General features: G+C 69.6%; 50 protein-coding genes, 1 pseudogene and 1 riboswitch. Of the genes and pseudogenes, 13 read left to right on the top strand and 38 right to left on the bottom strand.

Going from position 1 to position 57,204, the window contains the following annotated elements:
* Positions 1-6 precede the first annotated feature (6 nt).
* The 3 genes from ACIBJH_RS14080 to ACIBJH_RS14070 all read right to left on the bottom strand — a co-directional run bounded on the left by ACIBJH_RS14080 (position 7) and on the right by ACIBJH_RS14070 (position 3,297).
* Positions 7-567: a GNAT family N-acetyltransferase gene (locus tag ACIBJH_RS14080; RefSeq protein WP_399117104.1), complete on the bottom strand. Its 561-nt coding sequence runs from the start codon at positions 565-567 to the stop codon at positions 7-9.
* Positions 545-2,788 carry an MMPL family transporter gene (locus ACIBJH_RS14075; RefSeq protein WP_399117103.1) on the bottom strand — a complete coding sequence of 748 codons (2,244 nt, stop codon included), beginning with the start codon at positions 2,786-2,788 and terminating at the stop codon, positions 545-547. Before ACIBJH_RS14075 ends, ACIBJH_RS14080 begins: the two co-directional genes overlap by 23 nt.
* A gap of 206 nt (positions 2,789-2,994) precedes the next feature.
* Entirely contained in the window at positions 2,995-3,297 is a 303-nt protein-coding gene (locus tag ACIBJH_RS14070; protein WP_399117102.1) for a hypothetical protein, read from the bottom strand.
* 117 nt (positions 3,298-3,414) lie between these two features.
* Between ACIBJH_RS14070 and ACIBJH_RS14065 the strand changes: the two genes are divergently transcribed.
* Positions 3,415-4,197 (top strand): SAM-dependent methyltransferase, encoded by a 783-nt coding sequence (locus ACIBJH_RS14065; protein ID WP_399117101.1) that lies wholly within the window; start codon positions 3,415-3,417, stop codon positions 4,195-4,197.
* Between the two features lie 53 nt (positions 4,198-4,250).
* Here the strand turns inward: ACIBJH_RS14065 and gatB are convergent, their stop codons facing one another.
* From gatB to ACIBJH_RS14020, 9 genes are all read right to left on the bottom strand, one after another.
* Positions 4,251-5,765, bottom strand: coding sequence for an Asp-tRNA(Asn)/Glu-tRNA(Gln) amidotransferase subunit GatB (gene gatB / locus ACIBJH_RS14060; RefSeq protein WP_399117100.1), 1,515 nt, complete (start codon positions 5,763-5,765; stop codon positions 4,251-4,253).
* Between the two features lie 15 nt (positions 5,766-5,780).
* Positions 5,781-6,023 (bottom strand): hypothetical protein, encoded by a 243-nt coding sequence (locus tag ACIBJH_RS14055; RefSeq protein ID WP_355920893.1) that lies wholly within the window; start codon positions 6,021-6,023, stop codon positions 5,781-5,783.
* A complete protein-coding gene (gene gatA, locus ACIBJH_RS14050; RefSeq protein ID WP_262059029.1) occupies positions 6,020-7,522 on the bottom strand; it encodes an Asp-tRNA(Asn)/Glu-tRNA(Gln) amidotransferase subunit GatA in 1,503 nt (500 codons plus the stop codon). Before gatA ends, ACIBJH_RS14055 begins: the two co-directional genes overlap by 4 nt.
* Before the next feature lie 5 nt (positions 7,523-7,527).
* Positions 7,528-7,824 carry an Asp-tRNA(Asn)/Glu-tRNA(Gln) amidotransferase subunit GatC gene (gene gatC / locus ACIBJH_RS14045; protein ID WP_007384860.1) on the bottom strand — a complete coding sequence of 99 codons (297 nt, stop codon included), beginning with the start codon at positions 7,822-7,824 and terminating at the stop codon, positions 7,528-7,530.
* 292 nt (positions 7,825-8,116) lie between these two features.
* Entirely contained in the window at positions 8,117-10,378 is a 2,262-nt protein-coding gene (locus tag ACIBJH_RS14040) for a putative bifunctional diguanylate cyclase/phosphodiesterase (protein WP_399117099.1), read from the bottom strand.
* A 270-nt stretch (positions 10,379-10,648) separates the two neighbouring features.
* Positions 10,649-12,841 (bottom strand): NAD-dependent DNA ligase LigA, encoded by a 2,193-nt coding sequence (gene ligA / locus ACIBJH_RS14035; protein WP_399117098.1) that lies wholly within the window; start codon positions 12,839-12,841, stop codon positions 10,649-10,651.
* A 15-nt stretch (positions 12,842-12,856) separates the two neighbouring features.
* Positions 12,857-13,864 (bottom strand): methionine synthase, encoded by a 1,008-nt coding sequence (locus tag ACIBJH_RS14030; RefSeq protein WP_399117097.1) that lies wholly within the window; start codon positions 13,862-13,864, stop codon positions 12,857-12,859.
* A 211-nt stretch (positions 13,865-14,075) separates the two neighbouring features.
* Positions 14,076-14,774, bottom strand: coding sequence for an SDR family oxidoreductase (locus tag ACIBJH_RS14025; protein WP_399117096.1), 699 nt, complete (start codon positions 14,772-14,774; stop codon positions 14,076-14,078).
* 7 nt (positions 14,775-14,781) lie between these two features.
* On the bottom strand, positions 14,782-15,321 hold the full coding sequence (locus ACIBJH_RS14020; protein WP_399117095.1) for a TIGR00730 family Rossman fold protein: 540 nt from the start codon (positions 15,319-15,321) through the stop codon (positions 14,782-14,784).
* A 51-nt stretch (positions 15,322-15,372) separates the two neighbouring features.
* Between ACIBJH_RS14020 and ACIBJH_RS14015 the strand changes: the two genes are divergently transcribed.
* Positions 15,373-15,696 (top strand): DUF427 domain-containing protein, encoded by a 324-nt coding sequence (locus ACIBJH_RS14015; protein ID WP_399117094.1) that lies wholly within the window; start codon positions 15,373-15,375, stop codon positions 15,694-15,696.
* Positions 15,697-15,944: 248 nt separating this feature from the next.
* Here ACIBJH_RS14015 and ACIBJH_RS14010 read toward each other — a convergent pair whose 3' ends face one another.
* The 4 genes from ACIBJH_RS14010 to ACIBJH_RS13995 all read right to left on the bottom strand — a co-directional run bounded on the left by ACIBJH_RS14010 (position 15,945) and on the right by ACIBJH_RS13995 (position 21,857).
* The gene (locus ACIBJH_RS14010; RefSeq protein WP_399117093.1) at positions 15,945-16,697 is read right to left on the bottom strand and encodes a M48 family metallopeptidase; all 753 of its coding nucleotides are present in this window, start codon (positions 16,695-16,697) and stop codon (positions 15,945-15,947) included.
* Between the two features lie 72 nt (positions 16,698-16,769).
* Complete coding sequence (locus ACIBJH_RS14005) at positions 16,770-20,423, bottom strand: type I restriction endonuclease subunit R (RefSeq protein ID WP_399117092.1); 3,654 nt, start codon at positions 20,421-20,423, stop codon at positions 16,770-16,772.
* 156 nt (positions 20,424-20,579) lie between these two features.
* Positions 20,580-21,143: a Uma2 family endonuclease gene (locus tag ACIBJH_RS14000; protein WP_399117091.1), complete on the bottom strand. Its 564-nt coding sequence runs from the start codon at positions 21,141-21,143 to the stop codon at positions 20,580-20,582.
* A 156-nt stretch (positions 21,144-21,299) separates the two neighbouring features.
* Positions 21,300-21,857, bottom strand: coding sequence for an ATP-binding protein (locus ACIBJH_RS13995; RefSeq protein ID WP_399117090.1), 558 nt, complete (start codon positions 21,855-21,857; stop codon positions 21,300-21,302).
* A 271-nt stretch (positions 21,858-22,128) separates the two neighbouring features.
* On the opposite strand from ACIBJH_RS13995, the gene ACIBJH_RS13990 reads away from it, so the two are divergent.
* Together ACIBJH_RS13990 and ACIBJH_RS13985 are read left to right on the top strand one after the other, a co-directional pair.
* A complete protein-coding gene (locus ACIBJH_RS13990) occupies positions 22,129-22,983 on the top strand; it encodes a helix-turn-helix domain-containing protein (protein ID WP_399117089.1) in 855 nt (284 codons plus the stop codon).
* Between the two features lie 3 nt (positions 22,984-22,986).
* Positions 22,987-23,190 (top strand): DUF397 domain-containing protein, encoded by a 204-nt coding sequence (locus ACIBJH_RS13985; RefSeq protein ID WP_399117088.1) that lies wholly within the window; start codon positions 22,987-22,989, stop codon positions 23,188-23,190.
* Here the strand turns inward: ACIBJH_RS13985 and ACIBJH_RS13980 are convergent.
* The 5 genes from ACIBJH_RS13980 to mnmA form a co-directional block, all read right to left on the bottom strand.
* Positions 23,159-24,352 (bottom strand): hypothetical protein, encoded by a 1,194-nt coding sequence (locus ACIBJH_RS13980; protein WP_399117087.1) that lies wholly within the window; start codon positions 24,350-24,352, stop codon positions 23,159-23,161. The two genes, ACIBJH_RS13985 and ACIBJH_RS13980, sit on opposite strands and share 32 nt — an antisense overlap.
* Positions 24,353-24,365: 13 nt before the next feature.
* Entirely contained in the window at positions 24,366-26,987 is a 2,622-nt protein-coding gene (locus ACIBJH_RS13975; protein ID WP_399117086.1) for an N-6 DNA methylase, read from the bottom strand.
* Positions 26,988-27,108: 121 nt separating this feature from the next.
* A complete protein-coding gene (locus ACIBJH_RS13970) occupies positions 27,109-27,876 on the bottom strand; it encodes an RloB family protein (protein WP_360078242.1) in 768 nt (255 codons plus the stop codon).
* Between the two features lie 22 nt (positions 27,877-27,898).
* Positions 27,899-29,197 carry an ATP-binding protein gene (locus ACIBJH_RS13965; protein ID WP_360078243.1) on the bottom strand — a complete coding sequence of 433 codons (1,299 nt, stop codon included), beginning with the start codon at positions 29,195-29,197 and terminating at the stop codon, positions 27,899-27,901.
* Between the two features lie 118 nt (positions 29,198-29,315).
* Entirely contained in the window at positions 29,316-30,446 is a 1,131-nt protein-coding gene (gene mnmA / locus ACIBJH_RS13960) for a tRNA 2-thiouridine(34) synthase MnmA (RefSeq protein ID WP_399117085.1), read from the bottom strand.
* A 60-nt stretch (positions 30,447-30,506) separates the two neighbouring features.
* Between mnmA and ACIBJH_RS13955 the strand changes: the two genes are divergently transcribed.
* Together ACIBJH_RS13955 and ACIBJH_RS13950 are read left to right on the top strand one after the other, a co-directional pair.
* The gene (locus ACIBJH_RS13955) at positions 30,507-31,178 is read left to right on the top strand and encodes an N-acetylmuramoyl-L-alanine amidase (RefSeq protein WP_399117084.1); all 672 of its coding nucleotides are present in this window, start codon (positions 30,507-30,509) and stop codon (positions 31,176-31,178) included.
* 212 nt (positions 31,179-31,390) lie between these two features.
* Positions 31,391-33,094, top strand: a complete 1,704-nt coding sequence (locus tag ACIBJH_RS13950) for a multicopper oxidase family protein (RefSeq protein ID WP_399117083.1) — start codon at positions 31,391-31,393, stop codon at positions 33,092-33,094.
* A gap of 118 nt (positions 33,095-33,212) precedes the next feature.
* Here the strand turns inward: ACIBJH_RS13950 and ACIBJH_RS13945 are convergent.
* A pseudogene (locus tag ACIBJH_RS13945) lies at positions 33,213-33,521 on the bottom strand (aminotransferase class V-fold PLP-dependent enzyme); the annotation flags it as partial.
* A gap of 415 nt (positions 33,522-33,936) precedes the next feature.
* On the opposite strand from ACIBJH_RS13945, the gene ACIBJH_RS13940 reads away from it, so the two are divergent.
* Positions 33,937-35,517 carry a multicopper oxidase family protein gene (locus ACIBJH_RS13940; protein ID WP_399117082.1) on the top strand — a complete coding sequence of 527 codons (1,581 nt, stop codon included), beginning with the start codon at positions 33,937-33,939 and terminating at the stop codon, positions 35,515-35,517.
* A 14-nt stretch (positions 35,518-35,531) separates the two neighbouring features.
* Here the strand turns inward: ACIBJH_RS13940 and ACIBJH_RS13935 are convergent, their stop codons facing one another.
* From ACIBJH_RS13935 to ACIBJH_RS13925, 3 genes are read right to left on the bottom strand one after another with little or no spacing between them, the layout of a single operon-like run.
* Positions 35,532-36,695: a cysteine desulfurase family protein gene (locus tag ACIBJH_RS13935; RefSeq protein ID WP_399117081.1), complete on the bottom strand. Its 1,164-nt coding sequence runs from the start codon at positions 36,693-36,695 to the stop codon at positions 35,532-35,534.
* Between the two features lie 52 nt (positions 36,696-36,747).
* The gene (locus tag ACIBJH_RS13930) at positions 36,748-37,032 is read right to left on the bottom strand and encodes a DUF4190 domain-containing protein (protein ID WP_399117080.1); all 285 of its coding nucleotides are present in this window, start codon (positions 37,030-37,032) and stop codon (positions 36,748-36,750) included.
* Positions 37,033-37,076: 44 nt separating this feature from the next.
* Positions 37,077-37,244 (bottom strand): hypothetical protein, encoded by a 168-nt coding sequence (locus ACIBJH_RS13925; RefSeq protein ID WP_019068631.1) that lies wholly within the window; start codon positions 37,242-37,244, stop codon positions 37,077-37,079.
* Between the two features lie 142 nt (positions 37,245-37,386).
* Here ACIBJH_RS13925 and ACIBJH_RS13920 point away from each other — a divergent pair, with 142 nt between their 5' ends.
* Complete coding sequence (locus tag ACIBJH_RS13920; RefSeq protein WP_399117079.1) at positions 37,387-38,019, top strand: TetR family transcriptional regulator; 633 nt, start codon at positions 37,387-37,389, stop codon at positions 38,017-38,019.
* Between the two features lie 80 nt (positions 38,020-38,099).
* Here the strand turns inward: ACIBJH_RS13920 and ACIBJH_RS13915 are convergent, their stop codons facing one another.
* Together ACIBJH_RS13915 and ACIBJH_RS13910 are read right to left on the bottom strand one after the other, a co-directional pair.
* Positions 38,100-38,465, bottom strand: coding sequence for a hypothetical protein (locus ACIBJH_RS13915; RefSeq protein ID WP_399117078.1), 366 nt, complete (start codon positions 38,463-38,465; stop codon positions 38,100-38,102).
* 140 nt (positions 38,466-38,605) lie between these two features.
* The gene (locus ACIBJH_RS13910) at positions 38,606-39,583 is read right to left on the bottom strand and encodes a helix-turn-helix transcriptional regulator (RefSeq protein WP_399117077.1); all 978 of its coding nucleotides are present in this window, start codon (positions 39,581-39,583) and stop codon (positions 38,606-38,608) included.
* A gap of 78 nt (positions 39,584-39,661) precedes the next feature.
* On the opposite strand from ACIBJH_RS13910, the gene ACIBJH_RS13905 reads away from it, so the two are divergent.
* Positions 39,662-40,249 carry a TIGR03086 family metal-binding protein gene (locus tag ACIBJH_RS13905; RefSeq protein WP_399117076.1) on the top strand — a complete coding sequence of 196 codons (588 nt, stop codon included), beginning with the start codon at positions 39,662-39,664 and terminating at the stop codon, positions 40,247-40,249.
* A 201-nt stretch (positions 40,250-40,450) separates the two neighbouring features.
* On the opposite strand, the gene ACIBJH_RS13900 is transcribed toward ACIBJH_RS13905, so the two are convergent.
* Positions 40,451-41,314 (bottom strand): thioesterase family protein, encoded by an 864-nt coding sequence (locus ACIBJH_RS13900; protein WP_399117075.1) that lies wholly within the window; start codon positions 41,312-41,314, stop codon positions 40,451-40,453.
* Positions 41,315-41,466: 152 nt separating this feature from the next.
* On the opposite strand from ACIBJH_RS13900, the gene ACIBJH_RS13895 reads away from it, so the two are divergent.
* Positions 41,467-42,705: an alpha/beta hydrolase gene (locus ACIBJH_RS13895; RefSeq protein ID WP_399117074.1), complete on the top strand. Its 1,239-nt coding sequence runs from the start codon at positions 41,467-41,469 to the stop codon at positions 42,703-42,705.
* Here ACIBJH_RS13895 and ACIBJH_RS13890 read toward each other — a convergent pair.
* From ACIBJH_RS13890 to ACIBJH_RS13845, 10 genes are all read right to left on the bottom strand, one after another.
* Positions 42,599-43,270, bottom strand: a complete 672-nt coding sequence (locus ACIBJH_RS13890; protein ID WP_200714728.1) for a trimeric intracellular cation channel family protein — start codon at positions 43,268-43,270, stop codon at positions 42,599-42,601. The two genes, ACIBJH_RS13895 and ACIBJH_RS13890, sit on opposite strands and share 107 nt — an antisense overlap.
* Before the next feature lie 23 nt (positions 43,271-43,293).
* Entirely contained in the window at positions 43,294-44,685 is a 1,392-nt protein-coding gene (locus ACIBJH_RS13885; RefSeq protein WP_399117073.1) for a M1 family metallopeptidase, read from the bottom strand.
* Between the two features lie 97 nt (positions 44,686-44,782).
* A complete protein-coding gene (locus tag ACIBJH_RS13880) occupies positions 44,783-46,009 on the bottom strand; it encodes an ABC transporter ATP-binding protein (RefSeq protein WP_399117072.1) in 1,227 nt (408 codons plus the stop codon).
* Complete coding sequence (locus tag ACIBJH_RS13875; protein WP_399117071.1) at positions 46,006-47,112, bottom strand: ABC transporter ATP-binding protein; 1,107 nt, start codon at positions 47,110-47,112, stop codon at positions 46,006-46,008. The genes ACIBJH_RS13880 and ACIBJH_RS13875 overlap by 4 nt, the downstream gene beginning before the upstream one ends.
* The gene (locus tag ACIBJH_RS13870) at positions 47,109-48,116 is read right to left on the bottom strand and encodes an ABC transporter permease (protein WP_399117070.1); all 1,008 of its coding nucleotides are present in this window, start codon (positions 48,114-48,116) and stop codon (positions 47,109-47,111) included. The genes ACIBJH_RS13875 and ACIBJH_RS13870 overlap by 4 nt, the downstream gene beginning before the upstream one ends.
* Positions 48,117-48,191: 75 nt before the next feature.
* Positions 48,192-49,943 (bottom strand): ABC transporter substrate-binding protein, encoded by a 1,752-nt coding sequence (locus ACIBJH_RS13865; protein WP_399117069.1) that lies wholly within the window; start codon positions 49,941-49,943, stop codon positions 48,192-48,194.
* Between the two features lie 53 nt (positions 49,944-49,996).
* On the bottom strand, positions 49,997-50,995 hold the full coding sequence (locus ACIBJH_RS13860) for an ABC transporter permease (RefSeq protein ID WP_399117068.1): 999 nt from the start codon (positions 50,993-50,995) through the stop codon (positions 49,997-49,999).
* Positions 50,996-51,338: 343 nt separating this feature from the next.
* The gene (locus tag ACIBJH_RS13855; RefSeq protein ID WP_399117067.1) at positions 51,339-52,127 is read right to left on the bottom strand and encodes an enhanced serine sensitivity protein SseB C-terminal domain-containing protein; all 789 of its coding nucleotides are present in this window, start codon (positions 52,125-52,127) and stop codon (positions 51,339-51,341) included.
* A gap of 151 nt (positions 52,128-52,278) precedes the next feature.
* A complete protein-coding gene (locus tag ACIBJH_RS13850; protein ID WP_399117066.1) occupies positions 52,279-53,064 on the bottom strand; it encodes an enhanced serine sensitivity protein SseB in 786 nt (261 codons plus the stop codon).
* A gap of 64 nt (positions 53,065-53,128) precedes the next feature.
* A complete protein-coding gene (locus ACIBJH_RS13845; RefSeq protein ID WP_399117368.1) occupies positions 53,129-53,818 on the bottom strand; it encodes an AAA family ATPase in 690 nt (229 codons plus the stop codon).
* Positions 53,819-53,967: 149 nt separating this feature from the next.
* A riboswitch (glycine riboswitch) is annotated at positions 53,968-54,060 on the top strand.
* Between the two features lie 152 nt (positions 54,061-54,212).
* Between ACIBJH_RS13845 and gcvT the strand changes: the two genes are divergently transcribed.
* The 3 genes from gcvT to glyA all read left to right on the top strand — a co-directional run bounded on the left by gcvT (position 54,213) and on the right by glyA (position 57,100).
* Positions 54,213-55,334, top strand: a complete 1,122-nt coding sequence (gcvT, locus tag ACIBJH_RS13840; protein ID WP_399117065.1) for a glycine cleavage system aminomethyltransferase GcvT — start codon at positions 54,213-54,215, stop codon at positions 55,332-55,334.
* Positions 55,335-55,445: 111 nt separating this feature from the next.
* Complete coding sequence (gene gcvH, locus ACIBJH_RS13835) at positions 55,446-55,826, top strand: glycine cleavage system protein GcvH (protein ID WP_399117064.1); 381 nt, start codon at positions 55,446-55,448, stop codon at positions 55,824-55,826.
* A gap of 14 nt (positions 55,827-55,840) precedes the next feature.
* Positions 55,841-57,100 carry a serine hydroxymethyltransferase gene (glyA, locus tag ACIBJH_RS13830; RefSeq protein WP_399117063.1) on the top strand — a complete coding sequence of 420 codons (1,260 nt, stop codon included), beginning with the start codon at positions 55,841-55,843 and terminating at the stop codon, positions 57,098-57,100.
* The last annotated feature ends 104 nt before the right edge of the window (positions 57,101-57,204 follow it).

Raw genomic sequence — 57,204 nt, 5'->3', positions numbered from 1 at the left:
GCTGTGTCAGGCACGCGCGCGTGCCTCGCGCCACTCGGGGGCGAGCACGGACCACACCTCGATGTCGTGCCGCACGCCCCCAAAGGGGTGCGACTGACGCAGGACCCCGTCCCTGGTCATGCCCATGCGGCGCGCAACATTCAGGCTCTTCTCATTGCCCGCGGCGGCATGCCACTCGACCCGGTGGACACCGCGCTGCTCGATCGCGAAGTCGATGAGGATCCGGATCGCGCGCGTGATCAACCCCCGCCCGGCGGCGGCGGGTTCCAGCCAGCAGCCGACCTCGCAGTTGCCCTGGTCGGCGTGGAAGTTCAGGAAGAGGACGCCGCCGACGAGCTTGCCGTCCAGCCAGATGCCGTGCAGGGACGCGCTGTCGGCGGCGCGCAGGTCGGCGTAGCGCTGGAGCATGGCCCGCGCGGACTCGACGTCGGTCTCCTTGGAGCCGAAGGAGATGTACTGGCCGATGAACTCCCGGCCGCGCTCCAGGTGGGCGAAGAACTCCTCTGCGTGCCACGGCTCCAGGGGACGCAGTTCGGCTCCGTCGTCACCCAGGGATATCGCGTACATCCTGCTCCCGCTCCTTCGCCAGTACGTCCGCCACCTCGGCGTCCGTCGCAGCGGCCAGCCTCTCATGGGCGGCGCGGCACTCGGGCGGCTCGATGCTGATGCGGGGCAGGACGCGGTCCAGGCGGCGGGGCAGCCACCAGTTGGCGCCGCCGAGCAGGTGCATGAGGGCCGGCACCAGGAGGGTACGCAGGACGAACGCGTCCAGGGCGACGGCGGAGGCGAGCGCGATGCCGAACATGGCGATCACGCGGTCGCCGCTGAGCACGAAGGCGAGGAAGACCGAGATCATGATGACGGCGGCCGAGTTGATGACCCGGCTGGTCTCGGCGAGGCCGACGCGGACGGCCCGGCGGTTGTCGCCGGTTTCCAGCCATTCCTCGTACATCCGGCTGACCAGGAAGACCTGGTAGTCCATGGAGAGCCCGAAGAGGACCGACACCATGATCACGGGGAGGAAGGGCTCGATGGGTCCGGCCCGGCCCAGGCCGAGGAACTCGCTCCCCCAGCCCCACTGGAAGATCGCGACGACGACTCCGAAGGCGGCGGCCACGGCGGCGACGTTCATCGCGGCGGCCTTGAGCGGGATGCCGACGGACCGGAAGGCGAGCAGAAGCAGCACACAGCCGAGCGAGATGACGACGCCGACGAACAGCGGGAGTTTGCCGATGATGACGGCGGCGAAGTCGTCGTAGCCGGCCGTGACGCCACCGACGTGGATGTCCAGCGAGGTCTCCGTCTCGGCCCGGGGCAGCACCTCGGTGCGGAGCCGCTCGACGAGGTCGCTGGTCCGCTGGGACTGCGGTGCCGAGTCCGGTACGACGCTGAAGTACCCGGTGGAGCCGCCGGCGTCGTAGGTCACCGGTGTCACGGCGGCGATGCCCTCGGTGGTGCGGAGGGTGGCGTCGAGGTTGTCGAGGGCGAGCCTGTCCTCGGCGCCGTCGATCTTCGTGACGAGGGTGAGGGGGCCGTTGACGCCGGGGCCGAAGCCGTGCGCAAGGAGGTCGTAGGCCTGCCGGGTGGTCGAGGTTTTCGGGTCGTTGCCCTGGTCGGAGGTGCCCAGGTGGAGGGAGAGCGTCGGCAGGGCGAGGACGGTGATGACGACCAGGGCGAGGGTGCCGAGGAGTTTGGGGTGGCGCTCGACGAACGCGGACCAGCGTGCGGCGAGGCCGGTGGGCAGCTCCGGCTGGGGTCCGTGCTCGGCGAGCCGGCGCCGTTCGCGGCGGCTGAGGGCGCGGGGGCCGATGAAGGAGAGCAGGGCCGGGAGGAGTGTGACGGAGGCCGCGACGGTGAGTATCACGGTCAACGAGGCTGCCACGGCGACCCCGTTGAGGAAGCCGAGCCGCAGGATCAGCATCCCCAGGAGGGCGATGCACACCGTGGCGCCCGCGAAGACGACCGCGCGTCCGGTGGTGACGACCGCGTTGGTGACCGCCTCCGTGACGGACAGTCCGCGTTTCAGCCCGCGCCGGTGCCGGGTCACGATGAACAGGGCGTAGTCGATGCCGACGCCGAGCCCGACCAGCATGCCGAGCATGGGCGCGAAGTCGGCGACCGTCATGGCGTGGCCGAGCAGCACGATCGCCGCGTACGCGGTGCCGACGCTCACCAGGGCGGTGCCGATGGGCAGCAGCGAGGCGGCGAGCGAGCCGAAGGCGAGGAACAGTACGAGCGCGGCGACGGCCACCCCGACGATCTCGGCGGTGTGCCCGCTCGACGACTCGGTGAGCCCGATGGCGCTGCCGCCCAGCTCGACCTGGAGCCCGTCGGTCTCGGCGGCCTTCGCGGCACGGACGACCGCCTGTGCCTCGGACTTGTCGATGTCCTCGGCCTGGTGCGCGAAGGTGACGGTGGCGTAGGCGGTCCGCCCGTCGGCGCTGATCCGGCCGGTGCCCTGCCCGTCGTACGGGCTGACCACGGAGGCGACTCCGGGCAGGCCGGAGATCTTGTCCAGGACACCGGTCATGGTCTGTTCGACGTCGGCGGCGCGGACGGAGCCGGGCGAGGTGCGCCAGACGACGGTGTCGCTGTCGCCGCTGAGGCCCGGAAACGCCTCCTTGAGCAGCTGAGTCGCACGGCCCGACTCGGTGCCGGGAGCCTCGTAGTCGTTCGAGTACGCCGAGCCGGTGACGGCGGCGGCAGCGGTGACCCCGCCGAACGCGAGGAGCCACAACAGGACGGCGGCGAGGCGGTGCCGAACACACCAGCGGGCAAGGGCTGCCACGAACGTGCTCCCGGGGATGGCGAATTGTGGATCTTTGACCGGGAAACATCGTCCGAAGGATGAACAGCCCGCAAAGAACGCGTGAGCAATACGCGGTCCACTCTCGCAGCCGAAAGTGATCGTTCATGACGTTCGAGGGCTTCAGCACCGGAGTGGGAGCCAGATCACAGGACAGTAACGGCGACTCTGTCACCCCGGCAGGCACCTCAGTCGAACTGGTCCCCCAGCGCCATCACCATCGCGCCGACGACCAGCAGCCACAACGCCCGTCTGGTACGGCCCCGGGAGCCGAGCACCGACGCGAGCGCGCACAGCGCGGCACCCACCGCATAGGCGGCCGGGACGAGCACCGGTTCGGAACCGGTGGCCCGGAGCGCCGCCGCGGCCACCCCGGCCAGCGTCAGCACGGCGCCGGTCAGGACCGCCGTCCAGCGGGCCCGCCGCGCGTCCAGTGCCAGGTCGTCGAAGTCGTCCGATTCGGACAACTCGGAATCTCCGCGTCCGTCCATGGCGGGCGAGCGTAGCGCCTCCGCCTGAGAAACCTGGTGCGCGGCCAACCGACGTCCTCCACAATCTCGTTGCTCTCCCACAGGAAGCTACGCAGAACCGGAGGAGCCCGTTCACCCATGGCCGACATCGGACTGACCGACCGCCTGACCCACCCCCGCTACCCGCGCAGCAACACCTACGACGTCCGCTGGACCATCGAGAACCAGATGGGCCCGCACGCCCTGTGGCTCCTGGAATGGCTGGCCCCGGCCCTCGGCCTCGACACGCTGCGCCCCGGCGCGCGCGTGCTCGACCTGGGCTGCGGACGCGCCATGACCTCCGTCTTCCTCGCCAAGGAGTACGACGTCCAGGTCACCGCCGCCGACCTGTGGGTGAAGCCCGACGAGAACGCCGTACGGATCGCCGAGGCGGGTGTCGCGGACCGCGTGCTGCCCCTGCATGTGGAGGCGCACGACCTGCCCTTCGCGGAGGGCACGTTCGACGCGATCGTGTCGATCGACGCGTACCAGTACTTCGGCACCGCAGACCTCTATCTGCCCACGCTGACACGGCTGTTGAAGCCGGGTGGCCGGATCGGCGTCGTCATGCCCGCGCTCCGGGAGGAACTGCCCGGCGACGAACCGCCGGAGCGCCTGAAGCCCTTCTGGGACCCCGGCTTCTGGGCCTTCCACTCCCCCGACTGGTGGCGCCGCCACTGGACGCGCGGCGGGACGGTGGAGGTCGAGGCCGCCGACTGGCAGCCCGACGGCTGGAAGGACTGGCTGCTGTGGAGCGAGGTGTGCGCCGAGGAGAGTCCCTACGACTGGATGGCGCGGATGGCTCGTGAGTCGGTGGAACTGGTGACGGCCGACCGGGGGCAACTCCTGGGCTTCGCCCGGATCGTGGGCCGCCGGGTGTAACGGGAACGGCCCCGGAGAGATCGGGTCTCCGGGGCCGTGCACGGCGTACTGGCTCAGCCTTCGCTGACGCCCAGCTGCTCCAGGATCAGTTCCTTGACGCGGGCCGCGTCGGCCTGGCCTCGGGTCGCCTTCATGACCGCGCCGACCAGGGCACCGGCCGCGGCCACCTTGCCGCCGCGGATCTTGTCGGCGATGCCCGGGTTGCCCGCGATGGCCTCCTGGACGGCGGTGGTGAGGGCGCCGTCGTCGGAGACGACCTTCAGACCGCGCTTCTCGACGACCTCGTCCGGGGTGCCCTCGCCGGCGAGAACGCCCTCGATGACCTGGCGGGCCAGCTTGTCGTTCAGCTCACCGGCGGTCACCAGGGCGGTGACCCGGGCGACCTGCTCCGGCGTGATGGCCAGCTCGTCGATCGAGGTGCCCGACTCGTTGGCGCTGCGCGCCAGTTCGCCCATCCACCACTTGCGGGCGGAGGCCGAGTCGGCACCGGCGTCGATCGTGGCGACGATCGGGTCCAGCGCACCGGCGTTGATGATGGACTGCATGTCGAAGGCCGAGATGGCCCACTCGGCCTGCAGCCGGTTGCGGCGGGCCAGCGGCAGCTCGGGCAGTCCGGTACGGATCTCCTCGACCCACTCGCGCGAGGGGGCCACCGGCACCAGGTCCGGCTCCGGGAAGTACCGGTAGTCCTCCGCCTCCTCCTTCACGCGGCCCGAGGTCGTCGACCCCGTGTCCTCGTGGAAGTGGCGGGTCTCCTGGATGATCGTGCCGCCGGAGTTCAGCACCGCGGCGTGGCGCTGGATCTCGTAACGGGCGGCACGCTCCACGGAACGCAGCGAGTTGACGTTCTTCGTCTCACTCCGCGTGCCGAACTTCTCGCGGCCGTGCGGACGCAGCGACAGGTTCACGTCGCAGCGCATCTGCCCCTGCTCCATGCGCGCCTCGGACACCCCGAGGGCCCGGATCAGCTCGCGCAGCTCGGCGACGTACGCCTTGGCGACCTCGGGAGCGCGCTCGCCCGCACCCTCGATCGGCTTGGTGACGATCTCGATGAGGGGGATGCCGGCGCGGTTGTAGTCGAGCAGCGAGTGCGAGGCGCCGTGGATACGGCCCGTCGCGCCACCGACGTGCAGCGACTTGCCGGTGTCCTCCTCCATGTGGGCGCGTTCGATCTGCACCCGGAAGGTCTCGCCGTCCTCCAGCTGCACGTCGAGGTAGCCGTTGAAGGCGATCGGCTCGTCGTACTGGGAGGTCTGGAAGTTCTTCGGCATGTCCGGATAGAAGTAGTTCTTCCGGGCGAAGCGGCACCACTCGGCGATCTCGCAGTTCAGCGCGAGGCCGATCTTGATCGCGGACTCGACGCCGATCGCGTTGACGACCGGGAGCGCGCCGGGCATGCCGAGGCAGGTCGGGCAGGTCTGCGAGTTGGGCTCGGCGCCCAGTTCGGTCGAACAGCCGCAGAACATCTTGGTCTTGGTGCCGAGTTCGACATGGACCTCAAGGCCCATGACGGGGTCGTACGACGCGAGAGCGTCCTCGTACGACTCCAGGTCGGTCGTGGTGGTCACGGTGAACTTTCCCTCTCAGCCCAGCAGGACGTCGTCGTCGCCCAGCCGCTTCAGCTCGCGGTACAGGATGGCGAGGCCGGTGACGATCGCGACGGCGGAGACCGTGGCGTCGATCAGACGGAGCGTGTCGTGCTCGGTGCGCGCCTTCTTGATCTGCTTGGCGACACCCAGCGCGCCGAACGCGGTGGTGGCCATCGACACATAGGTGCCGGACTTGGACTTCTTGAAGCCCTTGGCCTTCGACAGTGCGTTGCTCACAGCGACGGTGCCTCCTCAAGCAGCGGGTGCCCCCACTTTTCCACGAAGGCGGCCTCGACGGCGGCGCCGACCTTGTAAAGCCGGTCGTCCTTCAGCGCCGGGGCGATGATCTGCAGTCCGACCGGGAGACCGTCCTCCGGCGCGAGACCGCAGGGCAGCGACATGGCCGAGTTGCCCGCCAGGTTGGTCGGGATGGTGCACAGGTCCGCGAGGTACATCGCCATCGGGTCGTCGGCACGCTCACCGATCGGGAAGGCGGTGGTCGGCGTCGTCGGCGACACGATCACATCGACGCTCTCGAACGACTTCTCGAAGTCGCGGGTGATGAGCGTACGGACCTTCTGGGCGCTGCCGTAGTAAGCGTCGTAGTACCCAGAACTCAGCGCGTACGTCCCGAGCATGATCCGGCGCTTCACCTCGGGGCCGAAGCCCGCCTCACGGGTGAGGGAGGTGACCTCCTCGGCGGAGTGGGTGCCGTCGTCGCCGGTACGGAGGCCGTAGCGCAGGCCGTCGAAACGGGCGAGGTTGCTCGAACACTCGCTCGGCGCGATCAGGTAGTACGCCGACAGGGCGAGGTCGAAGGACGGGCAGTCCAACTCGACGATCTCCGCGCCGAGTTCCTTCAGTACGGCGACGGCCTCGTCGAAGCGCTGGATGACACCGGCCTGGTAGCCCTCACCGCGGAACTGCTTGACGACGCCGACGCGCATGCCCTGCACACTGCCGTTCCGCGCGGCCTCGACGACCGGCGGGACCGGGGCGTCGATCGACGTGGAGTCCAGCGGGTCGTGCCCGGCGATGACCTCGTGCAGCAGCGCCGCGTCCAGGACCGTACGGGCACACGGGCCACCCTGGTCGAGGGAGGAGGAGAACGCGACCATCCCATAGCGGGACACGGCCCCGTACGTCGGCTTGACGCCGACCGTGCCGGTGACGGCGGCCGGCTGACGGATGGAACCGCCGGTGTCGGTGCCGATGGCGAGCGGCGCCTGGAAGGAGGCGAGCGCGGCGGAGGAGCCACCGCCGGAGCCGCCGGGGATCTTGGTCAGGTCCCACGGGTTGCCGGTAGGCCCGTACGCACTGTTCTCGGTGCTGGACCCCATGGCGAACTCGTCCATGTTGGTCTTGCCGAGGATGACGACGTCGGCGGCCTTCAGCCGCTTGGTGACGGTCGCGTCGTACGGCGGGATCCAGCCCTCAAGGATCTTCGAACCGACGGTCGTCGGAATTCCCTCGGTGGTGAAGATGTCCTTGAGCGCGAGCGGAACGCCGGCGAGAGGACCCAACTCCTCGCCCCTGGCCCGCTTCGCGTCGACGGCACGGGCCTGCGCGAGGGCGCCCTCGCGGTCGACGTGCAGGAAGGCGTGCACCTTCGCGTCGACCTCCTCGATCCGGGCGAGGTGGGCCTCGGTGACCTCGACGGCCGTGAGGACGCCGGACGCGATGTTCGCGGCGGTCTCGGCGGCGGTGAGCCGGATGATGCTGCTGTGGTCCGTCATGGTGATTAGTCCTCCCCCAGGATCTGCGGCACCTTGAAACGCTGCTGCTCCTGGGCCGGGGCGCCGGAGAGCGCCTGCTCGGGGGTGAGCGAGGGACGGACCTCGTCCGCGCGCATGACGTTCGTCAGCGGCAGCGGGTGAGAGGTCGGCGGTACGTCTTGGTCGGCGACCTCGCTGACGCGGGCGACCGCGCCGATGATGTCGTCCAGCTGTCCCGCGAAGTGTTCGAGCTCTTCGGGCTTCAGCTCCAGACGCGCCAGCCGGGCGAGGTGGGCGACCTCCTCGCGCGTGATGCCAGGCATGCGGCGTTCCTCTGGGGTGAGTGCGTGTGGTTTGGGGCCAATCCTATGGGGCGGGGGGCCGTAGCCGTTAAACGGTTTCGACCGCCCACTTCTCAGCAGGCACGAGGCGGGCTGCCCAGGGGCACGGGGCTGTGTCGATCAGCGGCTCCGCCACGCGGGCGCACCCAGACCTGCCCACCATCCACTTCACAACAAGGGCTGCGTCGTCAGGGGCGCGGGGAACTGCGCGACCGGCCACGACGCACCCGCAGCCGCGAACCGGCAGAAGCCCCTCCCCCGTAGGCGCAGCCTTTCAGCCGAGCCGCCCCGGATCATCCGCAGCAGCCGCCGGCAAGGCAGCCCGCGGCCGCTGCCACCCCCGAGACCCCCGCGCCAGCAACCACGCCGTCATGTCCTCCGGAGGCATCGCCGCGGCGACAAGCCACCCCTGTACGGCGTCGCACCCCAGGTCCCGCAACCGCTCCCACGTCTCGTCGTCCTCGACGCCCTCCGCGACGACGAGCAGCCCGAGCGAGTGCGCGAGATCCACCGTGCACCGCACGATCTCCGCATCCTCCGTGTCCACAGCCAGCCGCGCCACGAACGACCGGTCGATCTTCAACTCGCTGACCGGCAGCCGCCGTAGATGCACCAGGGACGAGTACCCCGTGCCGAAGTCGTCGAGGGACATCTTGACGCCGTGGCCGGTCAGGCCGTTGAGCGTGTCGGCGGCGCGCTGCGGGTCCTCCAGGAGGACGTGTTCGGTTATCTCCAGCTGGAGCGACCCCGCCGGGACCCCGTGCCGGGCGAGTCGCGCGGCGACCGAGCCCGCGAATCCGGGGGTGTGCACATCGCGCGGGGAGACGTTCACCGCGACCGGCACGAACAGGCCCTGGGCCCGCCACCTGGCGACCTGGGCGAGGGCCGTGTCGAGGACGTACTCCGTCAGATGGGGCATCAGTCCGGACGACTCGGCGATCGCTATGAACTCGTCCGGCGGCACCTTCCCGCGCTCCGGATGCACCCACCGCACCAGCGCCTCAAGGCCGGCGACCTGGCCGTCGAAGCGGACCTTGGGCTGGTAGTGGACCTGCACCTCGTGCGCGTCGAGCGCCCGGCGCAGATCACCCAACAAGCCCAGCCGGTCGGGGGTGTTGGAGTCCCGCTTGGACTCGTAGACCTCTACGCCCGTACGGTCCCGCTTCGCCTGGTACATCGCGACGTCGGCCCGGCGCAGCATTCCCTCGGCGTCGAGGGCGTGGTCGGGGAAGACGGCGACGCCCGCACTGGCCTCCAGGACGAGGGTGAGCCCGTCGAGGTCGAGCGGGGAGCTGAGCGCGGCGACGAGGTTGCGGGCGACCCGGGTCGCGGACGTGGTCGAGTCGGCGACGGGCAGCAGTACGGCGAACTCGTCGCCGCCGAGCCGCGCGGCCTCCGCCCCGCGCGGCAGCGCCACCCGCAGCCGGTCGGCTATCTGCAACAGCAGCCGGTCACCGGCCAGATGACCGAGAGTGTCATTGACCGATCGAAAGCGGTCGAGGTCGATCAGCATGAGCGCGGCCTTGGCGCCGATGCGTTCGGCGTCGTCCAGAGCGGTCCAGATGCGCTCCAGGAGCCACTGCCGGTTGGGCAGCCCGGTCAGCGGGTCGCGCAGTTGCTCCTCGGCCCTGGCGCGGGCCATCCACAGGGTGGAGTCGAGGGCGATGAGCGGGATCGAGAAGAGGGGCAGCAGGACCGGCTGGGCGATCGCGACCACACAGATCAGCGGGGCGATGCCGAGCAGGGCGACCGCGACCAGTCCCTGTCTGAGCAGGGCGGTGCGGGCGACGGTGGGCAGTCCGCCGTGGCGCGGGGCGTGCAGATACCAGAGCAGGGTGCGGGTGACGGCCAGATAGGCGAGGGCGACCAGGATCACTTCGGGGGCGGTGTAGACCGTCCAGGTGTCCGGGTTCCAGGGCTTCTCGACGGACGGCACCCGGCCGAAGGCACCGAGGACGAGCGCTCCGGCGGCTATGCCGAGGATGTCGACCGCGCCGTGCAGCACGCCCTGGCGCCAGCGGTTGCGCCGGGCTATGCCGACCAGGACGACGACGGTGAGGCTGACCATGCCGGCGGCGACCCAGCCGTAGAGCAGCAGGACGCCGAGGGTGAGGGCGGCGCCCGAGCCGGTGCCGCCCCACCAGCGGGCGCGGCCGAGGGCGACCAGGTGGCCGACGATGATGCCGGTGAGGACGGCCAGCGACCAGCCGACGGTGCCGGACGGGAAGAGCGCGTGGTCGCCGGTGAACGCGCGGAAGAAGCCGGCGCCCAGGACGAAGCCGGCCGCGGCCACCACCGCCGTGGGCAGCGCGGGCCAGTGCAGGTGCCGTCCGCTTTCGCCGCCAGGCAGGGCGGAGGCGTGGGCGGCGGAGAGCGGTGCGTCGTGGCGCGCGTCCGGTGTGGAGTACTGTCCGGTGGCGCGCGGCTGGGTGCTGCCCGGACGCTCCACGGGGCGCGCTCCCCAACGGCTCCCCCGCCAGGCGCCGGTGAGCCGGCGCAGGAGTGAGTCCGGGGGGGCGCTCTCGGTCGGTTCCATTCCCGTCCCTCTCACAGCCGGCGGTGCCCACGCCACGCGGTCCGATGCCCGACTTCCATCACCGGTACCGCGTTTGGAAAACCCTTCCCCTTGCTCACCAAGAGCAGGGGGTTGCCCCAACCGCAGCTGGGCACGGCAGGTGCACACCTCAACAGTAGGCCGCAGAAGGCTTCCACGGGCAGCGGTCGTAGACGGTTGCCCGAATGCGACCCGGCCACCCGTATGCATCTGGTATGCGCCGATCGGGTGGCCTTCAACCGCTGCTCCTCGCTACTCCTCGGCCGGAAGCGCGACTTCGGCGGCCGCCTCGGGGCCCTGTTCCAGCAGAACGGTGAAGCCGTCCTCGTTCAGAACCGGCACCTTGACCTGCATCGCCTTGTCGTACTTGGAACCAGGATTGTCACCTACGACGACGAAAGACGTCTTCTTCGAAACAGAACCGGTCACTTTCGCTCCCCGGCTCTGCAGGGCGTCCTTCGCCCCGTCCCGCGTGAAGTGTTCGAGTGTGCCGGTCACGACGACGGTCAGCCCTTCGAGCGGACGCGGGCCCTCGTCCTCGCCGGAACCCTCTTCCTCCATCCGGACCCCGGCGGCCCGCCACTTGCGGAGGATCTCCTGGTGCCAGTCCTCGGCGAACCACTCCTTGAGGGAGGCGGCGATGATCGGGCCGACGCCGTCGGTGTTCGCCAACTCCTCCTCGGTGGCCTGCTCGATACGCTCGATCGAGCGGAACTCGCGGGCCAGCGCCTCGGCGGCGACCGGGCCGACATGACGGATCGACAGGCCGGTGAGAATGCGGGCGAGTGGGCTGTCCTTGGCCGCCGCGATGGTCTCCAGCATCGCCAGCGCGTTCTTCTTCGGCTCGCCCTGCTGGTTGGCGAAGACCGTCGCGATCTTCTCCTCGCCGGTCTTCGGGTCGCGCTTGGGCAGCCCGCTGTCCTGGTCGAGGACGTACGCCTTGATGGGCAGCAGCTGCTCGATGGTGAGGCCGAACAGGTCGCCCTCGTCCTTCAGCGGCGGCTCCGCCGGCTCCAGCGGCTTGGTGAGGGCCGCCGCCGACACATAGCCGAAGTGGTCGATGTCCAGCGCCTTGCGGCCCGCGAGGTAGAAAAGCCGCTCCCTCAACTGTGCAGGGCAGGTGCGGGCGTTGGGGCAGCGGAGGTCGATGTCGCCCTCCTTCATCGGCCGCAGCGGCGTCCCGCACTCGGGGCACTCGGCGGGCATCACGAACTCCCGCTCGCTGCCGTCGCGCAGATCGGCGACCGGACCGAGGATCTCCGGGATGACGTCACCGGCCTTGCGCAGCACCACCGTGTCGCCGATGAGGACGCCCTTGGCCTTGACGACCTCCTGGTTGTGCAGCGTCGCGAACTCGACCTCCGAGCCCGCCACCGTCACCGGCTCGACCTGGGCGTACGGCGTGACGCGGCCCGTACGGCCCACGCCCACGCGGATGTTGACGAGTTTGGTGTTGACCTCCTCGGGCGCGTACTTCCACGCGATCGCCCAGCGTGGGGCGCGGGAGGTGGAACCGAGCCGTCCCTGGAGGGGGATCTCGTCGAGCTTGACGACCACGCCGTCGATCTCGTGCGCGACGGAGTGCCGGTTCTCGCCGTAGTACGTGATGAACTCCCGTACACCGTCGAGGTCGTCGACCACCCTGTTGTGCGTGGACGTGGGCAGACCCCAGGTCTTCAGCAGGGCGTACGCCTCGGAGAGGCGGGTGAGGGGGTCGAAGCCCTCCAGGGCGCCGATGCCGTGCACGACCATGTGCAGGGGGCGGCCGGCGGTGACGCGCGGGTCCTTCTGGCGGAGTGAACCCGCCGCCGCGTTACGGGGGTTGGCGAAGGGCTTGTCGCCGGCCTCGACCAGCCGGGCGTTCAGCTCCTCGAACTTCTCCATCGGGAAGTAGACCTCGCCGCGGATCTCCACGAGGTCGGGCACGCGCTCGCCGGTGAGCCGGTCCGGGATCTCGGCGATCGTCCGGACGTTGGGCGTGATGTCCTCGCCCGTACGGCCGTCGCCGCGGGTCGCCGCGCGCGTGAGACGGCCGTGCTCATACGTCAGGTTGACGGCGAGGCCGTCGACCTTCAGCTCGCACAGGAAGTGGTGGTCGGAGGCGCCGACGTCCTTGTGGACGCGCTCGGCCCAGGCCGCCAGCTCCAGGTCGTCGAAGGCGTTGTCCAGGGAGAGCATGCGTGAGGGGTGGACGACGGAGGTGAACTCCGTCTCGTACGCCCCCGCGACCTTCTGGGTCGGGGAGTCGGGCGTGCGCAGCTCGGGATACTCCTCCTCCAACGCCGCCAGGGCGCGCAGGAGTTGGTCGAACTCCGCGTCGCTGACGACCGGGGCGTCGTTCACGTAGTACCGGAAGCGGTGCTCCTCGATCTGCTCAGCGAGGTGCGCGTGCTTCTCCCGTGCCTCTGCGGGCACCGTCGTCTCCGCCTGCCTGTCGCCGGCCACCGTGTTGTCCTTCCGTCACTCAGGGTTGTCCGCGAGGGATCTCGCCGCCCGGACGCAGTGGGCGAGAGCCTTGCGCGCGTACTCCGGGGAAGCCCCCGCGAGTCCGCACGCCGGGGTGATGGTGACCGCCTCCGCGAGCAGTCCCGGTCGCAGCCCCAGCCTGCGCCACAGCGTTCTGACACCCATGACGCTACCGGCAGGGTCTGACAATGCGGTGTCCGTGCCGGGCACGACACCGGCGAAGAGCCGGGTGCCCGCCTCGACCGCCTCGCCGATCACGTCGTCGTCACGCTCGGTGAGGAGCGAGAAGTCGAAGGAGACGCCGGCCGCGCCCGCCCGGCGCAGCAGCGCGAACGGCACGTCCGGTGCGCAGGAGTGCACGACGACCGGGCCGTCCGCGTGCACCCCGACGACATCGCGGAGTGTGCTCTCGACGAGTTGGCGGTCGACGGCGCGGTAGGTGCGGTAGCCGCTGGCGGACCTGACCTGTCCGCGCAGTACGCCGATGAGGGACGGCTCGTCGAGCTGCAGCACGATCTGGGCGCCGGGGACGCGGCGTTGGACGTCGGCGAGGTGGTTGCGCAGGCCCTCGGCGAGCGAGCCGGCGAGGTCGCGGCAGGCGCCGGGGTCGGAGAGCACGGCCTCGCCGTTCCTCAACTCCAGGGCGGCGGCGAGCGTCCAGGGCCCCACAACCTGCACCTTGAGCGGCCCCTCGTACCCCTGCGTGAACTCCTCGAACGCGTCGAGGTCCTCCCCCAGCCACGCCCACGCCCGTTTGGTGTCCCGCCCCGGCCGGTCCCCGATCCGCCAGCCGCTGGGCTCCACGCGCGCGTACACCTCGACGAGCAGCCCGATGGTCCGGCCGATCATGTCCGCACCGGGCCCCCGCGCGGGCAGCTCGGGCAGAAACGGAAAGTCCTCGAAGGCCCCGGTCGCGGTCTTCGCGGCCTCCCGGGCGTCGGTGCCGGGAAGGGATCCGATGCCGGTGGCGGCGCCGAAGCTGAACTGGCTGTTGTTGCTCACCCCGGAAGACTACGGAACCCTCCGGGGGCTGAGCTCGCCCCTGGGGGCTCCGCCCCCAGACCCCCGGACCTTTGCCCACCCACCGCCCGACTCGGTTGCTTGAATGGTTCACCTTTTAACCGACAGTAAACGGGTGGTGGGCGGCAAAGGTCGGGGGTCCAGGGGGCGGAGCCCCTTGGCGGGGTCAGGGGCGGAGCCCCGGGAGGCGCCCTCAGCGTCCCGGCCGCACCGTCAGGTCGTTGACCTCCGCGTCCGCCGGAAGATCGATCGCCATGAGGATCGTCGTCGCGACCGACTCGGGGTCGATCCACTGGGCGGGGTCGTACTCCTTGCCCTCCTGCTGGTGGACCTTGGCCTGCATGGGGCTGGCGGTGCGGCCGGGGTAGACCGAGGTGACGCGGACGCCGTTGCCGTGTTCCTCGTGGCGGAGGGAGTCCGCGAGGGCCTTCAGACCGTGCTTGGACGCGGCGTACGCGGACCAGTCGGCGCTCGCCCGCAGTCCCGCGCCGGAGTTGACGAAGAGCACGTGGCCGCGGGCCGCGCGGAGTTGGGGCAGGAAGTGGCGGGTCAGCTCGGCGGGGGCGACGAGGTTGACGTTGAGCTGGTGGTGCCAGGTCTTCGGGGTCAGGTCGCCGACCGGGCCCAGGTCGACGACCCCGGCGATGTGCAGAAGCGTGTCCACCCGGTCGGGCAGGCTCTGGTGCGAGAACGCCCAGCTGAGCCGGTCGGGGTCCGCGAGGTCGCCCACCAGAGTGCGCGCCCCGGGATACTCCGCCGCCAGTTCCTTCGCGCGGCCCGCGTCGCGCGCGTGCAGCACGAGATCGTCCCCGCGCGCGTGCAGACGGCGGGCGACGGCCGCGCCGATGCCGGAACCGGCCCCGGTGATCACATGTGTAGCCATGCCCGCCATGCTCGCATCAGCGGGTACCGAAAGACTCCTCCAGGTAGGCCAGCGCCCCCACCGGCTCCTCCGCGAAGAAGACCAGGTCGGTGAGCGGGCGGGCCAGGAAGCCCTCCGCCTCCATCCGCTGGAACTGCGTCTTGAGGCCGTCGTAGAAGCCCTCCGTGTTGAGCACCACCACCGGCTTGTCGGTGTGGCCGTGCTTCTTCAGCTCCAGGATCTCCGTGGCCTCGTCCAGCGTCCCGGTGCCGCCCACCATGACGACCACGGCGTCGGCCTTCTCCAGGAGCAGCTTCTTGCGTTCGGCGAGGTCGGCCGCGATCACCATCTCGTCGGAGCCTGTCCGGGCCTTCGCCGCCAGGAAGTCCACCGAGACGCCCACCAGCCGTCCGCCGGCGGCCTGTACGCCGTCCGCGACCACCTTCATCAGCCCGACGTCCGAACCGCCCCACACGAGTGAGTGCCCGCCCTTGCCGAGCAGTTCGGCGAACTCCCGCGCGGGGCGCGTGTAGCGCTCGTCCAGGTCGGCGGCGGAGAGAAAGACACAGATCTTCATATCCGTCACCGTACGCGGGAAGAACCGGGGGCCCGCGAGTGCTTTTCCGGTATGGCTGACGGACACACGATCACGATCGAGCAGGGCGACCGGCGCGTACGCGTCGTCCACGGCGACCAGGTGCTGGCGGAGACCGACCGGCCCCTCGTCCTGAAGGAGACCGGCTGTCCCGTGCGCTACTACCTCCCCCCGGAGGACGTACGCCTGGACCTCCTGACCCCCTCCGAGACCCACACCCACTGCCCCTTCAAGGGCGACGCGTCCTACTGGTCGCTCCCGGACGCGACCGACCTGGTGTGGGCGTACCCCGACCCCAAGCCCGACGTGGCGCAGATCAAGGACCACCTCTGCTTCTACGTAGTAGAAGTGTTGTGACGGATTGGTCGCACCCTGGATGGCCGGACCCACATCGTGGACCCGGCCACCCCGGCGCCACCGCTCACGGGGTTCTTCACGTGCTGACCGCGCGGTCAGCACGTGAAGGCCACCCACCCCGAGGAGCAACAGCGACTCCCCGAAGGGGCAGGCCATCGCCGTGGCCGTCCGTCCGCGTGGTCGTGGCGATCGTCGCCGACCCCACCACACGTGTGTCGTCGTAGAGCACGGTCGAAGCCGGGCGTCGGCTAGTGCCCTGTCGAAGAGACAGCTCCGCGCCACAGTCGCGGCTCCTCCTGCGCGAACTGTCGTTCGCGCACCTCCGCGTCGGGGAGCGCGAGCCGGACGGCCCGTCGGAAAGCCGCTCCGTGGCCGGGGTACTTGAGGTGGCAGAGCTCATGGATCAGGACGAGGTCCACCAAGGCGACCGGCAGCTGTATCACCGCCCAGTGCACGGTGATCGCGCCCTCAGGAGTACAAGCACCCCAGCGAAGGCCGAGGTCCCGCACCTCGATGCCCGCCGGATCACGCACTCCGGCCAGTGACGCCAGCGGCTGCAGCCGGGCAGCGAGCCAGCGCTCCCCGCGGCTGCTGTACCACTCCACAAGGGGCCGCACATCAGCGGCGGACGACCGCGATCGGGGCAGCTCCAGCCATCCCTGTCGCAGTCGTACGTGACTGCTGCCGTCGTCGGGAGTGAGCTTGAGCCGGTACCGGCGGCCCAGGTAGGCGAAGCTTTCGCCGCCGATCAGGTCCCTGACCGGTTCGGCCGCCCGCAGGTCCTGACGGCGGCGGACCTCAGCGGCGAGACGCGGCATCCGGCCACGCACCGCGTCAGCGATCTCTTTCGGATCCGCGCCTGCGGGAATCGCGAAGAGCACCCGGCCGTCCTCGGCGATCTCGATGCCGAGGGTACGGCGCCGTGGCCGTACGACGACATCCCACCGCCACCCGCTGGGCACGGGGAGATCGGCGATGGCCTGTTCGACGACGGTACTCACCCGCACTTCCTACCATCCGGCAACGACATCACCCTGCCTGGCAGCCATCAACAGCCGTCAGCGGTCACCGGGTCAGGCATCCCCGCCGTCCGCCTCGTCGCGCGGCTGGTATCCGAGGAAGTACTCGTACCGCTCCACGGCCAGCTCCGTCAGATGGCTCGCGAGGTCGCCGATGTCGTCCCAGTCCATGGCGAGCCAGATCTCCAGGTGCTGGCGGAGTTCGCTGCGCATGCGGACAAGGGCAGCGGGCTGTGTGCGTATCTGCGGGCGCCTGACGAGCACCGACATCTCCCCGGTGAGACCGCGGGCCGCCCGGATCAGGTCGGTGTCCGGCGGCCAGGGTTCCCGCTCGGCTGCTTCGGCGTGCTGCTGGAGCAGTCCGAGGACCAGGCGTTCGGTCCGGGAGTCGAGGCCGTCGCCGTCCTCCGGCTCGCGCTCCGCCGCGGCCACGTCCCCGACCAGACGCGCCAGGTCGGCGGCGGCCTGCTCGAAGTCGTCCCGCATCCGCGCGATGATCTCTTCCAGTCGGACGCTGAACAGCTGGTAGCCCGCCCGGTCGCCACCGATCTTCGCGCTGATACGCAGTTTCAGCGAGCCCGTCATGTACGAGCACCGGGTCCGGGGGTCGGCGTTCGCGTCGACCCGTTCCATGAACTCCGGGTCGGTGAGTTCGACGGGTGGGATCCGCTGCCGGATCCCGGTGGTCTGGATGTGCTGCGAGATGAGCCGGCGGACCTTGGCGCCGTAGCGGCGCGGGCTGAACTGGTCGCGGCCGTCGAGGTAGCGGCGTCTGGCCATGTACTGCAGGGTGCCCAACTGGCCTGCCAGAGCGCGGTACTTCAGTGCCAGCGGGTCCGGCAGGACCGCGTTGAGCGCGGTCAGGAAGTCGCGGACGCGTTCGTCGAACTCGCCGCGCAGCAGCGGGTCTTCGAGGCGTCGGCCGAGGAAGTCCTCCCACTGGGACTCGTCGCCGGGGTCGGTGACGTTCTGTGCGGCCAGGAAGCCCGTGACCTTCGCCCCGAGGTCCGCCAGGAGGGCCTTGGCGGCGGCGTCGGACCGCAGCAGCAGTCCGTCCCGGTCCGGGCTGCTGCCGTCGGGCTGCGGCCCCTGGTAGTCCGGCTGGAGGTGGTCCACGGAGACGTTCCGGTAGCCGAGGACGTGCCGTAGGTGCTCCTGGTCGTAGGCGGCGAGCGAGTCGGCCAGCGCGCGGCCGATGCCGACGTAGTCGACGACCTGACCCCACTTCTTGGCCGGGTAGGGCCGGTTGGTGCGGGCCACGGCCTGCAGCAGTCCCGCGCCGGACAGCTTGCAGTCCAGGTAGAGGACCTGTTCGACGGGTGCGTCGAAGCCGGTGAGCAGCATCGACTGGACCACCAGGAAGGCCATGGTCTCCGCCGGCGCGCCGCCCTCCGTGTCCTGCGGCGCGGGCGGTCCGGCGTCCGCGGGCAGGTCGAGGTCGACGTTCCATACCTGGCCGCCGCTCGCCGGGGTGCCGAGGCCTGAGGGTGCCAGCCCGTGCGTCCTGACGTGCCATGCCGGGTCGGCCGTGATGTCGCGCGGCGGCAGCCCCTTCTTGAAGCGTTCGATGTGCGCGTCCTGGTGGCTCTTGGTGATCCACGGCCGCCACGACTCCGGGTCCCTGCTACCCTGCCTGGCCGGGGAGACGACCACGGCCGCGTCGAGCGTGCGCAGCACCTCGCGGTCCGGCAGGAGTGTGAGGAGCGCCCGTTCCTCCTCGTCGGCCTCGTGCGCGGCCATGGGGTCGGCGATCAGGGCCGGGTCGAGCGCGTCGAGGCGGGCGACGAGCCGGTCGCGGGCGGCGAGCAGCGCGGTGCGGTAGCGGACGGCGGCGAGCCGGGAGACGGTGGCGATCTGCGCCCCGAAGCGGTCGGGCAGCGCGGTACTGGCCCAGTGGCCGAGCATGTGCTCGGCCTTGACCTCGATCACCGACTGGGCTTCCAGGATCTCCTTGCGGCGGCCGAACTTGCGCAGCACCTTGGCCCGCAGCTGGGGATCGGACGGCACCTTCTCGTCGAACCGGGCGTCGAGGGCGGCCTGTTCGACGACTTCGAGCGGTACGGCGTACGCCTCGTAGCGGACGGGTACGACGGACCGGTCGAGTTCGGCGTCGCGCAGGGTGTACGTGTCGGCGTACGGGCCGAAGATCTCCTCGCTGCGTCTGCGGTTGCTGCTGATCACCGGAGTGCCGGTGAAGCCGACGAACGCGGCGCGCGGGAGCATGGCCCGCCAGCGGGCGTGCTGCCACTTGTCCTGCCCCCGGTGCGCCTCGTCGACGAGGACGACGACGTGGTGGTGCGGATTGGCCACCCGGTTCTGTACGTGTCCCTCGTCCCCGTCTCCCTCCTCATCGTCGGCGGGGGCGGCGTCGGGCAGGGACTCCTCGCGGCCGTCGTACGCGGTGTCGTCGCGCTGCGCCTTCTGCAGGGTGACGAGGACGACGTCCCCGACGTCCACCTCCAGGTACTTCCTGGCCCGCTTGACGCTCGGCGCGCGGTGCACTTTCTCCTCGGTGGCGGCGAGGCTCGTCCGGATCTGCTTCTCCAGGTCGATGCGGTCGGTGACCACGACCACCTTGTGCGACTTCAGCGTGGGACGGCTGCGCAGGTGCCGGACGAGGAACGCCATGGTCAGGCTCTTGCCGGAGCCCTGGGTGTGCCAGACGACACCGCCCCGGTGGCTGACGGCCACACCGGTCGCCGCCTTCCGGTCCCGTTCCTCCAGCTTCCGCGTGAGCGCCTTCACCGCCTTGAACTGCTGGTGGCGGCCGACCAGTTTGACCGTACGGTGCCCGCTGCCGAGCCGGGTGGTGAAGTCCCGTACGAGGTCGAGGAGATGGGCCGGGCGCAGCATCCCGGCGACGAGGATCTCCTGGTCGGTCAGGGCCGCCGACACGGGCTTGCCCACCTCCTCGCGTACGCGGTCCTCGCTCACGGGCGCGACCGTGCGCCAGGGGGCGAAGTGCCGGGGTTCGGCTGTGACCGTGCCGGTCTCGGCGTGGTCGCGGTCGGTGCCGACAAGGACCTGTGCGAAGCGGACGAACTCTGGTACTGCGACCGGGGAGTTGACGCCCGCGCACCGGAGCACCTGGTCGACCGCGTCGTCCAGGGCGGCCCGCACGTCTCCCTGCGGGCCGGACACCACGGGCGCCTTGCACTCGATCACCACCCAGGGCAGCCCGTTCACGAACAGCACGAGGTCGGGTGTGACGGGAGTGGCGTCCTTCCGCTCGACCCGGAACTGGGAGACGACGAGCAGGTCATTGCCACCGCCGGGCGTGTCGGGCCCCTCCCCGAACTCGTGGTCCCAGTCGACGAGTCGTACGTGTTCGGGGTCGCCCTTCGTCCAGCCCGGCAGGGTGCGGGCGTTGCGGCCCTTGCGCAGTAGGTCGGTCACCTCCAGGTTCCCGGCGACACCGCGCTCCTTCGGACCCTGCCCCGGCGCGGTGCCCTGGACCAGGGCGAGAAGGTGGTCGAGCTGCGCGTCGCTCAGCCAGGGTTTCCCGTCCGACGGCCTCGGGTTGATCCTGGCCACGGCCGCCTTGAACCGGTCCGCGTACACGACGGTCTCGAAGCTCGTACGTTCCGAGGCACCCGGCGCGGTGGCGGGCCCGGCGCTCGGTCCGCCCCGGAGATGGGCCCAGCCCATCGCCGTCAGCTGCTCGATCAGCGGCCGCTCGGTCCTGACGTACTCCGGCTGCTCCGCCACGCCTGTCCTCCCCGGCCACCTGCCTCGATCCCCGCCCGCCCTCTGGCGCGGGACAGGTGATCGAAACTCTATCGGCGGCCGGGGAGCGTGGCGCGGGGTGCGCGTGGATCAGGCGGCGAGGACGGGGAAGGTGGCCGGAAAGCACCTGCTCCTTGCTCAGAGGCGCGTGGTGTCCAGAACGATCCCGAAGGGCTCGGGCAGGGTGACCGGGGTGCCGAGGGGGTGCGGGCCGTCGGCCTCGGTGTAGCCGAGTCCGCCCGGCTCGGAGAAGAGGGTGAGTTCGCGGTTCTGACGATCGATCAGCAGGTACAGCGGAGCGCCGTACTCGGCGTAGCGCTTGCGCTTGGTGACGCGGTCCGTGTCGGCGTTGGACTTCGAGGTGACCGACCGCCAGAAGGTCAGATCCGGGGTGACAACGAAGTTGTCGTCCCGCGCGAGTCCCTCGGGGACGACGGCGATGTCCGGGACGTACCAGTTGGGCGAGCCGGGGAGGTCGATGTCCCCGGACCCCGCGACGCAGCCGAGTTCGTCGACACGGTCCTCGATCTGACGGCGAATGGCCCGTGTGGTGCGTTCGTAGTCCCAAGTCGGCGGTACGGGTTGGATGATCCCCTGGATGATCTGTACGCGGCTGTCGGCCACGTACCTGATGGCGTGCTTCAGGGCACGCTCGTGATCGATGTCCGCGTACCTGTCGTCGGGCTGCGGGTGGGTGCTCATGGCGTCGTCGCCTTCTCTGCCTTCTCTCGCGGAACGGCGTGATCGGTGTACCAGGGGCGCAGTGAGTCCTGGACCGGAACGCGGGCAGTGTTCCCCATACAGGTGCGGAACACTGCCTGCGTCGGCTGCGGGGAGGTACGGCACCGGCTGTGCGGATCAGGCCGCGAGTACCGGGGACGGCGGCCGGAAATCACCGCCAAGGGCAAGCTCGAACCAGATCGTCTTGCCGCCCGGCCCGCCGTTCGGCCCTTCGACGGACCCGCACCCGCCCCACCGGTCGGCGAGGCTCTCGATGATCGGCAGCCCGCGACCGCAAAGGGCTGTGGGATCAGGCATCGCCGATCCCGGCGGGAACGGAGGCAGGTCCGGACTCGCGTCCCACACGCTCACGCGCAGCGCGGGGCACAGCCAGTGCATCCGGACGATGACCGGGCCCTTGGTGTGCCGCACCGAGTTGGTGGCGAGCTCGCAGGTCAACAGCTCGGCCTTGTCGGCGAGTTCACCGATCCCGTGGGCGTGGAGTACGGCACGGAGGGTGCCCCGGACGATCCGGGGGCCGCGTGGGTCGCAGGGAAGGTGGATCTCGTACATCCAGGGGGCGGTGAACGGGATGGGGGTGGGGTGGTCGCCGTAGCTGGCGTTGTAGCTGACGTCGTAACTGACGGGGTGGGGCGGTTCGTTGCTCGGTTCAGTGCTCTGTTCGTTGCTGCTCACGAGGGTCTACCTCCGTGGTGCGGAACGGGTTCTTTGGGGCGCCGGTCGCGGACTACCGGGCGACGGTGGCAGTGCCGGGTTCCTGCCTTCCGGAAGGCAGGGGGCCGGTGCGCTTCCGCCGGGTGGCGGGTGTCGGGGCGGCGCGATTAACAAGGTACGGCAAGAACTACATAACGTTGCTACGCATCACGCATAAGAGTTAACCTTCAGATTCTGATAGACCGTGAGTCATCGACTCGGCACACTGTGCGCGAGCACAAGGAGAGGTTTCATGGCACCTCGGCAGACCCCGACCATCCTTCAACGCAGGTTCGGCACCGAGCTGCGACGGCTCCGCGAGGCGGCAGGCATGTCCGCGCCGACAGCCGCCGGACTGCTGGGCACGGACCGCACGGTCATCTCGAATGTCGAGGCCGGCCGCTTCGGCATCAGCGAAGAACGTCTGCGTCGCCTCGCGAGCATCTACGAGTGCCACGACGCCGACCTCGTCAACGCCTTGGCAGACCTGACCGGCAGTTGCAAGACCGGCTGGTGGGAGGAGTACCGGGGCAAGATCCCGCCTGGTTTCCTGGACGTCTCCGCGCTGGAGGATTACGCCGTCGGCTTGCGAACCGTGCAGATCGCGCACCTGCCCGGCCTGTTCCATACCGAGGAACACGCCCGCGCCATCTTCGAGTTGTTCTTCCCTCCACTCGCCCGCCTGGAGATCGAGCTGCGTGTGGCACACCGCCTGGCGCGCCAAACCGTGGTGACCGGTGACTCGCCCATCTCCTACTCGGGTGTCATCCACGAAGCGGCCCTGCGCATGCAGCTCGGCGGTCGCGATGTGGCCAGGGCCCAGCTCCAGCATCTGTTGGAGTCCAGCGAACGCCCCAATGTCACGCTGCGCGTGGTTCCCTTCGAAGTAGGCGGCTTCCCCCTGCTCGGGGACTCCTCCGTGCTGTACGCCGAAGCACTCAATCCCCATCTGGACACGGTCCATATGGACTCCCCCGCAGAGCCCGTGTTCATCGACTCACCAACCCAACTGGCGAACTTCCGGACCCGGCTGGACATGGCGGAGAAGGTGGCGTTGACTCCCACCAAGTCCAGGGACTTCGTCCTCAAGATCGCAAAAGAACTGTAAGAGGTGTCTCACGTGCCCGGCCCGCAGTGGTTGAAGTCTTCCTACTCCGACTCCGGTGGCAACAATTGCGTCGAGGTCGCCTCGGTACGGGCAGGCGTTGCCATGCGGGACAGCAAACGCCCGGCGAACGTGTTCGTCACGGGCCGGGCGTCATTCGGTGCGCTGATAGAAGGCCTCAGGTCCGGGTCACTCGGGACCGACCGTTGAGGAGGTCTTCGACCACGCCCTGCTGGATCGTGCGGAGCTTGGCGATCTGCTCTTGCAGCACGGCAGCCCGTTCACGAGCCGCATGTACCGGGCCGAGCAGACGCCGTTGCTCCTCCACCGGCGGTACCGGAACCGGCATCTGCTTCACCTGGGTCGAGTTGATCGACGCAAGGTTGGTCGTCTGCTTACCCACACGCTGGAAGTAGGCGCGGCCCTCAGGCGACGCGGTATACAGCGCGAGGAAGTCCGGCAACATCTGCTCGCCACAACGAACCCGGAACACATGGTTCTGGTGCAGACACTCGTGAATACGGCCGTCCCAGACGGCGCCTCGGCCCAGCTTGTCGAGATCGCCGCCCTCGGTGAGTAGAAGGTCACCCTTCCTGAGGGCGTAGCGCTCATACTGCGTCTTCACGATGCGGACCGTCTTGACGTCAGTGGTGTCGATTCGCCCATCGAGCACGTTCGCGACACGGAGGTAAGGCAACTCGACGGTTCCGTCGCCCACTGGTTCGGAGCCGAGCGTGACACCGGCCGCAACAGTGGCGACCGAGTCGAGACGCGGACCGGCTGCCCCGACTTGGCGCAACGCATCGGCAGAGAGCGCGGACTCGGCGATTTCGACCTTGGTCAGCGTCCGCTCCAACGCCCCGATTCGCCGTTCGAACGCCTCGTGCGCGGCAACGATGTCGCGTTGTTCGGGTAGCGGCAGTCGAGGAATCTCCAGCCCTCGTACGTCGGCCTGCGACACCTTGTACTGGCCGCTGGTCCCGCGCATGGCCGCCTCAATCTGCCGCCGCACAGCAGCTGAGCTAAGCACGATTCCCAGGAAGACCGGATCCAGCACGTCAGGATCAGCAGCCAGCCGGAACACCAGGTCCGGCAGAAGCAGTCTCGGACGGACCTGATTCACCGTGCAGGCGACACCCACGAGCGCCTTGACCCCGTTGGCCCGGGACATGAGGACATCGCCGGGCCGTACTTCAAAGGCGATCCTCGGCAGGACCTCGCTGGGAAGTCGCTTCGCCTCCGAGGCAACAAACTTCCCCGAAGTGACCGCGCTGAGCTTCAGAACACCCCACTCGTCCATGGCCGGTCGCGCCGAGTCGCAGACCGGGCTCCATCCGGTCTCGACCTTTCTCAGCACATCCTTGAGCGCCACCGTGGACCGAACCTCAACGCCCATAGCCCAGCACCCCCAGCCACTCCGCAAGCCCCTTCGCTGCGTCCCCGCTCTCGTCCTCCAGGTCCGTCAGCGACACCTCGTACTTCTCGGCCCAGCGTCGGAACGAGGCGACGATCTCGCGGCGGCCCGTCGCCAGCGCCGCGTTGAGACGGTCGGACAGGTCACGGCGGAGGACCGCCAGGACAACGCTCTCCGGGCCGCCCTCCTCAGCCTGCTTCAGGCTCGCCGCTGCCTTCAGGTCCGGCAGGAAACGGTCGTCCAGCGCCTTCCGCTTCTTGCGTGCCACAGTCAGGGCCTTCTTGGCCACCGCCAACGCCTTATCCAGCGCGGCAAGTTGCTCCGGGGCGACCGGCTCCGCCGGTTCACCGGACTCGGCGTCGGACTCGTCCTCCGTGTCCGTGCCCGCGTCCACCACCGCCGACCTCGCCTCCGCCGCTGTCTTCGCCGCGGCCTCCGCCTCCGCGAGCGCCTTGTCCGCCGCCGCCACCGCCTCCAAGAACTCCGGGATCAACTCCCGTACCACCGGCTGGTCGAGGGCCCGGCGCCGCTCCGCCGGGGATACCGACGAGCGCTTCGCGTCGTCCGCGCCGCCACCCGGGACCGCCGGGTCGACGATCGCCTCGACGGAGTCGACCCAGCCCTCCAGGACCCGTTCGAAGCCGCCCGCCGCGAGGGCCTTCATGTCGTAGCGGTTCTCCGTCCACCACGCGGCGATGATGCCCGCCGTCGTGAACTCGTCCAGGACCCCGGCCCCGCCGACAGCCGACGTGAACCCGTCGAGGAGCCCGCCGCGCAGGTCCATCAGCTCCTTGTCCGCCGCGAGCTGCGCGAAGAGACCGGAGCTCTTCGACCACCACTCGTCGTACGTCTCCCGCAGCTCCGCCTCCCGCGCGTACGCCAGTCGCGGAATCCGGGCGGCCGTCGCCTCCGCGCCCTCCGGCAGGAAGTCGTAGTAGTCACCCGAGCCCGTATCCGTACCCGCGTCACCCTCCCTCCGCGCGAACAGCGCCCCCGCATCAACCCCGTACGCCTTGAACAGCCCCTCCTTCGCCGCGACTTCGGCGACCGGCACACCCCCGTACAGATGCGCCCGTACGTCCTGCGGCTCCGCCGGCGGTGAATTGTCCACCCAGCGGCGGATGTTGAAGTTCGCCTCGGGGACGCCCTTCGCGTCCGGCGCGAGGAGTTCGTCGCGGTGGACCTCGCGCGAGTAGCCGTCGATGAGGCGCCATTCGCGGAAGACCGTGACGATCTTCTCGACGTGCTCAGGGCCGAGTTCGTTCTGGTTGCGGCCGGGTGTGAAGTCCCGGTCGGCGTTGATGAAGAGGACCTTCTTCAGGCGCTTCGGGTCGGTCTTCCCGTGCGGGGGCCGCAGGATGAGGATGCAGGCGGGGACGCCCGCGCCGTAGAACAGGTTTGGGCCGAGGCCGATGACGGCCTCGACGCAGTCCACGCGGAGCATTCCGACGCGGATGTCACGCTCCTTGCCGCCCCGGAAGAGCACCCCGTACGGCATGACGACGGCCGCCCGTCCGCCGTCGTCCTCCAAGACCGACACCATGTGCTGGACGAACATCAGGTCGGCCTTCTTGCCGCTGCCCGGCGTCCAGCCCCACTGCATCCGCTTGCCGTGGTCCTCGTCGGCCTTGGCGACGGCGTCCTCGTCGTACGGGAGCGAGAACGGAGGGTTGGACAGGATCGCCGAGAACTTGCGCAGCCGCCCGTTCCTGTCGAGGTGGAGCGGCTCGGCGAGGGTGTCGCCGTTCTGGAGGTCGAAGGTGTGGATGCCGTGCAGGACCATGTTCATGCTGGCCATGGACCAGGAAGGGCCGTTCTTGTCCTGGCCGTTGACCGACAGTTCCTCGGGGTCGCCGCCGTGTTCCTCGACGTGCTCGCGGGCCGCGATCAGCATGCCGCCGGAGCCCGCGCACGGGTCGTAGACCGACTCCCTGGGCTGCGGGTCGACCAGGCGCACCATCATCCGTACCACCGATCGCGGCGTGTAGAACTCGCCGCCGCGCTGGCCGGCCGAGTCGGCGAACCGGCCGAGGAGGTACTCGTAGGCCGCGCCCAGCATGTCGGGGAACTCGAAGTCCTCGTTGCGCAGCCGGTACAGGCTGAAGTGCCGGATGAGTGAACGGAGTTCGGGGTCGGTGAAGCGCGGCTTGGTGCCGACGACCTCGTTGAAGTTGATGTGCGAGGCGATGCCCGCGAGCAGGGTGTTGCCGTCCTGCAGCGCCACCAGAGCCTCGTCGAGGCCCTGGCCGACGTTCTCGGTCAGAGCCATGATGCCGGGCGCCGGGCTCTCCGGCCTCTCCGGGTCGTGGTGCGGTCCACGCCACCAGCGTGCTCGCGGCGGCACGTAGAAGACGCGGGGGTAGGCGGCCGGGTTGTCCGCCTTGGCCAGCGCCTTCGCCTTGTCGTCGCCGGTCTGCGCGAGCCGCCCCTCGTACACCCGCTTCCACTCCGGCTCGAACTCGTCCGAGGCCCGCTTCAGGAAGAGCATCCCGAAGATGAAGTCTCGGTACTCGGAGGCGTCCATCCGGCCGCGCAGGATGTCGGCGGCCGAGAAGAGATGGCGTTCGAGCTCGGGCAGGGTGATTCTGGCCACGCGCTGGTCCTTCGTACGGGAATGGAGGGGCTACGGAAGACTAGACGGCTCGCGACCCGAGGAGCCAACCGGCCACAACGGGACATTTGGACCGTCATGGCCGGGCACGCCACGCCGCCGCTCAGAGCTTCACGATGCCCAGACTGACCAGGAGCCGCCACACGTCGGTGGACGGGTCCCGGTCCAGGACCTCGCAGTTCTTGGCGTGCCCGGAGCGCGCGGCCCGCTCCTTCGCCGAGCGGCCGTACTTCGGCTCCTCGAACGTGGCGTTGGCGGGCTTGCACGAACCGTGCTCGCACTGACCGACCAGGGCTCGCGCGTTGTCCACCGCCTTCTTCTCCTTGCCCTTCAGCACCTTGGTGCGGGCGTCGTTGAGACCCTTGTCGGGCTTGTCGAACCGCTTGTACGCGGGGTCGGCCTTGCGCAGCTTCTCCAGGACGAGCGTGTTCTTCGCCGCGCCCTGGGTGCCGCCGAACTGCTGGAAGTGCAGCAGCAGCCACAGTTCGAAGGAAGGGTGGGAGAAGCAGACCTCGGTGTCCGAGGCCGCGGCGGCCTCGAAAGCCTCGTGGATGTCGTGGTGGCTGTCGCGGTCGAAGAGCACCCAGGTCTCGTCCTCGCCCCGGGCGGCCTCGACGACCGCCTTGACGGTACGGGATGGGATCAGGCCGTCGGCCTTGCGGACCGGCTTGATGGTGAAGGGCGGTCGGCCGGTCTCACTGTCCCCGCTCCCGAACTCCTTGTTGAGGTACCGCAGGTAGTCGTACTCGGTCACCTCGCCCTCGCATCCCACGTAAAGCACCCGCTCGCGACGTGAGTACTGCGACGGAGGCGCCTGCGGCGGCAGCACCGTGCTCGCCGCGTCCTTCTTCGACCTGCGCCTGCTGCTCATGCTCCGTGCCCACCCCGTTCGCTCACGCCGTCGCTGCCGCCTTCTCCTCCAGCCAGGACACCTCGCGGGCGATCTCGCCTGGGGTCACCCGGGGCACCCCTCCGTACCGGCCGCGCAGATAGCCCCGCTCCAGGTCCTCGCCCGCTTCCGGGTGTGCGGCGACCAGCGGATACAGCTCGCTCGCGCCGGACTTCGTCTTGGCGGTGAGCCATACCTGGTCGCGGTGGAGCGGACGGTCGAGTACGGCGTTGCCGAGCAGCGTGGCATCGTGGGTGGTGAAGATCAGCTGGGCGCCCTTGGTGTTGGCCTTGCGGTCCTGGAAGAGACGCACGACCTCGGCGGCCAGCGTGGGGTGGAGACTGGAGTCGAGTTCGTCGACCAGCAGCGTCGTCCCGTTGTCGAGGACGGCGAGCATCGGGCCGAGAAAAGCGAACCACGCGTGCGTACCGAAGCTTTCCTCGGTGAGGAAGTCGAGGGCGACCCCTTCCGCCCCCTCCGTCCGGTGTCGGAGGGAGACCGCGCCGGTGTCCGGGTCGAGGTCGAAGCCGGTGACGCCCAGGTCTGCGGAGGCCAGGAGCTGGACGAGCCGTTCGCGGTAGCCGGTGTCGGCGTGGAGCTCGGTGAGGCGGCGCTTGGTCCAGTCGGCACGGTGTGTGATGTCCTCACCCGGGGTCATCAGCCACAGGTTGTTCAGGAACCAGCGGTGCAGGGCGGACAGTTGGGGGTCGTTGAGGGTGGCCGCGGTGGAGAGGAAGAGGGCGTTCGGCCGGGTGAGCGCGACCAGATCGTCGCGGCGGCCGGTGAAAGCCGGGCTCTCGAAGAGGTACTCGTCGCCGTCCTCCGCCGGGCGGTCCGCCTCCCTGTCGAACCAGACCTGTCGGATGCCGCCCGGATAGGCGTGCAGCCATTCGGCCTCCACCCGGTCGTCAGAGAGCTCGAAGCCGTACGTGTAACGGACGGGGGTGCGGACGCCGAGGACCAGGTCGACCTCGAAGAGGGTGGTCTCCTCGGCGCTGGCGGCGTCCAGCTTGAAGGGCTGCCGGTGAGGCACCCCGGGATACTTGGCCCAGTCCGCGAAGGAGGTGCGTACCGCCTCCCGCATGGCGTGGAACGCGCTGAGCAGGTTGCTCTTGCCGGAAGCGTTCGCACCGAAGATCCCGGCCACGGGCAGCACCATCACGTGCCCGCCGTCGTCCTGCGCGATCCCGCTGTCCCGCGCGATGCTGTCGGAACTGTCAGCGCTGCTTGCCGCGGCGACAAGTGTCAGCTCGGCCTCGTCCCGGATCGAGCGGTGGTTCGCCACTCGAAAGCGCAGGAGCACCGTCCACCTCCCGGAGGGGCGGGGAGGTCCCGCCGCCGACTCACACTGTGCGGGCCTTCCGCGGGGCCAGCCTATGCCGGGTGGTCGGGCCGTGCCAGCTCCTGCGAGTTCTCGATGATCAGGCTGTGGCGGCTTCCCGCCGAGCCGTGGTGGCGATCGTCGCCGACCCCACCACGCGCGTGTCGTCGTAGAGCACGATCGCCTGCCCGGGGGCCACACCACGGACCGGCTCGGTGAAGGACACCTCCAGGGTGCCGTCGACGAGTTCGGCGGTGACCTCGGTCTCGCCGCCGTGGGCGCGGAGTTGGGCGGTGTAGGTGCCGGGTCCGGTGGGGGCCGTGCCGCACCAGCGCGGCTTGACGGCGGTGAGGCCGCTGACGTCCAGGGCGGCGGCCGGGCCGACCGTCACCGTGTTGTCGACCGGGGAGATGTCGAGGACGTAGCGCGGCTTGCCGTCGGCGGCAGGGGTGCCGATACGCAGGCCCTTGCGCTGGCCGATGGTGAAGCCGTACGCGCCCTCGTGCGAGCCGACGACGGTGCCGGACTCGTCGACGATGTCGCCCTCCGCCTTGCCGAGGCGGTTCGCGAGGAAGCCCTGGGTGTCGCCGTCGGCGATGAAGCAGATGTCGTGCGAGTCGGGCTTCTTGGCGACGGCGAGGCCTCGGCGCTCGGCCTCCGCGCGGATCTCGTCCTTCGTCGTCACGGTGTCGCCGAGCGGGAAGAGGGCGTGGGCGAGCTGCCGCTCGTCCAGGACGCCGAGGACGTAGGACTGGTCCTTGGCCATGTCGGAGGCGCGGTGCAGTTCGCGGGTGCCGTCCTCGTTCACGATCACCTGGGCGTAGTGGCCGGTGCAGACCGCGTCGAAGCCGAGGGCGAGCGCCTTGTCGAGGAGTGCGGCGAACTTGATCTTCTCGTTGCAGCGCAGGCAGGGGTTCGGGGTGCGGCCGGCCTCGTACTCGGCGACGAAGTCCTCGACGACGTCCTCGCGGAAGCGGTCGGCGAGGTCCCAGACGTAGAACGGGATGCCGATGACGTCGGCGGCGCGGCGGGCGTCCCGTGAGTCCTCGATGGTGCAACAGCCACGCGCGCCCGTGCGGAACGATTGCGGGTTCGCGGAGAGCGCGAGGTGGACGCCGGTCACGTCGTGGCCGGCTTCGGCGGCGCGGGCGGCGGCGACGGCGGAGTCCACGCCGCCGGACATGGCGGCGAGTACGCGGAGGGGGCGGGGGCGCTGCGAGGTCTCAGTCATAACCCTTCCAGGGTACGGGTCGCCGGGAACCGGGACCCGCGAGTATCCGTTGAAGATCGCATGGGGGAGACACAGGGCGGGCACACGGAGACCGCGCGAGGGCTCACGGGCCGGCGGGCGCTGCTGATCGGCGGTGCCGCGGCCGCCGTGGGGACGGCGGCGCTGGCGCGGGACGAGCTGGCGCGGCTGTGGTGGCGGCTGCCCGCGGTGGAGAAGCCGCGGGTGTCGGGCGCGGTGGACTTCCGGGGCGCGCAGTGGGTGTCGGCGTCCCCGGCGAACTACCGGCGGGCGGACCGGCCGGACGACTACGGGATAGACATGGTGGTCATCCATGTCACCCAGGGCAGTTTCCGCAGCGCGGTGAAGGTCTTCCAGGACCCGGCGCACGGGGCGGCGGCGCACTACATCGTGCGCAAGGACGGGCACATCACGCAGATGATCCGCGAGCTGGACGTGGCCTTCCACGCGGGCAACCGGGAGTACAACGAACGCAGTGTCGGCATCGAGCACGAGGGCTTCGTGGCGGAGGCGTCGTCGTTCACCGACGCGATGTACGCGTCCTCCGCGCGGCTGACGGCCGCGATATGCCGGCGCTACGGAATCCCGGTCGACCGGAAGCACGTCATCGGGCACGTGGAGGTGCCGGGGACCGATCACACGGACCCCGGTCGGTACTGGGACTGGGACCGGTACATGGCGCTCGTAAGGCGGGCACACCGGACGCAAGTGTGACCCTGGTCACACTAGGGTTTGGCTATGAGTTGCTTCCGTGACGGCGGTGTCCAATGCGTCCCCTGCTCCGGAGGTGACCTGCGGTACGTCAACTCGGCGTCTCGTCAAGGGGAGTTGGAGCATGATCGCGCACTCCCACCTTCACAGTTTGCCCCGCTGGCTACTAAAAGCCCCCCAGTCTTTACACAGTCCTTAGGTCAAATCTCTGCCGCATGACACACACCAGCGAGCCCGCGTCCGGAGAGAACGGCAGGGGCAACCACCGCAAGAGCACAGCCGAGAAGCGCGAGCACAGCAAGGCCGGCGCGGCCCGGGGCAAGGGTCTGCACCGGCGCAAGTTCCTCGGCGGAATGGCCGGGGCCGGCATCGCGGCGGTGGCCGCCGCAGGCGGTGCCTTCTCCCTGCTGAACGACGCGGCGAAGAACAAGGCGTCCGCCGCGGACACCACCCTCACCATCCCCGACCTCCTGGAGGGCACCACCTCGGACAGCACCACCACGTTCACCCTGGAGGCCAAGACCGGCACCGCCGAAGTGCTGAGCGGGGTCACCAGCGACACCATGGGCTACAACCAGTCGTTCCTCGGCCCCACCATGAAGTGGACCAACGGCGACACGGTCCTGCTGAACATCACCAACAGCCTGGGCGAGGACACCACTGTCCACTTCCACGGCGCCCACGTTCCGGCCAAGATGGACGGCGGCCCCCAGGTCGCCTTCGCCGACGGCGAGACCTGGTCCCCGACGTTCACCGTCGACGACTCCGCGAAGACCCTCTGGTACCACCCGCACGCACTGGGCACCACGGCCAAGCAGGCGGTGCACGGGCTGGCCGGGATGATCATCGTCGAGGACGACTCGACCGCCTCGTCGGACCTGCCCAGCGACTACGGCGTGGACGACGTCCCGCTCATCTTCCAGTGCCTCGCCACCGACAGCGCTGGGGACATCAAGTACGACCTGGCCGGCTACCTCGAAAGCGACCTCAGCTACCCGTTGCTGCTGAACGGCACGAACGTCGACTCCGCCTCGCTCAGCTTCACGGCCACCAAGACCCGCACCCGATTCCGGGTGCTGAACGCCTCCCCCTCGGACATCATCACCATCCAGCGCAGCGACAGCGGGACGCTCTCCCAGATCGCCACCGACCAGGGCTATCTGACCGAGGCGACCGACGTCACGTCCATCCGGCTGGTGGCCGGCGCCCGCGCCGAGTTCGTGATGGACCTGAGCGCGGACGCCACGCTCCAGGCCGTCGTCACCACCGGCTGGGTCCGCGGCGGCAGCGGCACCTACGACGTCCTCGCCATCACCGCCAGCGGCACCGACACCCCCGACGACCTCCCCAGCACCCTCAACACCATCGACCGGTACGACACGAGCGACTTCACGGCCCGCACCATCACACTCGGCCAGGACGGCACGACCATGCTGATCAACGGCTCGGCCGGCACCAGCATGGACTCCATGGCGATGATCAGCACCACGCTGGGCTCCCAGGAGATCTGGACGATCACCAACAGCACCCAGCTGGAACACTCGTTCCATCTGCACGACGTGCCATATCAGCTGATCTCCGTCAACGGCGAGGATCCCACCGGGGTCCAGCTCGGCTGGTACGACACCTATGAGGTGGTCGGCGGCGGCTCGATCGAGATCGCCATGGAGTTCACCGACTTCTCCGACGACACCTACATGTACATGCTCCACTGCCATCTCCTGCAGCACGAGGACGAAGGCATGATGGCCGGCCTCATGGTGACGGGCGACGATACGAGCACCACCACCGACACCGACGACTCCACGGCCACGGCCACGGCCAGTGCGAGCGCCTCCGCGAGCGCCAGTGCCTCAGCGACCGCGACGGACGACTCGACCGCCACGGCGACCGCGAGCGCCAGCGCGACGGACGACTAGTTCGACGAGGAGCGAGGCTTCCCCGCTGTCCGGGGTCGGCCTCCCCCGTGGACGCCGGACACGTTGTGCCGGGGAGAGTCGGCGGACTCTCCCCGGTTCTTCGCATGTGCGGGTCGTGTCAGGTCAGCCCGGCGACACGGGCCCGTTCCACCGCCGGAGCGATCGCCTTCGCGACGGCCTCCACGTCGGCCTCCGTGGAGGTGTGGCCCAGCGGGAAGCGCAGGGTGCCGCGGGCCGGCTCCGGGTCGGTGCCGGTGGCGAGCAGGACATGGCTGGGCTGGGCGACACCCGCCGTGCAGGCTGAGCCGGTGGAGCACTCGACGCCCTGGGCGTCCAGCAGCAACAGCAGGGAGTCGCCCTCGCAGCCGGGGAACATGAAGTGGGCGTTGGCGGGCAGCCGGTCCACCGGGTCCCCGCCGAGGATCGCGTGGTTGCGGGCGATGGCCTCACGCGCACCTCGGGGTGGACACGGCCGTAGGAGTCGACCGGGAGGCACTCGACGGTGACGCCCTCGTGCTCGACCAGCCAGTGGCAGAGGTGCCGGGGACCGACCACACGGACCCCGGGCGGTACTGGACTGGGACCGGTACATGGCGCTCGTAAGGCGGGCACACCGGACAGGGATATGACTCAGGTCACATTCGACTTTGGCTATGAGTCGTTTCAGTAACGGCGGTGTCCAATGCGTCCCCTGGTCAGGAGGTGACCTGCGGCACGTCAACTCGCCTTACCTGTAAGGGGAGTTGGAGAGAGACCGTGCAGTCTTACCTTTCACAGCTTGCCTTGCTCGCTGCTAACTGCTGCTCAGTTTTTACACAGCCCTTAGGTCAAATCTCCGCTGCATGACACACACCAGCGAGCCCGCGTCCGCGTCCGCGTCCGACGAAACGAGAGACGCCAAGGGCAACCACCGCAAATCCGCCGCTGAGAAGCGCGAGCACAGCAAGGCCGGCGTGGCCCGGAGCGGCAAGGGTCTGCACCGGCGCAAGTTCCTCGGCGGAATGGCCGGGGCCGGCATCGCGGCGGTGGCCGCCGCAGGCGGTGCCTTCTCCCTGCTGAACGACGCGGCGAAGAACAAGGCGTCCGCCGCCGACGCCACCCTCACCATCCCGGACCTGCTGGAGGGCACCACCTCCAGCGGCGTCACCACCTTCACGCTGGAGGCCAAGACCGGCACCCACGAGGTGATCTCGGGCGTAACCAGCAGCACGATGGGCTACAACCAGGACTTCCTGGGCCCCACCATGAAGTGGACGAACGGCAACGAGGTCCTCCTCAACATCACCAACGACATCGGTGAGGACACCACCGTCCACTTCCACGGCGCCCACGTCCCGGCCAAGATGGACGGCGGCCCCCAGGTCGCCTTCGCCGACGGCGAGACCTGGTCGCCCACGTTCACGGTCAAGGACCCGGCCACCACGCTCTGGTACCACCCGCACGCCCTGGGCACCACCGCCAAGCAGGCCGTGCACGGCCTGGCCGGGATGATCATCGTCGAGGACTCCTCGGACGCGTCGGCCGCGCTGCCCAGCGACTACGGCGTGGACGACATCCCGCTCATCTTCCAGTCCCTCGCCGTGGACACCGCCGGAGACATCAAGTATGACGCGGCCGGCTACCGGCTGAGCACGACGACCTTCCCCCTGCTGGTCAACGGGACCAACGTGGACTCCACCACGCTCGGTTTCACCGCCACCAAGACCCGGACCCGGTTCCGCGCGCTGAACGCCTCGCCGTCCGACATCATCACCATCCAGCGCAGCGACGGCGGCACCCTCACGCAGATCACCACCGACCAGGGCTATCTGGCCGAGGCCGCCGAGGTGACCACGATCCGCCTGGTGGCCGGCGCCCGCGCCGAGTTCACGATGGACCTCACCGCGGACGCCACCCTCCAGGCCGTGATCACCACCGGCTGGATCCGCGGCGGCAGCGGCACCTACGACTTCCTCGCGATCACGGCCAGCGGCTCCGACACCCCGGCCGACCTGCCCAGCACCCTCAACACCATCGACCGGTACGACACGAGCGACTTCACCGCCAGGACGATCACGCTGAGCCAGAGCGGCGCCACCATGCTGATCAACGGTTCGGCGGGCACGAGCATGGCCGCGATGGCGATGATCAGTACGACGGTCGGCGCCAAGGAGATCTGGACGATCCAGAACGCCACCCAGCTGGAACACTCGTTCCACCTGCACGACGTGCCGTATCAGCTGATCTCCATCAACGGCGAGGACCCGACTGGGGTCCAACTCGGCTGGTACGACACCTACGAAGTGGTCGGCGGCGGTTCGATCAAGATCGCCATGGAGTTCACCGACTTCTCCGACGACACCTACATGTACATGCTCCACTGTCACCTGCTGCAGCACGAGGACGAGGGCATGATGGCCTCCCTCATGGTGACGGAGGCCTAGCCGGAGCGGTTCTCTCAGGTCAGCCCGGCGGCGCGTGCTCGTTCCACCGCCGGGCCGATCGCCTTCGCCACGGCCTCCACGTCGGCCTCCGTGGAGGTGTGGCCGAGCGAGAAGCGCAGGGTGCCGCGGGCCAGGTCGGGATCGGTCCCGGTGGCGAGCAGGACATGGCTGGGCTGGGCGACGCCCGCGGTGCAGGCCGAGCCGGTGGAGCACTCGATGCCCTGGGCGTCCAGCAGGAGCAGCAGGGAGTCGCCCTCGCAGCCGGGGAACGTGAAGTGGGCGTTGGCGGGCAGCCGGTCCACCGGGTCCCCGCCGAGGATCGCGTCCGGGACCGCCGTACGGACGGCTGTGACGAGGTTGTCGCGGAGGGCGCCGATCTCGTGGGCGAACCACTCGCGCTGTTCGGCGGCGAGGCGGCCGGCGACGGCGAAGGAGGCGACCGCGGGGACGTCGAGGGTGCCGGAGCGGACATGGCGTTCCTGGCCGCCGCCGTGCAGGACGGGTACGGGGGTGTAATCGCGGCCCAGGAGCAGGGCGCCGATGCCGTACGGGCCGCCGATCTTGTGGCCGGAGACCGTCATCGCGGCGAGGCCGGAGGCGCCGAAGTCGACCGGGACCTGACCGAAGGCCTGTACCGCGTCGGCGTGCAGCGGTACGCCGAACTCCTGGGCCACGTCGGCGAGTTCACGGACCGGCAGGACCGTACCGATCTCGTTGTTGGCCCACATCACGGTGGCCAGGGCGACATCGTCGGGGTTGCGGGCGATGGCCTCGCGCAGCACCTCGGGGTGGACACGGCCGTAGGAGTCGACCGGGAGGAACTCGACGGTGGCGCCCTCGTGCTCGCCGAGCCAGTGGACGGCGTCCAGGACGGCGTGGTGCTCGACGGGGCTGGCCAGCACCCGGGTGCGGGCCGGGTCGGCGTCGCGGCGGGACCAGTACAGGCCCTTCACCGCGAGGTTGTCGGCCTCGGTGCCGCCGGAGGTGAACACCACCTCGCTGGGGCGGGCGCCGAGCGCTTCGGCAAGGGTCTCCCGGGACTCTTCGACCGTACGGCGGGCCTTGCGGCCGGAAGCGTGGAGGGAGGAGGCGTTGCCCGTGATGCTCAGGTGGGCCGTCATCGCCTCGACTGCCTCGGGAAGCATCGGGGTGGTCGCGGCGTGGTCGAGGTATGCCATGGTGCCGCCGATTCTACGGTCCCCGGCGGGTACCCCGGAGGGGCGGGCTCGGCTAGAAGTTCCAGGAGACCGTGCTGTCCAGCTGCATGAAGGCGACGAGGACCAGCAGATCGGCGATGCCGAGTCCGAGGCCGAGGAGGGCCCGGCCGCGACGGGCGGTGCCGCGCCACAGGGCCACGCCGGCCAGGGCGATGGCGATCGGGCCGAGGAAGACGTTGAGGACGAGCAGGCCGACGAGGCCGAGGATGAAGGACGCGACGGCCATGCCGTCGGCGTCACGGCGGCCGGTGGCCTTGAGGTCGGTGGTGGTGTTGGCTGCCGGTGCGGTGAGTTGCATGGTGGTTCGGCTCCCGAGGATCGGGTGGGCGGATGGACGGGCGGTCAGTTGGCGGACGTACGGCCGCGGCGGCCGTGCCGCTCGCGGAGCGCGAAGATGCCCAGCCATACGGCGATGACGGTGGCGGCGACTGCGGTGAAGGCGAACGACGCGTGGGCCACGGTGCCCATCACGACGCCGAACAGCAGGAGTGCTGCGACGAGGACCAGCATGGGATGACTCCCCCTCCGAGACGACTTGAGCAGACTCTCGTTACGTTTCGGTGAACGGTTGTAGTAACACTTGTTCACTGACTTTGAGTCTAGCGTCTCCGACGGCTTTTCAATTCCGGAGAACAGTTGTTAACTGGATGACATGAGTCACACCCTCGGCATCCGGCAGGTACAGAAGCAGAAGACCCGACAGGCGTTGCTGGACGCCGCGTTGGGGCTGCTGGAGGAGCAGAGCCTGAGCAGCCTGGGCCTGCGCGAGGTCACCCGCGCGGTCGGCGTAGCCCCGACCGCCTTCTACCGGCACTTCCGCTCCACGGCCGACCTCGGGGTGGCGCTCGTCGAGGAGGCGCTCGGCAGTCTGCACCCGATGATCCGGCAGACGGTGGCGACGGCGGAGGACAGCGACCAACGCATCGCGCGCGCCGTCCAGTTGATCGCCGACCACGTGGACACCCACCCGGCCCATGTCCGCTTCCTCGCGCGCGAGCGCCACGGCGGGGTCCAGCCGGTGCGGGAGGCCATCCGGGACCAACTCGCCCGGTTCGCCGAGGAGGTGAAGGCCGAACTCGCCAAGGACCCGGAGTCCAGCGGCTGGAACGACTCCGACCTGCTGATGCTGGCCCACCTCTACGTCGACCAGATGCTCATCACGGCCTCGCTCTTCATGGAGGCGCGGGAGACGTCCGACGACGAGCACGAGCGCGAGCGGGTGACCCGACTCGCCACCCGTCAGATGCGGTTGATCAGCGTCGGCCGCCGGCACTGGCTCGGCTGAGGCGGTACCGGCCGCGAACATACGACAGGGGCGGCGCTCCCCGGTGTACGGGTGCGCCGCCCCTGTCGTGCGGAGCGCGGTCAGCCCTGCTGCGGGGCCCCGCTCATCCGGCCGCCGCCCGGGCCTCCGCCGCACCCGCCGCCAGGGCCGCCGCCCTGGCCGCCTCCGCCGCCGGGACCACCGCTCGGCATGCCGGACGCGTTGCCGGTCGGCATGCCCGTCGGCCGGCCCGAGGCCGCGGCGCCCGTGGGCGCACCGGAGGGGGCGCCGGACGGGGCACCACTGGGCCGTGCCGTGGCGTTGCCGGTCGGTGCGGAACAGGACTGCGTGGAGCCGGAGTTGGCGCTGCCGGAGGACGACGAGGAGTCGCTCGACCCGCAGGCCGCGAGGGCCAGGGGCGAGAGCGCCAGCAGGGCCACTGCGGGGAGGAGACGCGCACGCTTCATGAGAAACAGCTCCAAAAACGATGAGGATGCCTTGTGGCGGGAACTCAATCAACGCCCCTTAGGGCTTCCTTGTCGGTGCCCTGTCCCCACCCTGTGCGCCAGGTAAAGGGCAGCCCAAGTGAACGCCCTGACCTGCGAGTTCACGAGGACGGCCCGCTTACTCGCTGGTACAGCTCCGTGACAGAAGCGGCCGCCGCGATGACTTCCGCACGTGCCTCCGGCGGCGATACGACCTCCAACGCGTCGGCGAACTGGAGCAGTTGACGCGCCTCGCGGACGACGCCGTAGGTCAGCCGGACCGTCACCCACTCGTTCTCCCCCTCGTCGTCGGGGAGTTCGGCCAGCGAGGAGGCGTTGAGGCGCAGGAACATGTCGAGGCGGGAACGGCGGACCCGCACGGTGACGTCGAGTCCGCCGGGGCGTTCCTCGACCTGGCGGCGCAACTCCTCCCAGGCGTCGGCGAGTTCGACACCCGGGCGGCGCTTGACCGGGTCGGGCAGGAGGGCGGCCGAGTGGACACGGTCGGCGCGGAAGAGGCGGGGGCGCGCACGGCGGTCGGCGACGAGATACCAGACACCGGCCTTGGAGACGAGACCGTACGGGTCGACGGTGTAAGTGCTCGGTTCCTTCGCGCCGCTGTGCCGGTAGCGCAGCCGCAGCCGCCGGTCGGCGAAGACCGCGTCCTGCAACACGTCCAGATCCACGGCGGGTTGGGGCCCGCCCTTCCAGCGGGTGGCGTCGACGAGGATCCGCCGGGAGGTCACCTCGGCGGCCGGGCGGTACGGCGCCGGCAGCGCGGCCATCACCTTGCGCAGCGCGGAACCGAGCGCGACGTCGAGGCCGAGCGCCGCGTGGGCGCCCTGGGCGGCGAGGATGAACAGGGCGCGCGACTCGTCGGCGGTCAGTCCCGTGACGTCGGTACGGAACCCGGCGAGCAGTTCGATCCCGCCGTGCCGCCCGCGCTCGGCATAGACCGGCACCCCGGAGGCGGACAGCGCCTCGACGTCCCGGTAGATGGTCCGCACCGACACCTCAAGCCGGTCGGCGAGTTCGTGCGCGGGAACGCGGCCCCGGGTCTGCAGGAGCAGCAGGATCGAGAGCAGTCGGTCGGCCTTCACTCCCCCAGGATCCGCCTCCCGAAAACCCCACGCAAATGTTGACGGAAACTGTCAGGTTATGGGCTCACCATCAGCGCCATGAACACAAACACCACGGACCCCCGCCCCCTCTACACCCGAGCCACCGAGCAGGCCGCCGCGCTGATCAGGACGGTACGACCGGAGCAGCTGGCCGGTCCCACCCCGTGCACGGAGTTCGACGTACGGACCCTGCTGAGCCATCTCGTCGGCGGCACCCTGCGCATCGCGACGATCGGCGAGGGCGGCGACGGCATGGCCGTACACCCCTTCGTCGACGGCGTCACCGACGAAGGCTGGCCGACCGCGTACGACGAGGCCCGCGTCCGGGTCCACGAGGCCTGGGCGGACGCCACCCGACTGGACGCGCCGGTCCGGGTCCCGTGGGGCGAGGCACCGGGCCGCGCCGCCCTCTCCGGCTACCTCATGGAGAACGTCACCCACACCTGGGACCTCTCCGAGGCCCTGGGCCACCCCCTCGAACTCGACCCGGAACTGGCCGAGTTCGCTCTCACCATCGCCCGCCGGGTCCTGCCGGACGAACAGCGCGACGCGGACACCCCCTTCGACACGGCCCAGCCCACACCCGAAAAGGCGGACGCCTACGGCCGGTTGGCGGCCTGGCTGGGCCGCAAGCCGCTCGGCTGAGTCGAGCGCGGGCGCCGGGCTCGGGCAAGACAGACCGGCCGCGCCCGACGCGGGCCGGGCGGACCGCCGTGGCGCACCGCCGACCGCCCGGCGACAGCCGCTTGCCGAATGCGGCCCCGGAAATCACCAGGTTCACTCCCGCCACCCCGAAGCAGCCGCAACCCAACCGGAGTTGACGGCCCCTCCCGGAACGGCGCTCCCTCAGCCCAGTCTCGCCCGCGCCAACTGCCGTGACTGTGCCACCAGTCGGTCCGCGCTGTCCCAGATCTCCGCGTCCTCCTCCAGGAAGCCGCCTGCCAGGTTGCGGGTGGTGATCGAGACCCGCAGCGGTCCTGGTGCGGGGCGGGAGCGGACGTGGACCGTGAGTTCGACCGTGGGGACCCAGCCCTTGAGGCCGATCTCGAAGGCCGTCGGGGGGAGCGCGTCCACCGCGAGGAGGAGCGAGAGGGGGTCCGCGTCGCGGCCGTCGGCGAGGCCGAACCAGGAGCGCATCTCGCCCCTGCCGGAGGGGGCGCCGAGGGCCCAGCCGAGGGTGGAGGGGTCGAGCTTGAGCATCAGGCGGTCGGCGATGGCCGAGCTGCCGGAGACCGGGGCGGGCCCGTCTTCCGGGCCGAAGCACTGGTCCATGGGCGGGAAGGCGGGGGGCTTCGCCGCTGTACGGACGTCGTCCGGGAGTGCGTCCAGGTCGCCGTAGGAGGCGAGGACGCGGATGCGTTCCACCTCGCGGCCCTCGTCGTCGTACTGGAGGAGGGAGGCCTGGCCCGTCGAGAGGGTACGGCCGGTGCGGATCACGTCCGTGCGGATGACCGCCGGGCCCGGCTGGGACGCCGTGAGGTAGTGCGCGGAGATCGTGAACGGGTCGGGGTGCGGGAGCGCGTCCGCCAGGGCTCGGCCCAGGACGGACAGGAGGTAGCCGCCGTTGACCGCGTTGATGATCGTCCAGCCGGCCGAGAGGTCGATGTCGTAGACGCCCGGGGCGCGACGGGTGACCGCCGTGTCGCGGTCGAACTCGCTGTCACCGATCGTGGCCCGCGTGGCCGTCGGTGCGGATGCTGCTTCTCGCATGGATGAACCGTACAACAGTCGATTACTAAGCGGTAGCTTTGTTGTTGCGGGCATATGAAAACACCGGCCACTCGGGTGAGCGCCCGGCAATTTCTTGGTAAGTGTCCGAAGACGTCCGTGACCCACGGCCCGTGATCCCCCTCTTTGGGGACATGAGCCTCACCGGGACTCCGTTCCTCTACACCGCCGTCGTGCTGACGATCGTCGCCCTCATACTGCCGCTCGTGCTGTGGTCGCGGATCCGCGGCCCCAAGGCCGTACGCGTGGCGGCCCGGGCCCTGATGCTGCTGTTCGCGCAGGCCACGGCCGTCACCCTGGTCTTCGTGATGGTCAACAACCAGAACAATCTGTACGACAACTGGGCCGACCTCCTCGGCACCGGCAACCACGTCCAGCAGGCCGCCGACCTCGGCAAGAACGGCACCGGCGACATCTCGCTGAACCGGCTGCCCAAGGTCAAGCAGGACTTCTCCCCCGCCTCCGGTCCCGGCATGAGTTCCGCCGGCCAGGTGGAGGTCACCCAGCTCAAGGGCCGGGTGTCGGGCGTGAACGCCGAGGTCTACGTCTGGACCCCGCCGCAGTACAAGGAAGCGGCCTACCGCCACAAGAAGTTCCCCGTCGTGGAACTGCTGCCGGGCTGGCCCGGCTCGGCGAAGGCCTGGTTCGGGTCGATGCACGTGACCCAGCAGCTGGAGCCGCTGATGAGGAGCGGACGGATCGCGCCCTTCATCCTGGTCGCGCCGCGCTACAACCTGCTGGCCGGGGTGGACACCGGGTGCGCCAACATCCCCGGCACGGTCAACGCCGACACCTGGCTCAGCGTCGACGTGCCGAAGATGGTCACGGACAACTTCCGCGCCCAGCCCGCGCCCAAGGGCTGGGGGGTCGCCGGCTACTCGGCCGGCGGGCACTGCGCGGTCAAGCTCGCCGTCGCCCACCCCGACCGCTACCAGGCCGCGGTGAGCATGTCCGGCTACAACGACCCGATCGGCGAACGCAATTCGCTGGCCGCGCAGAGCGTGACCCTGCGCGAGGCGAACAACCCCTACCTGCTGCTCAAGAAGGCGGCCACGCCGCCGCCGATCGCGATGTACCTGTCCGGCGAGTCCGGCGACGGCTACGAGGCGGGCGTGGCCCTCGAACAGATCGCGAAGGCGCCGACGAGCGTGCACGTCGTGTTCCTGCCGCGCAGCGACGGCGGGCACACCATGGCGCTGTGGCGGCCCCAGGTGAAGACGGTGTTCCGCTGGCTGACCCTGGAGCTGGGCCAGAACCACCCCAGGATCACGAAGTCGTCGTCGGATCCTCTCGGGCGTTCGACCTCCGGTTCCACGCACGCGGAGCTCGCCAGTGGAACCGCATCGCGAGCAGGCGCAACACGAAAGCGGTGACGATCGCGAGCCCACTGGTGAGGGGGGTCAGCGCGTCGTAGTGGATGCAGAGCACGGAGATGGTGGCGCCGACGATCGCCGGGACCGCGTACAGGTCGCGGTCCCAGCGGAGCAGGGACGGGGTCTCGTTGGCGAGGACGTCCCGCAGCACACCGCCGCCGACGGCGGTGGCCAGACCCAGGGCGGCCGAGGAGGTGAGGCTGAGCCCGTAGTCGTACGCCTTCACCGTGCCCGAGACGCAGAACAGGCCGAGGCCGGCCGCGTCGAAGACGTTGACGCCGGCCTGGATGCGCTCCACGTGCGGATGGAGGAAGAAGACGAGGAGCGCGGCGAAGAGCGGGGTGATGAAGTAGCCCAGGTCCGTGAAGGCGGCCGGGGGCACCGCCCCGATGATCACGTCCCGGAAGATCCCTCCGCCCAGCGCGGTGACCTCGGCGAGCACGGCGATGCCGAACACGTCGAAGTTCTTGCGGACGGCCAGCAGCGCGCCGGAGATGGCGAACACGAAGATGCCGACGAGGTCGAGCGTGTGCTGGACGGAGGGGCTGAACAGTTGCTGAAGCACCCCACATTGTTACCCGTGGGTCTTCAGAGGGTGGGCTTGCCTGTCGTGTAGAGCCAGGTCTGGAACAGGTCGTCGAGCTGCTGGCCGCTGATCTTCTCGGCGAGCGCGATGAACTGCTCGGTGCTCGCGTTGCCGTAGCGGTGCAGCTTCGTCCAGGTGGGCAGGAGCTTGAAGAACGCGGTGTCGCCGATGCGTTCGCGCAGCATCTGGAGGGTCATCGCGCCGCGCTGGTAGACGGCGGAGGCGAACATCGTGTCGCGCTGCGGGTCCGCCACGACGGTCTGCCAGAAGGCGTTGTCGGCGGGGCGGGCGTTGTAGCCGGCCAGGAAGGAGTCGTGGGCGGTGCGGGTGCCCTGGTGTTCGGCCCACAGCCACTGGGCGTAGGTCGCGAAGCCCTCGTTGAGCCAGATGTCCTTCCAGTGCGCGACCGACACGGAGTCGCCGAACCACTGGTGGGCCAGCTCGTGCACGATCGTCGTCTCGCTGCGCACGGCGGAGTAGGCGGGCTTGCTCTGCACCTCCAGCGAGAACCCGGCCTCCGGCATGTCGTCGACGATCGCGCCGGTCTCCTCGAAGGGGTACGGCCCGAAGACCTGCGACCAGTAGTCGGTGGCGGCGGCCGTCACGGCGTACACGTCGACGCTGTTGCTGTTGGCGAGGACCGGGTCGATCGCGACGTAGATCGGGGTGCCGCCGGGGGTCGTCCCCGTCTTGACGTCGAACTTCCCGATGGTGGCGGTCGCGAGATAGGTCGCCATCGGCTTGCTCTCGCGCCAGTGGGTGTACGTCGAGTCGCCCTTGTCGTACGTCGAGACGAGGCGGCCGTTGGAGACTCCGGTGAGGCCCTTGGGGGCCTTGATACGGATGTCGTAGGTGGCCTTGTCGGACGGGTGGTCGCTGGACGGGAACCAGGTGGAGGCGGCGTTGGGTTCGCAGGCGACGAAGACTCCGTCGGTGGTCTTCATCCAGCCGTAGTCGGAGCCGAACACGATGGGTCCGTTGAGGGGTTCGGGCACCCCGCCGTAGGTGACGGCGACCGTGAAGTCCTTGCCCTTGCGGAGGAAGTCCCTTGGTGTGATGCGCAGTTCGTCGCCGGTGCGGGTGAACTGGGCCCGTCTGCCGTTCACTTCGACCTTGGTGACCTCCAGCTTCTGCAGGTCCAGATCGAAGGAGGAGAGGTTCTGGGTGGCGCGGGCGGTGAGGGTCGTACGGCCGTCGAGGCGGTCGGTGTCCGGGTTGTAGGCCACGTCGAGGGCGTAGTGGCGGGCGTCGAAGCCGCCGTTGCCCAGCTGGGGGAAGTAACTGTCACCGATGCCGTCGGCGCCGGGGGTGGGGGCGGAGGAGGCGGCTATGACAAGAAAAGAGGCCGCCGCGGTCGCGAGGGCCCCTAAACGTGCCGAACGGGAGAGTGCCATGAGTCGTCCCTTCGGGTGCGTTTCCGATCAGTCGGACACGCTCGACTCTGCACTCTCCCGTTTCGACATGGACATGACTTTACCAACTTGTCATGCGCTACTTGGGAGTTGACTCCTGATCGCCGGATTCCGCTTCGGGGGCGGACACCTCGGCAGCGGGCACCTCGACAGCAGGCACCTCGGGGGTCTCCGCCGCCTTCTCCAGCACCGCGGCGCCCACCAGCTCCACCGCTTCCTTCGCGGCGGTCAGCAGGACCGTGTCCTGCGGGGCCTGGTCCGCGAAGTTCTCCGGGTGGTGGCAGGCGACCCGCTGGCCGGGCCGCAACTCGATCAGCTGGGGTTCCGTCGTCCGGCAGATCTCCGTCGCCTTCCAGCAGCGCGTGTGGAAACGGCAGCCGCTGGGCGGGGAGATCGGCGAGGGGACATCGCCCTTGAGCAGGATGCGCTCGCTCTTGGCACCCCGGCGCTTGGGGTCCGGGACCGGCACCGCCGACATCAGAGCCTTGGTGTACGGGTGCATCGGCGACTCGTACAGCTTGGTGCTGTCGGCGAGTTCGACGATCTTGCCGAGGTACATCACCGCGACCCGGTCCGAGACATGGCGGACCACGGAGAGGTCGTGCGCGATGATCACGTACGTCAGGCCGAGTTCCGTCTGGAGGTCGTCCATCAGGTTCACGACCTGCGCCTGGATCGACACGTCCAGGGCCGACACCGGCTCGTCCGCGACGACCAGCTTCGGCTTCAGGGCGAGCGCGCGGGCGATGCCGATGCGCTGGCGCTGACCGCCGGAGAACTCGTGCGGGTAGCGGTTGAAGTGCTCGGGGCTCAGGCCCACCAGCTCCAGCAGGCGCTGGACCTCCCGCTTCACCCCGCCCTCGGGCTCCACGCCCTGGAGCCGGAACGGCGCCGAGACGATCGAGCCGATGGTGTGGCGCGGGTTCAGGGAGCCGTACGGGTCCTGGAAGATCATCTGGATGTCGCGGCGCAGCGGGCGCATCCCGGCCGCGTTCAGGCTGGTAATGTCCTGGCCCTCGAAGTGGATCGAGCCGCCCGTCGGGTCCTGGAGCCGGGTGATGACCCGGCCCATGGTCGACTTGCCGCAGCCCGACTCCCCGACGACGCCCAGGGTCTCACCCTTGCGCACCTCGAAGTCGATGCCGTCGACGGCCTTCACCGCGGCGACCTGTCGCTGCAGGATCCCCTTCTTGATGGGGAAGTGCTTCTTCAGGCCCTCGACCTTGAGCAGTACCTCGCGGTCCTCCGGGGAGGACGCCTGCTCCGGGACGACCGCGGTGGCGGCCGGTTTGTTCGTATCGCTCACAGCTTCGGCGCAATCTCTTCGGTCCAGATCCGCGTACGGTCCGCGGCCGGGAGGTGGCAGGCGGACCAGTGCCCGCCGTCGACCAGCGCCAGCTCGGGCCGTACGGTTCGCGTGACGTCGCCCTTGGGGATGTCCGCGTACGGGCAGCGCGGGTGGAAGGCGCAGCCCGAGGGGACGTTGATGAGGCTCGGCGGCTGGCCCTTGACCGGGACGAGCCGGTCCGAGGTCTCCCGGTCGATCCGCGGCATCGAGCCCAACAGACCCCAGGTGTACGGGTGTTGGGGCTTCTCGAAGATCTCGTCGACCGGACCGCGCTCCACGCACCGGCCGCCGTACATCACCAGGACCTCGTCGGCGATCTCGGCGACGACACCGAGGTCGTGCGTGATGAGGACGACCGCGGAGCCGAACTCCTTCTGCAGATCCCGGATGAGGTCGAGGATCTGCGCCTGGACGGTCACGTCGAGGGCGGTCGTCGGCTCGTCCGCGATGAGCAGTTCGGGGTTGTTGACCAGGGCCATCGCGATCATGGCGCGCTGGCGCATACCGCCGGAGAACTCGTGCGGGTAACCGTCGACGCGCTTCGCCGGCTCGGGGATGCCGACCCGGTCGAGCATCTCGATGGCCCGCGTGCGGGCGACCTTCTTGCTGACGTTGTGGTGCACCCGGTACGCCTCGACGATCTGGTCGCCGATCTTGTAGTAGGGGTGCATCGCGGACAGCGGGTCCTGGAAGATCATGGACATCTGCTGGCCGCGGAGCTTGCGCACATCGTCCGGCGAGGCGCCCACCAGTTCCTGGCCGTCGAGCCAGATCTCACCGGACATCTGCACGTTCTTGCCGCGCGCGCCGAGCCGGTGCAGGCCCATGATCGCCAGCGAGGTGACGGACTTGCCGGAGCCCGACTCGCCCACGATGGAGAGGGTCCTGCCCTTCTCCAGCGAGAAGCTCAGCCCGTCGACGGACTTGACCAGACCGTCGTCGGTCGGGAAGTGCACCTTGAGGTCACGGACCTCCAGGAACGCGCTCGGGGCGTTCGACGGCGAGTTGACGGGCTCGCCGACCGCGGCGCCAGTCGCAGACAGGGGATTAAGGTCGGTCACGAGAGCCTCACCCGCGGGTCGGCGGCGGCGTACAACAGGTCCACCAGAAGATTTGCGATCACTACGAAGAACGCTGCGAGCAGGGTCACGCCGAGGATCGGGGGCAGGTCGTTGCTCTCGATCGACTGCACCGCGTACTGCCCGATGCCGTGCAGGGAGAACACCGACTCGGTGATCAGCGCGCCGCCGAGCAGCAGACCGAGGTCCATGCCGAAGACGGTGATGATCGGCGTCAGGGCGGCCCGCAGACCGTGCTTGACGACGACGTTGCGCTCCCGCAGGCCCTTGGCGCGGGCCGTGCGGATGAAGTCCTCGTTCATCGTCTCCAGCATGCCCGAGCGGGTGAGCCGCGCGTAGATGGCGGAGTAGAGAAGTGCGAGCGAACACCACGCCGGGAAGAGCGTGTTGGCCCACTGCGCGGGGTTCTCGGTGAACGGGACATAGGTGCGGCCGAAGATCGGCCACTGGTACGTGAAGAGCAGGATCGCCAGGTTGCCCGTGAAGAACATGGGCAGCGAGACACCCGCGAGCGCCACGCCCATGAAGGCGCGGTCGAAGAACGACCGCGGCCTGAGCGCGGAGATCACACCGACCGTGACACCGGACAGGAGCCACAGGACGGCGGCTCCGGCGGCCAGCGAGATGGTGACCGGAAGGCGGGAGGTGAGCTGCGGCCAGACCTCGACGTGGTCCTTGAAGGAGTAGCCGAAGCAGGGCGCGTCGCAGTGCACCGTGGTGGGGCCGAGGTTGTAGGTGGCGCCCGCCACGATCCCCTTGATGAAGTGCCAGTACTGCAGGTAAAGGGGCTGGTCCAGACCCAGGTTGTGCTTGACCGCGGCGATGTCCGCCGCCGACGGGCTCTTCCCGATGTACTGCTGGGCCAGTTGGTCCGCGGTCTGGCCGGCGAGCCGTGGCAGCAGGAAGAAGATGCCGAAGGTGACCGCGGAGACGACCAGCAGCAGGATCACCGCTGCGATCGTCCGACGGAGGATGTACGAGATCACGGGGATCGGCGCTGGTGCCCGCAGGCCGCAAAGCCCGCGGGCACCAATGCCTTCACCTGCCTTCCGGGGCTACGACTACTTCGTGGTGCCGATGTTGAGGTAGTCGTACTGGCCGCTGAAGGCCGCCGTCGACACCAGGTTGCTGTAGTTCGCCGGGCGGGCGAGCAGGACCTTGAAGTAGGTCAGCGGGACGAGGGCCGCGTCGCTCATGGTCTGCTTGTCGACCTGCGCGTACATGCTGTTGCGGGTGGTGACGTCCTCGGTGCCGATGGCCTTGGAGAGGAGGTCGTTGACCGTCTTGTTGTCGTACTGCGACAGGTTGGTGTTACCCGAGGCGCCGATCGCCGCACCGTTCAGGATCTGCTGCTCGAAGCCGTAGCCGGAGGGCCAGTCGGCACCCCACTGCATCATGATCAGGCCGATGTTCTGCTGCTCGGTGAACTTCGGGACACCCGCGTAGTCGGTGAAGTACTTGCCCGACGGGTACTGCTTCAGGCTGGCGTTGATGCCGACGGCCTTCAGCGAGTTGATGATCGCGGTGGCCGCGGAGATCTCCTGCGGACGGTCGCTGCGGGCCGAGAGGTTGGTCGAGATCGACGTCTTGCCGCAGGCCTTCAGCGCTGCCTTGGCCTTGGCGACGTCACCCTTGTTGCCCGTGGTGGCGTACTGGTCGTCCTTGACGTAACCGGTGATGTCCGGCGGCAGGACGGTGGTGGCGATGTCACCGCGGATCGGGCCGCCCTCGGCGGTCTGCACCGAGACCTTGTCGATGGCGTACTCGACGGCCTTGCGGCACTGGATGTTGGTGAACGGCGCGACCTTGGTGTTGATCGCCATGTAGACGAGACGGCCACCGTAGGTGTTGTCCGTGCCCGCCTTCTTGTCGGCGGAGGTCAGCACCTGCGCCTGGGTCGCGGCCTGGACACCGGTACCGCCCATGTCGATCGCGTTGCCCGCGAGGACGTCCTTGTCGATCGTGTCGGCGTTGACCTTCAGGTTCACGACGATCTTGTCCGGGTACTGCTTGCGCAGCGGGTCCGTCGCCGGGTCCCAGTTCTTGTTGCGCACGAGGACGGCCTGCTTGCCGTCCTGGTAGCTCTGGAACTGGTACGAGCCGGAGGACACGATGTTCTTGACGTAGTCGACGCCGGTGTCCTTCGCCTGCGGAACCGGAGCCGTCTGCGGCGCCGCGACCAGGTAGTCGAACTCCTGGAAGGCCGTGTTCAGGTGGAAGACGATCGTGGTGTCGTCCGGCGTCGCGATGGACTTCAGACCCTCGGCGCTCTTGTCCTTGTAGGGGCCCTTGTAGTCCTTGCCGCCGACCAGGAACTGCTGGAAGTAGTTCGGGCCGAGGGAGAGCACGTCACGCGCGAAGTTCGAACGCTCCACGGCGTACTTGACGTCCTTGGACGTGATCGCCGTGCCGTCCTGGTACTTCAGGCCCGAACGCAGCTTGTACGTCCAGGTCTTGCCGCCGTCGCTGGAGACACCCTTGCTCGCGGCGAGGTCCGGGACCAGGGTGTTCCCCTTGGAACCGGGGCCGGGCTCGAACGTCATCAGCGGACGGGCGTACAGCCGGCTGAAGTTGTACATGTAGGCGTAGTACGTGTTGCCCGGGTCGAACGAGTCCGGAACGTCGGACAGTTCGTAGGTGACCGTCCCGCCCTTGTGGGTGGAGGCGTTGACGACGTCCTTGGTCGCTGCGTTGGCCCCAGCCGCCTTCGTCCCACCGTTGTCACTCTTGTTGTCATCGGCCTTGCTGCAACCTGCCACAAGCAGTGTCGCAGAGCCGATGGCCGCAACTGCGGCCAGCGCTGACCTTCGCATGATGGTCTGCTTCCTCCATTGTCGGAAACTTGATGAACTCTCGGGTGCGGGCCCTAGCGGCTGCGGGGGTCGAGAGCGTCGCGGAGACCGTCGCCGAGCAGGTTGAACGCCAGGACGGTCACAAAGATGGCGAGGCCGGGAACGATCATGTACGCGGGGTCGACCTCGTAGTAGGTGACCGCGTCCCGCAACATGCCGCCCCAGGATGCCTGCGGGGGCTGGATACCGACCCCGAGGAAGCTCAGGGACGCCTCGAAGAGGATGTTCGTCGGGATGAGCAGCGTCGAGTAGACGATGATCGGGCCGACGAGGTTGGGCAGCAGCTCCCGGAAGAGGATGTACGGCGCCTTGGCGCCCATGCCCCGGGAGGCGTCCACGAACTCCCGCTCGCGCAGGGCGAGGGTCTGACCGCGGACGATACGGCCCAGGTAGGGCCAGTTGAAGAAGCCGATGACGAAGATCAGCACGCTCAGGTGCAGCGGCAGGCCGTTGAGGCCGAAGGCACCGCCCTGGAGCGTCGCCGAGATGGCGATGGCGAAGAGCAGCAGGGGGAAGGCGAGGAACGTGTCCATCAGCCGGCTGATGATCGAGTCGACCCGGCCGCCGTAGTACCCCGCGACCACGCCGAGGATGGTGCCGATCACGTTCGACAGGATCGTGGCACCGAAGGCCACCACCAGCGACACCCAGGATCCCTCAAGGATGCGAGTGGCGACGTCCCGGCCGAACTGCGGGTCCACACCGAGCGGGTGGTCCCAGCTCATGCCGCCCCAACCGCCCTTGGGCAGCGAGGTGTTGGCGTCGATCAGGTTCTGGTGGAAGGCATCGGGGTCCAGGCCGAACATGGCCTGGATGGGACGGGAGAGTGCCGCGACCAGGATCAGCAGGACGACGATGACGCCGCCGGCGACGGCGACCCTGTCCTTCTTGAACCGGGTCCAGGCGATCTGTCCAAGGGAACGGCCCTCGATCTGCCCCTTCTCGGCGCCGACGAGCACAGCCTCCGGCTGCGCCCCGGCTTCCGCTCCCGTGGTCTCGATCGGTGCGGTCACTGTGACCCGACCCCTCTCGCCGGTGGTTACCGGCTTACGCCTGCCGCGGATTAGCGGCTTTGTCGACTTGCAGTGGACACGGGGTCCTCGACCCTGTGTCTGAGTCGCGAGTCTTCAGCGTGGCTGCGATCACCCGCCAGGTCTGACGGCGAAAGTATGCGCAACCGTGATGCTTAACTAGGGATTCCGTTATCCGAACAGTGGGTAACGCCCCCCGGACGCCGGACACTTGGGACACAGCGGAGAATCGTCGTCTTTCGGGGCACCACACCGCCGTCTACGCGCGGAGAAATGTGCCGTAGACGTAAATCCTGCGGAGAAGCTGGGAAGAGGACTCGCGGGTTCAGTATCCACCACGGGCGGGTGGGTACCCGTACCCGCCCGCCTGGGCGGGCGCCACGTGGGCCTCACGGTCGTAGAACGGGCGGGTGTTCGCCCGCAGCCACAGCGCCACCGGGTCGTAGTCGTCGGACATCGCCACGGTCGACACCGGCAGCCCGTCCGGGACCGCGCCGATGGACTGCTGCATCATCGCGCGCACCGAGTCCACGGCGGGCGGACTGGTGTCGTACACATCCAGACCGATCGCGAGATACGGCGCCCCGAGCGCGGGCTGCACCCAGGCGCGGCGGAGGGTGCGGACCGCCGGGGTACGGTGGGCGTTCTGCGTGAGCAGGCCGTAGAACTGCGGGACCTCGATCGCCGGTTCCGTCAGGCGCAGGGGTCCCGCGGGCTGGCGCTCCAGGCCGGTGGCGATACGGCGCAGGTCCAGCCAGGGGATGCCGAGGCCGCCGCCGGGGGCGTGCGGGTTGAGCCAGAGGCCGAAGTGGTCCGGATAGAGGGTGCGGGCCACGTCCAGGCCGTCGACCACCTCGTAGGAGCGGTTCCAGCCGCTGGCCGACAGCTCCTGGGCGGAGGTGACGCAGGGGGCGTAGCCGTACCCCTCGACGTGCATGTTTCCGTACTGGGCGTCCGGGGAGCCGGACTGGCCGTGCCACAGGAGCATCCAGATCTGGCCGGAGTGGGGGGTCGCGAGGGCGCGCAGGAGCGCCTCGTAGGCGTCGTAGCGCCCGGGCGTCACCTGGCGCAGCATGTGCTCGACCTGGCCGGTCGCGGTGCCGCTGGCGCTCACGTGTACCGCCCCTTCTGGTGGTTGGCCTGCGTTGGGGTCCAGCTTAAGCGCCCAATGGGTCGGGGCTCAGTGTCCGTTGGCGAGTGCGGGTGCGTCGTGGCTTGGCGCGCAGTTCCCCGCGCCCCTGAGGGTGTTGCCCTTGGGGTGTTTGCTAGTGACCCTGTGTATAGAAGGGGCGCACTGTCTGCCTCATCCAGTCCGCCACCGGGTCCTGGGTCACGTCCAGGAGGACCAGGTTTACCGGCCACTTGACCTCGGTCCTGGTGAGGGCTCGGGACAGGGCGCCCATCGGGACCGCCCTCAAGTCGCCCTCCCAGCTGGTCAGTTCCACGCCCACGAACATCACCGGGTCGGCGGTCTCGATCGCGGCCAGGCAGCGGCGGGCCGTGCCGACCACGCCGGTGCCGGCGAACTCCGCGGAGGCCGCGGCCAGGAAGTCGACCGGGTCGTCCTGCCAGTCGGGCTCGAAGAGCCGGACCCGGCCGCCGCTGGTGGGGCCGTCCAGGGCGGTGCGGCCGATGCGGCACAGCTCGGCCACGGCGGGGGGCGGGAGAGGGATGCCCACCACGCCGTCCGGGTTCACCGCGATGCCCACCTGCGGAGGCAGTCCGCGGGCGAACTCCACCGCGGGCGCGATCGTGAACGACAGATGCGAGCCGACGACCTGGCGGAACTGCTCCTCGGAGCTGAAGACCGGGACGAAGGCCTGCCCTTCGATGTCCAGCGTGGGCAGGTCGAGGGGTCCGCTGTGCGGGCCGCCGCCGCTGGGCAGCGGGACCCAGACGAAGCTGCGGGCCAGCACCTCGATGATCCGGCCGCCGGCCGAGGGCAGGCCGAGGGAGACCGAGAGCACCTCCTCCAGCTCGTTGCCGGGCCATCCGCCGTGCGGATGGGGGTGGGGGTACGCCTGACCGGGGAAGTCCGCCGGGAAGTCCATCTACCTACCGCCTGCTGGTGAAACCGCCTGCTGTAAACGTGCTGTGGCAGAAAAGGCTAGCGGCTCAGTCCCCGAAGTCGATCCGGCGCAGCACGTCCGCCGCGTCCCGGTCCAGCAGGACCGCCGAGCCCACGCCGTGCGGCAGGTCGCCGCGCTCCACGGCGCGCAACAGACGGGCGGCGGCCCGGCGGTGGCGCAGGAACGCGTACCGCGAGACGCCCCGGCCGCGCTCGCGCTGGCCGTCGAGCGCGGTGTCCGGGCTGACGTCGAGGAACACCAGGTGCAGGATGCCGCCGCGGCGGCGGGCGGCGCGGGCCAGCCAGCCGCGCACCCAGGTCTGGGTGCCGCAGTCGTGCACGACGGCCCCGGAGGTGGAGCGCAGGGCGCGGTGCAGTCCCGTGTAGTGGGCGAGGCGGACCAGGGGGCGGTAGACCGCGTACGGGAGCAGCCCCGATATACGGGACATCCGGGTATCCCAGCGGTCCCGTGCGTCCTGGCTGTCGACGCGGGCGCCGTCGCCGGTCACCGCGCGCCGCATCAGCGTGGACTTGCCGCTGCCGGGCAGGCCGGTGACCACGACGAGGTCGCGGGGTCCGAAGCGGAGTCCGTGCGGGCTGCGGCCGGCCCGCTCACGGAGGTCGCGGACAACCGGTGCCGGGCGGGCCGGGCATGCCTCTCTGGCCGGGGCCGAGGGCTGCTCGGGCAGTGCTACGGCCGAGGTCGTGGCGTACACCGTGGTCCTTGTCACCGTGATCGTCCTCCCTGCGGGGTCAGGAAAGGTTCTCCCCGACGAACGTAAAGAGAAGGTAATGCACGGTGTCTCGCGGTTCCGTTCGCTTCCGGCCACAGGCCTGTTACAAAGCCTGTGCGATGATGTGCGCGCCTAACTGCATACCGGCCGCTTGAATCCGCGCGGGAGAGTCCCCAGTCACCTGGGGCGCCGAAGGAGCAAGTCCCTCCCTTGAATCTCTCAGGCCCAGTTACCGCGCGGGCGAGGCACATCTGAAAAGCGGACCGCCCGTCCCGGTGGTCCCACCCAAGGTGCAACCCATGACCGTGCGTGTCCCGCGCGGTCATGGCGAACCTCTCAGGTTCCGATGACAGATGGGGAGGAACGACCTCGCCGTCATGCCTTGGGAGACCGACCGATGAGCAGTACCGCCGCCCCCCGTCGTACCGCGCTCGACGCGCTGCACCGCTCGCTCGGTGCGACGATGACCGACTTCGCCGGCTGGGACATGCCGCTGCGCTACGGCTCCGAGCGCGACGAGCACCTCGCCGTCCGCACGAAGGCCGGCCTCTTCGACCTCTCCCACATGGGCGAAATCACGGTCACCGGACCGGAGGCGGCCCAGCTCCTCAACTACGCGCTCGTCGGCAACATCGCCTCCGTGGGCGTCGGCCGCGCCCGCTACACCATGATCTGCCGGGCCGACGGCGGCATCCTGGACGACCTGATCGTCTACCGGCTGGCCGAGACCGCATACATGGTCGTCGCCAACGCGTCGAACGCCCAGATTGTCCTGGACTCGTTGGTCGAGCGCGCCGCCGGCTTCGACGCCGTCGTCCGCGACGACCGTGACGCGTACGCGCTGCTCGCCGTCCAGGGCCCCGAGTCCCCCGGCATCCTCAAGTCACTGACGGACGCCGACCTCGACGGCCTCAAGTACTACGCCGGCCTGCCCGGCACGGTCGCGGGCGTCCCCGCGCTGATCGCGCGCACCGGCTACACCGGCGAGGACGGCTTCGAGCTGTTCGTCGCCCCCGGTGACGCGGAGAAACTGTGGGAGGCGCTGACCGAGGCCGGGGCGCCGGCCGGGCTGATCCCCTGCGGCCTGTCCTGCCGGGACACGCTCCGCCTGGAGGCGGGCATGCCGCTGTACGGCCACGAGCTGTCGACCTCCCTCACCCCCTTCGACGCCGGACTCGGCCGGGTCGTGAAGTTCGAGAAGGACGGCGACTTCGTCGGACGTACGGCCCTGGAGGCCGCCGCCGAACGCGCCGCGGCGCAGCCGCCCCGCGTCCTGGTCGGCCTCGTCGCCGAGGGCCGCCGGGTCCCGCGCGCCGGGTACTCCGTGGTCGCCGACGGCCGGGTGATCGGCGAGATCACCTCCGGCGCGCCCTCCCCCACGCTGGGCAAGCCGATCGCGATGGCCTACGTCGACGCCGCGCACTCCGCGCCGGGCACGACCGGTGTCGGCGTGGACATCCGGGGCAGCCACGAGCCGTACGAGGTCGTGGCGCTGCCGTTCTACAAGCGCCAGAAGTGACAGTCGTCGTAGCGTCGGGTCCGTGACCGGGGCGGATCGTCCCTGCTCGGCCACGCCCTCCGCGTCTCCCCCCTTCACCAGCACTCCCCCGCGTACAGGAGAATTCACGCCATGAGCAACCACCCCCAGAATCTGCGGTACAGCAAGGAACACGAGTGGCTGACGGACGCCGTCGACGGTGTCTCGACGGTCGGCATCACCGAGTTCGCGGCCAACGCGCTCGGCGATGTCGTCTACGCCCAGCTCCCCGAGGTCGGTACGACGGTGACGGCGGGCGAGTCCTGCGGCGAGCTGGAGTCGACCAAGTCGGTGTCGGACCTGTACGCACCGGTCACCGGTGAGGTCGTGGAGATCAACTCGGCCGTCGTGGACGAGCCCGCGCTGGTCAACTCCGAGCCCTTCGAAGGCGGTTGGCTCTTCAAGGTGCGGATCGCGGAAGAGCCCGGCGAGCTGCTCTCCGCCGACGAGTACACCGCTTTCACCGCCGGCTGAGGAGTCGTAGATCCATGTCCGTCCTGAACACGCCCCTGCACGAACTCGACCCGGACATCGCCGCCGCGGTCGACGCCGAGCTGCGCCGTCAGCAGTCCACGCTGGAGATGATCGCCTCGGAGAACTTCGCTCCGGTCGCGGTCATGGAGGCACAGGGCTCCGTCCTGACCAACAAGTACGCCGAGGGGTACCCGGGCCGTCGTTACTACGGCGGCTGCGAGTACGTCGACGTCGCCGAGCAGATCGCGATCGACCGGGTCAAGGAGCTGTTCGGCGCCGAGTACGCCAATGTGCAGCCGCACTCGGGCGCCTCCGCCAACCAGGCCGCCCTGTTCGCGCTGGCCCAGCCCGGCGACACCATCCTCGGCCTCGACCTGGCGCACGGCGGCCACCTCACCCACGGGATGCGGCTGAACTTCTCCGGCAAGCAGTTCAAGGTGGTCGCCTACCACGTGGACGCGCAGACCGGTCTGGTCGACATGGCCGAGCTGGAGAAGCTCGCCAAGGAGCACCGCCCGAAGGTCATCATCGCGGGCTGGTCGGCGTACCCGCGGCAGCTGGACTTCGCCGAGTTCCGCCGGATCGCGGACGAGGTCGAGGCGTATCTGTGGGTCGACATGGCGCACTTCGCCGGGCTGGTGGCGGCCGGCCTCCACCCGAACCCCGTCCCCTACGCGGACGTCGTCACGTCCACCACCCACAAGACGCTGGGCGGCCCGCGCGGCGGGATCATCCTCGCCAAGCAGTCCTTCGCGAAGAAGCTCAACTCCTCCGTCTTCCCCGGCTTCCAGGGCGGTCCGCTGGAGCACGTGATCGCTGCCAAGGCGGTCTCCTTCAAGGTCGCGGCGGGCGAGGACTTCAAGGAGCGCCAGCGGCGTACGGTGGAGGGCGCGCGGCTGCTCGCCGAGCGCCTGGTCCGGGACGACGTGAAGGCCGTAGGGGTCGACGTTCTGTCGGGCGGAACGGACGTGCACCTGGTCCTGGTCGATCTGCGCAACTCCGAGTTGGATGGCCAGCAGGCCGAGGACCGGCTCCACGAGGTCGGCATCACGGTCAACCGCAACGCCGTCCCGAACGACCCGCGGCCCCCGATGGTCACCTCCGGCCTGCGCATCGGCACGCCGGCGCTGGCGACCCGCGGCTTCACGGCCGAGGACTTCGCCGAGGTCGCGGACGTCATCGCGGAGACACTGAAGCCGTCGTACGACACGGAGGGTCTGAAGGCCCGCGTGACCGCGCTGGCGGAGAAGTACCCGCTGTATCCCGGGCTGTAGTCGGCCCCCGGGGGGGGGGGGGGGGGGGGGGGGGGGGGGGGGGGGGGGGGGGGGGGGCGCCGGCCCCCCCCCCCCCCCCCCCCCGCGCGCCCGGCGGGGCAGGG

It is taken from the genome of Streptomyces sp. NPDC050548 (assembly GCF_044457385.1).
GTDB lineage: Bacteria > Actinomycetota > Actinomycetes > Streptomycetales > Streptomycetaceae > Streptomyces.
This window is presented reverse-complemented; position numbering and strand designations above follow the sequence as displayed.

Bases quoted from the DNA above. Each gene is read 5' to 3' on its own strand.
- ACIBJH_RS14080 (WP_399117104.1), bottom strand. From the start codon at position 567: ATGTACGCGATATCCCTGGGTGACGACGGAGCCGAACTGCGTCCCCTG.
- ACIBJH_RS14070 (WP_399117102.1), bottom strand. From the start codon at position 3,297: ATGGACGGACGCGGAGATTCCGAGTTGTCCGAATCGGACGACTTCGAC.
- ACIBJH_RS14065 (WP_399117101.1), top strand. From the start codon at position 3,415: ATGGCCGACATCGGACTGACCGACCGCCTGACCCACCCCCGCTACCCG.
- gatA (WP_262059029.1), bottom strand. From the start codon at position 7,522: ATGACGGACCACAGCAGCATCATCCGGCTCACCGCCGCCGAGACCGCC.
- gatC (WP_007384860.1), bottom strand. From the start codon at position 7,824: ATGCCTGGCATCACGCGCGAGGAGGTCGCCCACCTCGCCCGGCTGGCG.
- ACIBJH_RS14040 (WP_399117099.1), bottom strand. From the start codon at position 10,378: ATGGAACCGACCGAGAGCGCCCCCCCGGACTCACTCCTGCGCCGGCTC.
- ACIBJH_RS14025 (WP_399117096.1), bottom strand. From the start codon at position 14,774: ATGGCGGGCATGGCTACACATGTGATCACCGGGGCCGGTTCCGGCATC.
- ACIBJH_RS14020 (WP_399117095.1), bottom strand. From the start codon at position 15,321: ATGAAGATCTGTGTCTTTCTCTCCGCCGCCGACCTGGACGAGCGCTAC.
- ACIBJH_RS14015 (WP_399117094.1), top strand. From the start codon at position 15,373: ATGGCTGACGGACACACGATCACGATCGAGCAGGGCGACCGGCGCGTA.
- ACIBJH_RS14000 (WP_399117091.1), bottom strand. From the start codon at position 21,143: ATGAGCACCCACCCGCAGCCCGACGACAGGTACGCGGACATCGATCAC.
- ACIBJH_RS13990 (WP_399117089.1), top strand. From the start codon at position 22,129: ATGGCACCTCGGCAGACCCCGACCATCCTTCAACGCAGGTTCGGCACC.
- ACIBJH_RS13970 (WP_360078242.1), bottom strand. From the start codon at position 27,876: ATGAGCAGCAGGCGCAGGTCGAAGAAGGACGCGGCGAGCACGGTGCTG.
- mnmA (WP_399117085.1), bottom strand. From the start codon at position 30,446: ATGACTGAGACCTCGCAGCGCCCCCGCCCCCTCCGCGTACTCGCCGCC.
- ACIBJH_RS13955 (WP_399117084.1), top strand. From the start codon at position 30,507: ATGGGGGAGACACAGGGCGGGCACACGGAGACCGCGCGAGGGCTCACG.
- ACIBJH_RS13950 (WP_399117083.1), top strand. From the start codon at position 31,391: ATGACACACACCAGCGAGCCCGCGTCCGGAGAGAACGGCAGGGGCAAC.
- ACIBJH_RS13940 (WP_399117082.1), top strand. From the start codon at position 33,937: ATGACACACACCAGCGAGCCCGCGTCCGCGTCCGCGTCCGACGAAACG.
- ACIBJH_RS13935 (WP_399117081.1), bottom strand. From the start codon at position 36,695: ATGGCATACCTCGACCACGCCGCGACCACCCCGATGCTTCCCGAGGCA.
- ACIBJH_RS13930 (WP_399117080.1), bottom strand. From the start codon at position 37,032: ATGCAACTCACCGCACCGGCAGCCAACACCACCACCGACCTCAAGGCC.
- ACIBJH_RS13925 (WP_019068631.1), bottom strand. From the start codon at position 37,244: ATGCTGGTCCTCGTCGCAGCACTCCTGCTGTTCGGCGTCGTGATGGGC.
- ACIBJH_RS13920 (WP_399117079.1), top strand. From the start codon at position 37,387: ATGAGTCACACCCTCGGCATCCGGCAGGTACAGAAGCAGAAGACCCGA.
- ACIBJH_RS13915 (WP_399117078.1), bottom strand. From the start codon at position 38,465: ATGAAGCGTGCGCGTCTCCTCCCCGCAGTGGCCCTGCTGGCGCTCTCG.
- ACIBJH_RS13905 (WP_399117076.1), top strand. From the start codon at position 39,662: ATGAACACAAACACCACGGACCCCCGCCCCCTCTACACCCGAGCCACC.
- ACIBJH_RS13900 (WP_399117075.1), bottom strand. From the start codon at position 41,314: ATGCGAGAAGCAGCATCCGCACCGACGGCCACGCGGGCCACGATCGGT.
- ACIBJH_RS13895 (WP_399117074.1), top strand. From the start codon at position 41,467: ATGAGCCTCACCGGGACTCCGTTCCTCTACACCGCCGTCGTGCTGACG.
- ACIBJH_RS13885 (WP_399117073.1), bottom strand. From the start codon at position 44,685: ATGGCACTCTCCCGTTCGGCACGTTTAGGGGCCCTCGCGACCGCGGCG.
- ACIBJH_RS13865 (WP_399117069.1), bottom strand. From the start codon at position 49,943: ATGCGAAGGTCAGCGCTGGCCGCAGTTGCGGCCATCGGCTCTGCGACA.
- ACIBJH_RS13850 (WP_399117066.1), bottom strand. From the start codon at position 53,064: ATGGACTTCCCGGCGGACTTCCCCGGTCAGGCGTACCCCCACCCCCAT.
- gcvT (WP_399117065.1), top strand. From the start codon at position 54,213: ATGAGCAGTACCGCCGCCCCCCGTCGTACCGCGCTCGACGCGCTGCAC.
- gcvH (WP_399117064.1), top strand. From the start codon at position 55,446: ATGAGCAACCACCCCCAGAATCTGCGGTACAGCAAGGAACACGAGTGG.
- glyA (WP_399117063.1), top strand. From the start codon at position 55,841: ATGTCCGTCCTGAACACGCCCCTGCACGAACTCGACCCGGACATCGCC.